Source organism: Pseudomonas sp. AP42 (assembly GCF_001728935.1).
Lineage (GTDB): Bacteria > Pseudomonadota > Gammaproteobacteria > Pseudomonadales > Pseudomonadaceae > Aquipseudomonas > Aquipseudomonas lactis.
Window position 1 is genome coordinate 1 of sequence record NZ_LYSO01000032.1, and the last position, 55760, is coordinate 55760.

Annotated in this window: 47 protein-coding genes and 3 pseudogenes; 17 read left to right on the forward strand and 33 right to left on the reverse strand. The window is 61.1% G+C overall.

Annotated features, from left to right (window positions below; all coding sequences use genetic code 11):
• Positions 1-265 precede the first annotated feature (265 nt).
• Positions 266-1228 (reverse strand): thioredoxin-disulfide reductase, encoded by a 963-nt coding sequence (gene trxB, locus A7K61_RS13930; protein WP_003194076.1) that lies wholly within the window; start codon positions 1226-1228, stop codon positions 266-268.
• 294 nt (positions 1229-1522) lie between these two features.
• Here trxB and cysZ point away from each other — a divergent pair, with 294 nt between their 5' ends.
• Positions 1523-2287, forward strand: coding sequence for a sulfate transporter CysZ (gene cysZ / locus A7K61_RS13935; RefSeq protein WP_044274345.1), 765 nt, complete (start codon positions 1523-1525; stop codon positions 2285-2287).
• 54 nt (positions 2288-2341) lie between these two features.
• On the forward strand, positions 2342-3544 hold the full coding sequence (locus A7K61_RS13940) for a glycosyltransferase family 1 protein (RefSeq protein ID WP_069557789.1): 1203 nt from the start codon (positions 2342-2344) through the stop codon (positions 3542-3544).
• Here A7K61_RS13940 and A7K61_RS13945 read toward each other — a convergent pair.
• The 7 genes from A7K61_RS13945 to rplU all read right to left on the reverse strand — a co-directional run bounded on the left by A7K61_RS13945 (position 3513) and on the right by rplU (position 9151).
• A complete protein-coding gene (locus tag A7K61_RS13945) occupies positions 3513-4616 on the reverse strand; it encodes an NADH:flavin oxidoreductase (protein ID WP_069557790.1) in 1104 nt (367 codons plus the stop codon). The genes A7K61_RS13940 and A7K61_RS13945 overlap by 32 nt on opposite strands.
• Positions 4617-4834: 218 nt before the next feature.
• A complete protein-coding gene (locus tag A7K61_RS13950) occupies positions 4835-5317 on the reverse strand; it encodes a glutathione peroxidase (protein ID WP_044274351.1) in 483 nt (160 codons plus the stop codon).
• A gap of 102 nt (positions 5318-5419) precedes the next feature.
• A complete protein-coding gene (locus A7K61_RS13955; RefSeq protein ID WP_003194082.1) occupies positions 5420-5884 on the reverse strand; it encodes a CreA family protein in 465 nt (154 codons plus the stop codon).
• A 16-nt stretch (positions 5885-5900) separates the two neighbouring features.
• The gene (gene proB, locus A7K61_RS13960) at positions 5901-7019 is read right to left on the reverse strand and encodes a glutamate 5-kinase (protein WP_003194083.1); all 1119 of its coding nucleotides are present in this window, start codon (positions 7017-7019) and stop codon (positions 5901-5903) included.
• Between the two features lie 109 nt (positions 7020-7128).
• Complete coding sequence (gene cgtA, locus A7K61_RS13965; protein WP_003194084.1) at positions 7129-8352, reverse strand: Obg family GTPase CgtA; 1224 nt, start codon at positions 8350-8352, stop codon at positions 7129-7131.
• A 192-nt stretch (positions 8353-8544) separates the two neighbouring features.
• Positions 8545-8802, reverse strand: coding sequence for a 50S ribosomal protein L27 (gene rpmA / locus A7K61_RS13970; RefSeq protein ID WP_003176049.1), 258 nt, complete (start codon positions 8800-8802; stop codon positions 8545-8547).
• 34 nt (positions 8803-8836) lie between these two features.
• The gene (gene rplU, locus A7K61_RS13975) at positions 8837-9151 is read right to left on the reverse strand and encodes a 50S ribosomal protein L21 (RefSeq protein ID WP_007950961.1); all 315 of its coding nucleotides are present in this window, start codon (positions 9149-9151) and stop codon (positions 8837-8839) included.
• A 239-nt stretch (positions 9152-9390) separates the two neighbouring features.
• Here rplU and A7K61_RS13980 point away from each other — a divergent pair, with 239 nt between their 5' ends.
• The 3 genes from A7K61_RS13980 to A7K61_RS13990 all read left to right on the forward strand — a co-directional run bounded on the left by A7K61_RS13980 (position 9391) and on the right by A7K61_RS13990 (position 11328).
• Positions 9391-10359, forward strand: a complete 969-nt coding sequence (locus A7K61_RS13980; RefSeq protein WP_003194086.1) for a polyprenyl synthetase family protein — start codon at positions 9391-9393, stop codon at positions 10357-10359.
• Between the two features lie 209 nt (positions 10360-10568).
• Entirely contained in the window at positions 10569-10910 is a 342-nt protein-coding gene (locus tag A7K61_RS13985) for a zinc ribbon domain-containing protein YjdM (protein ID WP_003194087.1), read from the forward strand.
• A gap of 160 nt (positions 10911-11070) precedes the next feature.
• Positions 11071-11328, forward strand: a complete 258-nt coding sequence (locus A7K61_RS13990) for a hypothetical protein (RefSeq protein ID WP_005791321.1) — start codon at positions 11071-11073, stop codon at positions 11326-11328.
• A gap of 60 nt (positions 11329-11388) precedes the next feature.
• Here the strand turns inward: A7K61_RS13990 and A7K61_RS13995 are convergent, their stop codons facing one another.
• The gene (locus A7K61_RS13995; RefSeq protein ID WP_003194089.1) at positions 11389-12006 is read right to left on the reverse strand and encodes an FKBP-type peptidyl-prolyl cis-trans isomerase; all 618 of its coding nucleotides are present in this window, start codon (positions 12004-12006) and stop codon (positions 11389-11391) included.
• Between the two features lie 255 nt (positions 12007-12261).
• Here A7K61_RS13995 and A7K61_RS34225 point away from each other — a divergent pair.
• Both A7K61_RS34225 and A7K61_RS34230 read left to right on the forward strand, forming a co-directional pair.
• A pseudogene (locus A7K61_RS34225) lies at positions 12262-13278 on the forward strand (methyl-accepting chemotaxis protein); the annotation flags it as partial.
• A 306-nt stretch (positions 13279-13584) separates the two neighbouring features.
• Positions 13585-14181 (forward strand): annotated as a pseudogene (locus A7K61_RS34230) (methyl-accepting chemotaxis protein); the annotation flags it as partial.
• Between the two features lie 628 nt (positions 14182-14809).
• Here the strand turns inward: A7K61_RS34230 and A7K61_RS14010 are convergent.
• From A7K61_RS14010 to A7K61_RS14025, 4 genes are read right to left on the reverse strand one after another with little or no spacing between them, the layout of a single operon-like run.
• Positions 14810-15178: a glyoxalase superfamily protein gene (locus A7K61_RS14010; protein ID WP_044274363.1), complete on the reverse strand. Its 369-nt coding sequence runs from the start codon at positions 15176-15178 to the stop codon at positions 14810-14812.
• Positions 15179-15207: 29 nt separating this feature from the next.
• A complete protein-coding gene (locus tag A7K61_RS14015; RefSeq protein ID WP_069557791.1) occupies positions 15208-16671 on the reverse strand; it encodes an amidohydrolase family protein in 1464 nt (487 codons plus the stop codon).
• 1 nt (position 16672) lies between these two features.
• Positions 16673-17533 (reverse strand): MurR/RpiR family transcriptional regulator, encoded by an 861-nt coding sequence (locus A7K61_RS14020; protein WP_044274366.1) that lies wholly within the window; start codon positions 17531-17533, stop codon positions 16673-16675.
• Positions 17534-17553: 20 nt separating this feature from the next.
• Entirely contained in the window at positions 17554-18957 is a 1404-nt protein-coding gene (locus tag A7K61_RS14025; protein ID WP_032895331.1) for a gluconate:H+ symporter, read from the reverse strand.
• 189 nt (positions 18958-19146) lie between these two features.
• On the opposite strand from A7K61_RS14025, the gene A7K61_RS14030 reads away from it, so the two are divergent.
• Positions 19147-19521, forward strand: coding sequence for a lysozyme inhibitor LprI family protein (locus A7K61_RS14030; protein WP_069557792.1), 375 nt, complete (start codon positions 19147-19149; stop codon positions 19519-19521).
• A 163-nt stretch (positions 19522-19684) separates the two neighbouring features.
• On the opposite strand, the gene A7K61_RS14035 is transcribed toward A7K61_RS14030, so the two are convergent.
• From A7K61_RS14035 to A7K61_RS14050, 4 genes are all read right to left on the reverse strand, one after another.
• Positions 19685-21130 (reverse strand): SulP family inorganic anion transporter, encoded by a 1446-nt coding sequence (locus tag A7K61_RS14035; protein WP_069557793.1) that lies wholly within the window; start codon positions 21128-21130, stop codon positions 19685-19687.
• A gap of 198 nt (positions 21131-21328) precedes the next feature.
• Positions 21329-22222, reverse strand: coding sequence for an NAD-dependent epimerase/dehydratase family protein (locus A7K61_RS14040; RefSeq protein WP_069557794.1), 894 nt, complete (start codon positions 22220-22222; stop codon positions 21329-21331).
• A gap of 104 nt (positions 22223-22326) precedes the next feature.
• A complete protein-coding gene (locus tag A7K61_RS14045) occupies positions 22327-23223 on the reverse strand; it encodes a LysR family transcriptional regulator (RefSeq protein WP_044274372.1) in 897 nt (298 codons plus the stop codon).
• Positions 23224-23265: 42 nt separating this feature from the next.
• Positions 23266-24030: a sulfite exporter TauE/SafE family protein gene (locus A7K61_RS14050; RefSeq protein ID WP_069557795.1), complete on the reverse strand. Its 765-nt coding sequence runs from the start codon at positions 24028-24030 to the stop codon at positions 23266-23268.
• 185 nt (positions 24031-24215) lie between these two features.
• Here A7K61_RS14050 and A7K61_RS14055 point away from each other — a divergent pair.
• Positions 24216-25126: pseudogene (locus A7K61_RS14055) on the forward strand (LysR substrate-binding domain-containing protein).
• Between the two features lie 15 nt (positions 25127-25141).
• Here A7K61_RS14055 and A7K61_RS14060 read toward each other — a convergent pair.
• Both A7K61_RS14060 and kynU read right to left on the reverse strand, forming a co-directional pair.
• Positions 25142-26569 carry an amino acid permease gene (locus tag A7K61_RS14060; RefSeq protein WP_069557796.1) on the reverse strand — a complete coding sequence of 476 codons (1428 nt, stop codon included), beginning with the start codon at positions 26567-26569 and terminating at the stop codon, positions 25142-25144.
• Positions 26570-26701: 132 nt separating this feature from the next.
• Positions 26702-27952, reverse strand: coding sequence for a kynureninase (gene kynU, locus A7K61_RS14065; RefSeq protein WP_044274378.1), 1251 nt, complete (start codon positions 27950-27952; stop codon positions 26702-26704).
• A gap of 143 nt (positions 27953-28095) precedes the next feature.
• Between kynU and A7K61_RS14070 the strand changes: the two genes are divergently transcribed.
• The gene (locus tag A7K61_RS14070) at positions 28096-28569 is read left to right on the forward strand and encodes an Lrp/AsnC family transcriptional regulator (protein ID WP_003176072.1); all 474 of its coding nucleotides are present in this window, start codon (positions 28096-28098) and stop codon (positions 28567-28569) included.
• Positions 28570-28631: 62 nt separating this feature from the next.
• Here A7K61_RS14070 and catA read toward each other — a convergent pair whose 3' ends face one another.
• The 3 genes from catA to A7K61_RS14085 are packed head-to-tail and all read right to left on the reverse strand — an operon-like array spanning position 28632 to position 31031.
• The gene (catA, locus tag A7K61_RS14075; protein WP_044274379.1) at positions 28632-29561 is read right to left on the reverse strand and encodes a catechol 1,2-dioxygenase; all 930 of its coding nucleotides are present in this window, start codon (positions 29559-29561) and stop codon (positions 28632-28634) included.
• A gap of 39 nt (positions 29562-29600) precedes the next feature.
• The gene (catC, locus tag A7K61_RS14080; RefSeq protein WP_014719906.1) at positions 29601-29891 is read right to left on the reverse strand and encodes a muconolactone Delta-isomerase; all 291 of its coding nucleotides are present in this window, start codon (positions 29889-29891) and stop codon (positions 29601-29603) included.
• Between the two features lie 12 nt (positions 29892-29903).
• Positions 29904-31031 (reverse strand): muconate cycloisomerase family protein, encoded by a 1128-nt coding sequence (locus tag A7K61_RS14085; RefSeq protein WP_069557797.1) that lies wholly within the window; start codon positions 31029-31031, stop codon positions 29904-29906.
• A 114-nt stretch (positions 31032-31145) separates the two neighbouring features.
• On the opposite strand from A7K61_RS14085, the gene A7K61_RS14090 reads away from it, so the two are divergent.
• Entirely contained in the window at positions 31146-32021 is an 876-nt protein-coding gene (locus tag A7K61_RS14090; RefSeq protein ID WP_044274383.1) for a LysR family transcriptional regulator, read from the forward strand.
• A gap of 133 nt (positions 32022-32154) precedes the next feature.
• On the opposite strand, the gene A7K61_RS14095 is transcribed toward A7K61_RS14090, so the two are convergent.
• Positions 32155-33147 (reverse strand): helix-turn-helix domain-containing protein, encoded by a 993-nt coding sequence (locus A7K61_RS14095; RefSeq protein WP_047711774.1) that lies wholly within the window; start codon positions 33145-33147, stop codon positions 32155-32157.
• 311 nt (positions 33148-33458) lie between these two features.
• Here A7K61_RS14095 and antA point away from each other — a divergent pair, with 311 nt between their 5' ends.
• The 4 genes from antA (at position 33459) to A7K61_RS14115 (ending at position 37970) form a co-directional block, all read left to right on the forward strand.
• The gene (antA, locus tag A7K61_RS14100) at positions 33459-34850 is read left to right on the forward strand and encodes an anthranilate 1,2-dioxygenase large subunit (RefSeq protein WP_069557798.1); all 1392 of its coding nucleotides are present in this window, start codon (positions 33459-33461) and stop codon (positions 34848-34850) included.
• Complete coding sequence (antB, locus tag A7K61_RS14105; RefSeq protein ID WP_069557799.1) at positions 34850-35341, forward strand: anthranilate 1,2-dioxygenase small subunit; 492 nt, start codon at positions 34850-34852, stop codon at positions 35339-35341. The genes antA and antB overlap by 1 nt, the downstream gene beginning before the upstream one ends.
• Before the next feature lie 149 nt (positions 35342-35490).
• Complete coding sequence (gene antC, locus A7K61_RS14110; RefSeq protein ID WP_047711776.1) at positions 35491-36498, forward strand: anthranilate 1,2-dioxygenase electron transfer component AntC; 1008 nt, start codon at positions 35491-35493, stop codon at positions 36496-36498.
• Between the two features lie 71 nt (positions 36499-36569).
• Positions 36570-37970 (forward strand): amino acid permease, encoded by a 1401-nt coding sequence (locus tag A7K61_RS14115; protein ID WP_044274391.1) that lies wholly within the window; start codon positions 36570-36572, stop codon positions 37968-37970.
• 141 nt (positions 37971-38111) lie between these two features.
• On the opposite strand, the gene kynA is transcribed toward A7K61_RS14115, so the two are convergent.
• Together kynA and kynB are read right to left on the reverse strand one after the other, a co-directional pair.
• Positions 38112-38984: a tryptophan 2,3-dioxygenase gene (gene kynA / locus A7K61_RS14120; RefSeq protein ID WP_044274392.1), complete on the reverse strand. Its 873-nt coding sequence runs from the start codon at positions 38982-38984 to the stop codon at positions 38112-38114.
• Complete coding sequence (gene kynB / locus A7K61_RS14125) at positions 38981-39631, reverse strand: arylformamidase (protein WP_069557800.1); 651 nt, start codon at positions 39629-39631, stop codon at positions 38981-38983. The genes kynA and kynB overlap by 4 nt, the downstream gene beginning before the upstream one ends.
• Positions 39632-39997: 366 nt before the next feature.
• Between kynB and A7K61_RS14130 the strand changes: the two genes are divergently transcribed.
• The gene (locus A7K61_RS14130) at positions 39998-40342 is read left to right on the forward strand and encodes a cupin domain-containing protein (RefSeq protein ID WP_003230905.1); all 345 of its coding nucleotides are present in this window, start codon (positions 39998-40000) and stop codon (positions 40340-40342) included.
• Between the two features lie 47 nt (positions 40343-40389).
• Here A7K61_RS14130 and mmsB read toward each other — a convergent pair whose 3' ends face one another.
• Positions 40390-41277 (reverse strand): 3-hydroxyisobutyrate dehydrogenase, encoded by an 888-nt coding sequence (gene mmsB / locus A7K61_RS14135; protein ID WP_056845950.1) that lies wholly within the window; start codon positions 41275-41277, stop codon positions 40390-40392.
• 15 nt (positions 41278-41292) lie between these two features.
• A complete protein-coding gene (locus A7K61_RS14140; RefSeq protein ID WP_047711780.1) occupies positions 41293-42810 on the reverse strand; it encodes a CoA-acylating methylmalonate-semialdehyde dehydrogenase in 1518 nt (505 codons plus the stop codon).
• A gap of 131 nt (positions 42811-42941) precedes the next feature.
• Here A7K61_RS14140 and A7K61_RS14145 point away from each other — a divergent pair, with 131 nt between their 5' ends.
• Positions 42942-43889 carry a LysR family transcriptional regulator gene (locus A7K61_RS14145; protein ID WP_044268516.1) on the forward strand — a complete coding sequence of 316 codons (948 nt, stop codon included), beginning with the start codon at positions 42942-42944 and terminating at the stop codon, positions 43887-43889.
• 144 nt (positions 43890-44033) lie between these two features.
• Here the strand turns inward: A7K61_RS14145 and A7K61_RS14150 are convergent, their stop codons facing one another.
• From A7K61_RS14150 to recC, 6 genes are all read right to left on the reverse strand, one after another.
• Positions 44034-44522, reverse strand: a complete 489-nt coding sequence (locus A7K61_RS14150) for an OmpA family protein (RefSeq protein WP_069557801.1) — start codon at positions 44520-44522, stop codon at positions 44034-44036.
• A gap of 5 nt (positions 44523-44527) precedes the next feature.
• The gene (locus A7K61_RS14155; protein WP_044268522.1) at positions 44528-45790 is read right to left on the reverse strand and encodes a diguanylate cyclase domain-containing protein; all 1263 of its coding nucleotides are present in this window, start codon (positions 45788-45790) and stop codon (positions 44528-44530) included.
• Positions 45787-46353, reverse strand: a complete 567-nt coding sequence (locus tag A7K61_RS14160; RefSeq protein WP_044268525.1) for a YfiR family protein — start codon at positions 46351-46353, stop codon at positions 45787-45789. The genes A7K61_RS14155 and A7K61_RS14160 overlap by 4 nt, the downstream gene beginning before the upstream one ends.
• Before the next feature lie 141 nt (positions 46354-46494).
• Positions 46495-48564: an exodeoxyribonuclease V subunit alpha gene (gene recD / locus A7K61_RS14165; RefSeq protein ID WP_069557802.1), complete on the reverse strand. Its 2070-nt coding sequence runs from the start codon at positions 48562-48564 to the stop codon at positions 46495-46497.
• Positions 48561-52232 (reverse strand): exodeoxyribonuclease V subunit beta, encoded by a 3672-nt coding sequence (recB, locus tag A7K61_RS14170; protein WP_069557803.1) that lies wholly within the window; start codon positions 52230-52232, stop codon positions 48561-48563. The genes recD and recB overlap by 4 nt, the downstream gene beginning before the upstream one ends.
• Positions 52229-55681 carry an exodeoxyribonuclease V subunit gamma gene (gene recC, locus A7K61_RS14175; protein ID WP_069557804.1) on the reverse strand — a complete coding sequence of 1151 codons (3453 nt, stop codon included), beginning with the start codon at positions 55679-55681 and terminating at the stop codon, positions 52229-52231. Before recC ends, recB begins: the two co-directional genes overlap by 4 nt.
• Between the last annotated feature and the right edge of the window lie 79 nt (positions 55682-55760).

Consider the following 55760-nt stretch of genomic DNA (forward strand, 5'->3'; position numbering starts at 1 on the left):
AAAAGTGAGCCGCCGTCAGGGCGGAACCCTAAGTGGCCGTTACCGCAGGAATGGATATGTACACGGTCCAACTGTGTTGACTGTTTAGGCCGCCTTCGCGAGCAAGCCCGCTCCCACAGTTTGATTGCGAGGTGTCAGGTAGATTGGCGTCGGCTGTTAGGCCGCCTTCGCAGGCAAGCCAGCTCCCACATTTGTTTTACTGTGTGGGCTGGATCGCAGACATAAAAAAGCCGGCTTCGCAGCCGGCTTTTTTGAGTCAACGGGTTTAGAACGAAGCGTCCTTCAAACCGTCGAGGTAACGCTCGGCATCCAGGGCCGCCATGCAACCAGCGCCGGCCGAGGTGATGGCCTGGCGGTAGACGTGGTCTGCCACGTCGCCGGCAGCGAAGATACCTTCGATGTTGGTCGCAGTCGCATTGCCTTCACGGCCACCCTGCACCACCAGGTACCCGTCCTTGGCTTCCAGCACGCCTTCGAACAGCGAGGTGTTCGGGGTGTGGCCGATGGCGATGAACACACCGTCGACTTTCAGCTCGTCGAAGCTGCCGTCGTTGTTTTTCAGGCGCGCACCGGTCACGCCCATGTTGTCGCCCAGGACTTCATCCAGGGTGGCGTTGAGCTTGAGGATGATCTTGCCTTCAGCGACACGGGCGTGCAGCTTGTCGATCAGGATTTTCTCGGCGCGGAAGGTCTCGCGGCGGTGAACCAGGGTCACGGTGCTGGCGATGTTGGCCAGGTACAGCGCCTCTTCCACGGCAGTGTTGCCACCGCCGACCACGGCAACCGGCTTGTTGCGGTAGAAGAAACCATCGCAGGTGGCGCAGGCCGAAACGCCCTTGCCCATGAACGCTTCTTCCGACGGCAGGCCCAGGTATCGAGCACTGGCGCCGGTGGCGATGATCAGCGCGTCGCAGGTGTACACACCGCTGTCACCGGTCAGGCTGTAAGGCTTTTTCGAGAAGTCGACCTTGTTGATATGGTCGAAGACGATCTCGGTTTCAAAGCGCTCGGCGTGCTCTTTCATACGCTCCATCAGCACCGGGCCGGTCAAGCCGTGCACATCGCCCGGCCAGTTGTCGACTTCAGTAGTGGTGGTCAACTGACCGCCCGCCTGCATGCCGGTGATCAGCAGCGGCTTTAGATTGGCCCGGGCAGCGTAGACAGCGGCGCTGTAACCGGCAGGGCCGGAACCGAGAATAATCACTCGGGAATGACGGGTATCTGACATGACTCACTCCTACCGACCGCCCAGACCACAGGGCAGCGGGAATAAAAAAGGACGGCGAAGCACTTGGGGAAGGCTTTAACTCGCCAGGTCCTGAAAAATAATGGGTGCAGCGTATCGAGGGGGGCAAGATTAAGGAAATACGCATTAACAATCCAGCTCATAGGTGTTCTCTATGCGCGCATTCAAGTTAATCGACCCCTTTGTAACCCTGGATGTCGCCTACCTGCCCACGCTTTCACATCAGGAGCAAAGCCGGTAAGGTCGGCGCGTTCGCCATTTTGCTCGGAGTACTCCATGCCCGCCCCTGCTCTTTCCGGCCCGCAATACCTGCGTGAAGGCCTCAAACTGGTGTTGAGCCCTGGCCTGCGCCTGTTCGTGTTGCTGCCGTTGGCGATCAACCTGGTGTTGTTCGTCGGGTTGATCTATTTCGCCGGCCATCAGTTCAGCCTGTGGGTCGATAGCTTGATGCCAACGCTGCCCCACTGGCTAGGCTTTTTGAATTACCTGTTGTGGCCGCTGTTTGTGGTGCTGGTGGTGCTGATGGTGTTTTTCACCTTCACCATGCTCGCCAATATCATCGCCGCGCCGTTCAACGGGTTTCTCGCCGAGAAGGTTGAGGTCGTGGTACGTGGCACCGATGACTTCCCGCCGTTCAGTTGGGCTGAACTGGCCGCCATGGTCCCACGCACCCTGGCGCGGGAGATGCGCAAGCTGGGTTACTTCCTGCCACGTGCCATCGGCCTGTTTATCCTGTCGTTCATCCCGGTGGTCAACCTGATCGCGGCGCCGCTGTGGCTGCTGTTTGGCGTGTGGATGATGGCGATCCAGTACATCGACTACCCGGCCGATAACCACAAGCTGGGCTGGAACGAGATGCTCGCGTGGCTGCGCCAGAAGCGCTGGCAGAGCATGAGCTTTGGCGGCATTGTTTACCTGGTGCTGCTGGTGCCGGTGGTCAACCTGTTAATGATGCCAGCGGCGGTGGCCGGCGCGACGTTGTTCTGGGTGCGTGAACAAGGCGCCGAAACGATGGCGCAGCAAGCGGTGGCCAAGTCATAAATCCATCATCGCACTGACACAATGGCGACATGGCCCACGCCGACACTGTGGGTCATGACGACAGCCTCGCTTCACATCACCCTCATTACCGAAACCTTCCCGCCGGAGATCAACGGGGTGGCCAATACCCTTGGCCGCCTGTGCGAAGGTTTGCGCTCACGCGGCCATCAGGTCGAGCTGGTACGCCCACGCCAGAGTGCCGACCAAAGCCGCCCCAGCGACGATGAACTGCTGCTGTGCCGCGGCTGGCCACTGCCCGGCTATCCAGGCCTGCAATGGGGCCAATCGTCAATGCGCAAGTTACTGCGCCGCTGGACGCGCCAGCGCCCCGATGTGCTGTATATCGCCACCGAAGGGCCGCTGGGGCTTTCGGCGTTGCGCGCCGCGCGGCGCCTGGGCATCAGCGTGGTCAGCGGCTTTCATACCAATTTCCAGCAGTATTCGAACCAGTATGGCTTGAGCCTGTTGAGCCGCGTGGTCACCCATTACCTGCGCTGGTTTCATAACCGCTCGAGCCTGACCCTGGTGCCAAGCGCCAGTCAGCGCCTGGAGTTGGAGCGTCGACATTTCGAGCGTCTGGGCATGTTGTCGCGGGGGGTGGACAGCCATCTGTTCCATCCAGCCAAACGCAATAATGCCTTGCGTGATGATTGGGGCTTGGCGAACGACGATATTGCCGTCCTGCATGTGGGACGCCTGGCCCAGGAGAAGAACCTGGGGCTGCTCAAGCGCTGCTTTGAGGCATTGCAAGCTACCTACCCAAGGCGGCGCATGAAGCTGATTATCGTCGGTGATGGCCCCCAACGTTCGTCATTGGAACGTGACTTGCCCGATGCGGTGTTCTGCGGAGCTCAACGCGGCGAGGAGTTGGCAAAGCATTACGCCTCAGGGGATTTGTTCCTGTTCCCAAGCCTGACCGAAACGTTCGGCAATGTGGTACTTGAAGCGATGGCTTCAGGCCTGGGCGTGGTGGCTTATGATCAAGCAGCCGCAAGCCAGCATCTGCGTCATGGCTATAGCGGCGCACTGGCAATGCCTGGGGATGAAAACGCGTTTTGCGATGCGGCCATCTGGCTGCTGGAGGAGCGCGAAACGCTACGCAGAGCGCGCTTGAATGCCCGACAACATGCCAGCCGTCAGGGCTGGCCGGCGATTATCGAGCAATTCGAGCGCCAGTTGCGTGGGGTATGCGAGGACAGTCAGCGAGTGCCTGCCCTCTCACCGCTCACACCAGGGTCATCAACGCCTCACGACTGAAGGGCAAGATGTCGCCCTCACGCCCTTCGCGCACCTTCACGGCCCAATCCGGGTCCACCAGCAACGCACGGCCCACGGCTACGAGGTCGAACTCATCGTTGTTCAGGCGCTCCAGCAGTTTCTCCAGGCTGGCAGGCTGGGCGACCTTGTCGGTGTTGACCATGAACTGCAGGAACTCGCCATCCAGGCCCACGCTGCCCACGGTGATGGTTGGCTTACCGGTAAGCTGACGCGTCCAGCCGGCCAGGTTGAGGTCGGAGCCTTCAAATTCCGGCTCCCAGAAACGGCGAGTGGAGCAGTGAAAAATATCCACGCCAGCGTCAGCCAGTGGCTTGAGGAACTCACCCAACGCTTCAGGGGTTTGTACCAGGCGCGCGGTGTAGTCCTGCTGCTTCCACTGGGAGAAACGCAAGATGATCGGAAAGTCCGGGCCGACAGCGGCGCGGGTCGCCTGGATCAGTTCAATGGCAAAGCGCGAACGGTTGGCCATGCTGCCACCGTATTCGTCGGTGCGCTGGTTGCTGCCTTCCCAGAAAAACTGGTCGACGAGGTAGCCGTGGGCACCGTGGATTTCCACGCCGTCCATGCCGATCGCCTGGGCATCCTTGGCGGCCTGGGCGAAGGCGTTGATCACGTCCTTGATGTCTTGCTTGGTCATGCCGTGCACAACGACATTGCCGTCCTTGAGCTTTTCCATCGGGCCATAAGCCGGCACGCTGGCGTCAGGCTCGGTGCCGATACGGCGCACACTGCCCACATGCCACAGCTGCGGGACAATCTTTGCGCCTTCGGCGTGGACCGCATCGACCACTTTCTTCCAGCCGGCCAACGCGGCTTCGCCGTAGAAATGCGGCACGTTGGGGTAGCCGTTGGAGGCTGGGTGATCGACCACGGTGCCTTCAGTGATGATCAAGCCCACACCGGCAGCGGCACGGCGGCGGTAGTACTTGATGACGTTGGAGTTGGGTACGCCACCTGGGGAGAACGAACGGGTCATGGGCGCCATGACCACGCGGGTCGACAGTTGCAATGCACCGAGCTGGAAGGGTTTGAACAAGGCTTGGACGGGCATGGAACGCTCCACGGCAAAGAAATTTATGACGTGGATAATATGCAGACCACAGCGCCACTCATAGCACTATTGATCTAAATGATTAAGGTACAGAAGCACCCGAATACCTGTAGGAGCGAGCTTGCTCGCGAAGCACCCGAGGACGCCACGTACTTAAGGAAGGACGCGTTATCGTTGGCGTTTTTCGCGAGCAAGCTCGCTCCTACAGTAGATTGGAGTCAGCTCAGGGCTTTTTCGATCGCCTGGATGATGGAGGGATCGTCAGGGGACGTACGGGGTGAGAAGCGCGCAAGTACGCGGCCATCTTTACCTAACAGGAATTTCTCGAAGTTCCAGGTGATATCCCCGGGGAATTCAGCGCCCTCGCCCGCCAGCAAGCGGTACAACTGGTGCCGATCAGGGCCGTTGACCTCGATCTTGCTGCCCAGTGGAAAAGTCACGCCGTAGTTCAGGCTACAGAACTCGCTGATTTCTTCCTCGCTGCCCGGTTCCTGACCGGCAAACTGGTTGCAGGGCAGGCCAAGCACGGTAAACCCTTGGTCCTTGTACTGCTCGTAGAGGTTCTCCAACGCCGCGTATTGCGGGGTCAAACCACATTTGGACGCCACATTGACCACCAGCACGACTTGGCCCTTGAAAGGCGCCAGCGGTAGCGCTCGTCCGTCCAAGGCTTTGAGTTTCAGATCGTGGAAAGCACTCATGACGAACTCCAGATATCCCATGTTCTTTGCATTGCAGCCCTTCGGAGCTTACAACCGGCAAAGCTGCAATCATAGACGCCAGTGACGAAACTCGCCTGCAGGTTACTGAGCGGTCGGCCAGGGCAGAATAGGAATCGCCGTCACCGCATTCTGCGGGCTGCCTTCGATCAGGCGGTCGCTGTAGACCAGATACACCAGGGTGTTGCGCTTCTTGTCGAGGAAACGCACGACCTGCATGGTCTTGAACACCAGGGAGGTGCGCTCCTTGAACACTTCGTCGCCGTCCTTGAGCTCACCCTTGAAGTGGATCGGGCCCACCTGGCGGCAGGCGATCGAGGCTTCGGCACGGTCTTCGGCCAGGCCCAGGCCGCCCTTTACGCCGCCGGTCTTGGCGCGGGACAGGTAGCACGTCACGCCATCGACCTTGGGGTCGTCAAACGCTTCGACCACAATCCGATCGTTGGGGCCGACGAACTTGAACACCGTCGACACCTGGCCGACCTCTTCGGCCGAGGCCAGCAGCGGCATGGCCAACAGCAGGCCGAGCAATCCCTTCATCACGCGCATCGTGTATTTCCTATGGTTAGACCAGGATCAGGTTGTCGCGGTGAACCAGTTCCGGTTCTGCCATATAACCCAAGAGTCCGACAATGGCGTCGGAGGGTTGTCCAATAATCTTTTGTGCTTCCAGGGCGCTGTAGTTGGCCAGGCCGCGCGCAATCTCGCGACCGTCTGGTGCGACGCACACCACCATTTCGCCACGACGGAAGCTGCCCTGCACCAACTTCACACCCACCGGCAGCAGGCTCTTGTTGCCCTGGGACAACGCCGCCACTGCGCCCGCGTCCAGCACCAGGGTGCCACGGGTTTGCAGATGACCGGCCAGCCATTGCTTGCGCGCCGCCAGCATGCCGCGCTCCGGCGACAGCAACGTACCGATGCGCTCACCGGCCTTGAGGCGATCGAGCACGCGCTCCAGGCGCCCGCCGACGATGATGGTGTGGGCCCCCGAACGCGCGGCCAGGCGCGCAGCGCGCAGCTTGGTCTGCATGCCACCGCGACCCAGGGCACCGCCGACACTGCCGGCGACCGCATCCAGCGCCGGGTCATCGGCGCGGGCTTCGTAGATAAGCTGGGCATCGGGGTTGTTGCGCGGGTCGGCGTCGAACATGCCATCGCGGTCGGTGAGGATCACCAGCAGGTCGGCCTCTACCAGATTGGCCACCAGGGCGGCCAGGGTGTCGTTGTCACCGAAGCGGATTTCGTCGGTGACCACGGTGTCGTTCTCGTTGATGACCGGGATGACCTTGAGCTCCACCAGCGCGCGCAAGGTGCTGCGGGCGTTGAGGTAGCGCTTGCGGTCGGACAGGTCGTCGTGGGTCAGCAGCACCTGCGCCGTGTGGCGGCCGTGCTCGGCAAAGCTGGATTCCCAGGCTTGCACCAGGCCCATCTGGCCGATGGCGGCGGCGGCTTGCAGTTCGTGCATCGCGCTGGGTCGCGCGGTCCAGCCGAGGCGGCTCATCCCGGCGGCAACCGCTCCGGACGACACCAGCACCAACTCAACGCCTGCTTCATGCAAGGCCACCATCTGCTCGACCCAGACGCTCATGGCTGCGCGATCCAGACCTTTGCCATCCGCCGTCAACAGCGCACTGCCGATTTTCACGACCCAGCGCTGCGCACCTGTCACTTTGCTCCGCATCATCTTCAACCTTAGAGTGAGGGCCGCGCGACCCAGCGCTGCCCATAACGTTATACCCGGATACCAAAACGCCGCTCCAGGGAGCGGCGTTCAAGTTTATCGCAACGGATCAGTCACGCACGTAAATGATTTCCGGACCGTCTTCATCATCCACGTCTTCTTCGTCCCAATCATCGTCACCGATGTCGTGGACCGACTTCACGCCGCTGCGGCGCAGGGCACGCTGGTCGTCCAGAGCCTGCAACTGGGCACGGGCTTCGTCTTCGATCTGCTGGTCGAGCTCGGCGAGTTCGGCCTTGTACACCGGGTCGGCCGCCAGGCGGTCGGCACGGTCTTCCAGGTAACGCATGATGTCGCGGGTCAGGCGCTCGGTGCCTTCTTTGGCGATGGCCGAGATGACGTAGACCGGACCTTCCCACTCCAGGCGATCAACGATCTCCTTGACGCGCTCTTCGTGCTCTTCTTCCAGGATCTGGTCGCACTTGTTCAGTACCAACCAGCGATCGCGCTCGGCCAGGGCCGGGCTGAACTTGGTCAGCTCGCTGACGATGACTTCGGCGGCATCGGCGGCACTGGTGTCATCCAGCGGTGCCATGTCGACGAGGTGCAGCAGCAAACGGGTGCGGGACAAGTGCTTGAGGAAGCGGATACCCAGGCCTGCGCCGTCGGAAGCGCCTTCGATCAAGCCAGGAATGTCGGCAACCACGAAGCTTTTCCAGCGGTCTACGCTGACCACGCCCAGGTTTGGCACCAGGGTCGTGAACGGGTAGTCGGCGACTTTCGGTTTGGCGGCCGATACCGAGCGGATGAAGGTACTTTTGCCCGCGTTCGGCAGGCCCAGCAGGCCCACGTCCGCCAGTACTTTCATTTCCAGCTTGAGGTCACGCTGCTCGCCTGGCTTGCCCGGCGTGGTCTGGCGCGGTGCGCGGTTGGTACTGGACTTGAATCGGGTGTTACCCAGACCGTGCCAGCCGCCCTGCACAACCATCAGTTTCTGGCCGGCCTTGGTCAGGTCGCCAATCACTTCCTGGGTCGCGGAGTCGATGATCGTGGTGCCGACCGGTACGCGCAGTACCAGGTCTTCACCTTTTTTACCGGTGCAGTCGGTGCTGCCGCCGTTGGAGCCACGCTCGGCATCGAAGTGCCGGGTGTAACGGTAGTCGACCAGGGTGTTGAGGTTCTCGTCGGCCATCATGTAGATGGAACCGCCGTCACCGCCGTCACCGCCGTTCGGGCCACCGTTTTCGATGAATTTTTCGCGACGGAAACTCATGCAACCGTTACCGCCGTCGCCTGCTTTTACTCGGATGGAAACTTCATCAACGAACTTCATAACAAAACGCCTCTCGCCGCATGGACGAGCTTAAGAAACCAAGACATAAGACTCTTGCAAAAATGAGCGCAGCGACCTCAATCAGCGACCGCAAACCAGCGCCTGAGCTCATCACAGACAGCTTTGCAAGAGACTCACTCCACAAACGAAAAAGCCCCGTCGCAAGACAGGGCTTTTCCAGCGATCTCGCAATTAAGCTGCGACAACGCTCACGTAACGGCGGTTGAACGCGCCCTTTACTTCGAACTTGATCACGCCTTCGATTTTAGCGAAGAGGGTGTGATCTTTACCCATGCCAACACCGTAACCGGCGTGGAATTGGGTGCCGCGCTGACGCACGATGATGTTGCCCGGAATGATTTTCTGGCCGCCATACATCTTCACGCCAAGGCGTTTGGCTTCTGAGTCGCGACCGTTACGGGTACTACCACCAGCTTTTTTGTGTGCCATGAGTCAATTCTCCTAGTGAGGAATTAGGCTGAAATTAAGCCTGAATACCGGTGATTTTGATCTCGGTGTACCACTGGCGGTGGCCCATACGCTTCATGTGGTGCTTACGACGACGGAACTTGATGATGCGGACTTTATCGTGACGACCTTGGGAGATCACTTCAGCCACAACGGTAGCGCCAGCAACAACTGGAGCGCCGATGTTCACGTCATCGCCATTGGCGACCAACAGAACGCGATCAAAAGTAACGGATTCGCCAGTAGCGACTTCCAGTTTCTCGATCTTCAGGTATTCACCTGGGGCGACTTTGTATTGCTTGCCACCAGTAACAATTACTGCGTACGACATGGTATTTCTCCGATAATCCTGCTCACCCAGCGCTTTATAAGAAGAGGTATTGGCTGGCATGGCTGCATGGGATGGACGTCCCGAATGCAATTGCGTAAGGCAGGTGCTGCCCAGGAAGTTCAGGGTGCGCGATTGTACGCAAGCTATGGGAGGCTTGCAAGGGGCCGTCTATCGCGCCTTGACACCCGGGGGTGAGGGTCCTAGCATGCCGCGCAACCCTTCTGGAGCGACTGTCGCTGATGCAACCCCAAGCTTTCTACCGCGCGGTCGCGGACGATTTTAGCGCCGTCGACGGCATCATCAAGCAGCAGCTGACGTCTAAAGTGCCGCTGGTCTCCAAAATTGGCGACTACATTACGTCGGCGGGCGGCAAACGCCTGCGTCCTTTATTAGTGTTGCTGTGTGGCAAGGCCCTGGGCCGTCAAGGCGACGACCTGCGCCTGCTGGCCGCCACCATCGAATTTCTGCACACCGCCACCCTGCTGCATGACGACGTGGTCGACATGTCCGGCATGCGCCGTGGTCGCGAGACCGCAAACGCCATGTGGGGCAATGCGCCCAGCGTGTTGGTGGGCGACTTCCTGTATTCGCGTTCGTTCGAAATGATGGTCGAGCTGGGCTCGATGCCCGTGATGAAGATTCTTTCACAGGCCACACGCATCATCGCCGAAGGCGAAGTGTTGCAGTTGTCCAAAGTCCGCGACGCCAGCACCACCGAAGAAACCTATATGGAAGTGATTCGCGGCAAAACCGCGATGCTCTTCGAAGCCTCTACCCACAGTGCCGCCGCGCTGTGTGGCGCCACCGCCGAACAGGCCGAGGCGCTGCGCACGTTCGGTGATCACCTGGGCGTGGCGTTCCAACTGGTGGATGACCTGCTCGATTACAAGGGCGACGCCGAAACCCTGGGCAAGAACGTCGGTGACGACCTGGCCGAGGGCAAGCCGACCTTGCCGCTGATCTATACCATGCGCGAAGGCACGCCGGAACAGGCTGCCCTGGTGCGCAAGGCGATCCAGAAAGGCGGCATCGAAGACCTGGAAGCCATCCGTGCCGCTGTGGAAGCCTCGGGTTCCCTGGAGTACACCGCGCAACTGGCGCGTGACTACGTGGCGCGGGCGATCACATGCCTGGAAGCGCTGCCGGCCAGTGAATACCGGGATGCCCTGGTTGAGCTGAGTGAGTTTGCGGTCGCTCGTACTCACTGATTTCGCGCAGTGGTGAGTGGGCTTGTGTGGGAGCGGGCTTGCTCGCGAAGGCGCAGGGTCAGTAAATACAATTATTGACTGACCCTGCGCCTTCGCGAGCAAGCCCGCTCCCACATTTTGAATTCATTGCCAATTCAAGATCCCGTCCCGGCTACAAAACCCTATATAATGTGCGACTTTTAGCCATCCCTGACTTTCTAGGAGCTTTAGTGAGCACGTTGCCTCCCTGCCCCAAATGCAATTCCGAATACACCTACGAAGACGGCGCCCAGCTGATCTGCCCGGAATGCGCCCATGAATGGTCCGCCACTGGCGAGGCCGAAGTGGTTGGCGATGAAACCGTGAAGAAAGACTCTGTGGGCAACGTCCTGCAGGACGGCGACACCATCACCGTGATCAAGGACCTCAAGGTCAAGGGCACTTCCCTGGTGGTCAAAGTCGGCACCAAGGTCAAGAACATCCGCCTGTGCGACGGCGACCACGACATCGATTGCAAGATCGACGGTATCGGCCCGATGAAGCTCAAGTCCGAGTTCGTGCGCAAAGTCTGATCCTGCTGCATTCCATCCCGCGCCCGCCGCGGGGTGGCGTTTTGCCCTCTGCGTTGATCGAAAGCAATACCCACACAGAAAAAACCAGAAACTGCCAATAGACACTTGCTATTCTACGAATAAGAATTATTCTCATTGAAACCCATCAAGGAGAACGACCATGACTTATTTGATAGATGCCTGGCTGGATCGCCCTCACCCTTACCTGCGAATCCTGCATCGGGAAACCGGTGAAGTCTGTGCGGTGCTTGAAGAAGAAGCGCTGAACGAGCTGCAGGACCAGGGCGATCTGGACGTCAATGGCCTGAGTTCCAGTGAGCCTGGGGTGCTGAAAGAAGTGGTGAGGAATCTGTTTCTGTTCTGCTATGCGCGAGCGTTGCGCCCGGCGACCGACTTGAATGGCAAGTTCCATCCATGAAGAAACTGGCAAATGCCTGTTGGGGCGAACGCGTTCGTCCCAACAGGTAACCAGCGGGTCTTACAGAACGTCGAGCAGCTCGACGTCGAATACCAGAACGCTGTGCGGCGGGATGCTGCCAACGCCTTGAGCGCCGTAAGCCAGTTCGCTCGGCACGTACAGGCGCCATTTGCTGCCGGCATTCATCAGTTGCAGGGCTTCGGTCCAGCCGGCGATCACGCCGCCAACCGGGAATTCTGCAGGCTGGCCGCGCTCGTAGGAGCTGTCGAACACAGTGCCGTCGATCAGGGTGCCGTGGTAGTGAGTACGCACTTGGTCTTCACGGGTCGGCTTGGCGCCGGTACCGGCCGTCAGCACTTCAAATTGCAGGCCGGAAGCCAGGGTGGTGATGCCATCACGCTTGGCGTTTTCCGCCAGGAAGGCCAGGCCAGCGCCTGCGGCTGCTTCAGCCTTGGCAGCGGCTTCGGCTTGCATGATTTCGCGGATCACTTTGAAGCTGGCCGCCATTTGCTCTTGGTCAACACGGCTTGGCTTGCCTGCGAACGCGTCGGTCAGGCCGGCCAGGATCGCGTCCAGGCTGACGCCCGGTGGCGGGTTGTCGCGCAGTTGGTCGCCCAACTGACGGCCGATACCGTAGCTGACGCGGGTTTCGTCGGTGGACAGATTAACTTCGGACATGAAGAGGCTCCGCTGTAGGACGCCACGGTTTCCCGCGCCGCCCAGAACTAAAAGGGCCCGCAGACTAGCACACATGAGCGGGCCGTGATCAGCCCCACCCCGGCTTTGCCGTAGCGCGCCAGCGACCCTTCGTCGACGACCAATAAAAGTATTTCAGAATCATCCTTTCCCGCCGATACAGCCCTACACATCTTGGCTGGCTCAAACAAAAACACACCGTCCAGCAGACAGACATCACTCTTCAAGGGGCTTTCGATGAACAGCTGGTTCGGTAACATCAGTGTCAATCTCAAACTCGGCCTGGGCTTCGGCCTGGTGTTGGTCCTCACTTCAGTCCTGGCGCTCACGGGCTGGACCAGCCTGGGCGGCTTGATCGACCGTAGCAATTGGATGAGCGACATCACTCAGCTCAACGCCTCGTTGACCAAGCTGCGTATCGTGCGCTTGCAATACATGCTGGCCAATGGCGACGAGGCCGTGGCGCAGAACGTGCAGACCAGCCTCGATGCCTTCGCCGCCCAACAACAGAAGCTGCTGGACAGCTTCAAGAGCCCGGAAAACCTCAAGCTGCTCAATGAGCAGAAAGACGTGATTACCGCTTACCGCCAGTCCCTGAACAAAATGCGCGAGGCCTATCGCAATGGCAACGCTGCGCGCGATGTCATGGGCGCCAAGGCCGACATCGCCAACGCACAAATCAATGCGCTGGAAACCAGCGTGCAGCAGTCACCCGACAGCCCGGAACGCTTCACGCAGTTTGTGGCCGTGACCCAGGCCAAGAACGAATTCCTGCAGGCTCGCTACGAAGTGCGCGGCTATACCAATAGCCCCAACGCAGAAACCGAAGCGCGCGCTGCTACACAGCTGGAGAAAGCTGTGGCGGGTTTGAAAGGCCTCAGCGTTGCCTTCGGTACTGGGCAGCAAAGCGCATTGTCCTCGCTGGAAACCGCCCTCGTTGCTTATCGCAGTGCGGTGCAGAGCTACAAAGCGGCCAACGCCAATATCGTCACCGCCCGTGCCGAAATGACCACCCAGGGCGCCGATATCGTGACGATCAGCGACAAGCTGTACGACATCCAACTGGAACGTCGCGACGCTGAAAGCACCCAGGCCCGCAGCCTGCAGTTGATCAGCACCTTACTGGCCCTGTTGGTCGGCGTGATTGCCGCGTGGGTGATCACGCGCCAGATCACCCGTCCGATCCAGGAGACGCTGGCCGTGGTGGAACGCATCGCTTCGGGCGACCTGAGCCACAATATCCAAGTGACCCGTCGTGATGAACTGGGCGTGTTGCAGCAAGGCATCCAGCGCATGGGCACCACCTTGCGCGAGCTGATCAGCGGCATCCGCGACGGTGTCACTCAGATCGCCAGCGCCGCCGAAGAGTTGTCAGCCGTGACCGAGCAAACCAGCGCCGGCGTGAACAGCCAGAAGATCGAGACCGATCAGGTCGCCACCGCGATGCATGAAATGACTGCCACTGTGCAGGAAGTTGCGCGTAATGCCGAGCAAGCTTCCCAAGCCGCTTCCGACGCTGACGGCCAGGCCCGCGAAGGCGATAAAGTGGTGGCCGAAGCCATCGCCCAGATCGAACGCCTGGCGGCCGAAGTGGCGCGCTCCACCGACGCCATGACGCACCTGCAACAAGAGAGCAACAAGATCGGCAGCGTGATGGACGTGATCAAGGCCGTGGCCGAACAGACCAACCTGCTGGCCCTCAACGCCGCCATTGAAGCTGCGCGTGCAGGGGAAGCCGGCCGTGGCTTTGCCGTGGTCGCCGACGAAGTGCGCGGCCTGGCGCAGCGTACACAGAAATCCACCGAGGAAATCGAAGGCCTGGTGGCAGGCTTGCAGAACGGCACCCAACAAGTCGCCAGCGTGATGAACAACAGCCGCAGCCTGACGGACAGCAGCGTCGAACTGACGCGCAAGGCCGGGGTATCCTTGGAAAACATCACCCGCACCGTGTCGAATATCCAGTCGATGAACCAGCAGATTGCCGCGGCCGCCGAACAGCAAAGCGCCGTTGCGGAAGAGATCAGCCGCAGTATCGTGAACGTGCGTGATGTGTCCGAGCAGACCGCGACTGCCAGTGATGAGACGGCCAAGTCGAGTGTGGAACTGGCACGGTTGGGCAGCCAGTTGCAGCAGATGGTCAGTCATTTCCGGGTGTAAAACACCAAAAAGCCGCCTCGGCCTGAACCGAGGCGGCTCCAACTTTTCAGACCTTAACGGTCATCGAAGCTGTCCCGCAGAAACTTCCATACGTGATAAGCACGTAGGCAGTTCACTGCGAGGCTCCATGTACGTCGTGCAAACTTAGACATACTCGGCCCTCCGTGAGTTGGGCCTTACCTCCAGCGCACTTACCGGAACATGTGAGCCTTTGGATGCACGTCAGTGCTCCTGTGAGGCGGCTGGGTTTATGGTCCTCCCGCATGAATCCGGCACGGATTACTAGCCCGTGGCGGTCGGTCCAAAATTTGCGCGCTAACCCAGTCAACCTACTTCACGATGTACCCAGAACGAGAGCGATACTAGCTCAGCACTCTGCACCAAGGTGTGACAAACACCACTCAGTTCGCCTTAAAAGTTGTTGCTGTTTTTTGCAGATTTAACTAATAAAAAAGATGTGTACTGCGGTGGAAAACCGCTTGTCGTCGAGTGTTGCATAAGGCCCTAAAGCAACAGTAGTATCGGTACCACGTCAGTGCTCCTGTGAAGCCGCAACCCCAGCCACTAACTGGGTTTGCAAAAAAAACCGCCCTACTAAGGCGGTTTTTTATTGCCCGCAATTTGCCACTCAGCCCTCGCTGTCCTCAACAAACACCAACCGATTCCCAAACGGATCGCGGATGCTCATTTCCCGCGTCCCCCAGGGCGCATCTTCAACCCCAGGCTTGGCATAACGGTACGCTTTGCCCAGCAACTGCTGCTGATACGCATCGACTCCTTGGGCCAGGATCCGCACGGCCGCCCCTGGCGAAGCATCGCCATGATGCTCGGACAAATGCAGCACACACTCCCCCAGCGACACTTGCAGGTACAACGGGAAATTCGCCTCGAAACGATGCTGCCAATCGACCTTGAACCCAAGAAAGTCGACGTAGAATTCCAACGCCTTGGCCTCGTCGAACATCCGCAGGATGGGGGTGACTTTTCCTAAGTGCATGGCAACAGCTCCATCTAAAAGAACCCCAACTATAGAGACGAAAATCCGCCACGCAAATCCCCGTTGCGCGCCAGGAACCGGCCTGCTCTCTCACCGTTGGCCTGCCCCTCGCGATAGCTCAATACGCCATTGACCCACACCCCCTCAATCCCTTCAGCGGCGCGCTGGGGTGCCTTGAAATCGGCCACATCCCGCACCCGCAGTGGGTCAAATAACACCAGGTCGGCCCAGTGCCCTTCACGGATCTCACCACGCTCGGCCAGCCCAAAGCGCGCCGCCGACAAGCCGGTCATCTTGTGCACCGCCGTGTGCAGCGGGAACAAACCGACATCCCGACTGAAATGCCCCAGTACGCGAGGGAAGGCGCCCCATAAACGTGGGTGAGGAAACGGGTCTTCAGGCAACCCATCCGACCCCACCATCGACAACGGGTGCGCAAGAATGCGCCGTACATCTGCCTCATCCATGCCGTAGTACACCGCGCCCGCAGGTTGCAAACGGCGGGCGGCATCCATCAGTGAAACGCCCCACTCGGCGGCGATGTCCTGCAAATCGCGCCCGCCCATGTCCGGGTGCGGTGTGGACCAGGTGATAGTGATGCGAAACGCGTCGGTCACTTGCTTGAGGTCCAGGGTCGAGGAGCTGGCTGCATAAGGATAGCAATCACAGCCCACCGGATGATCTTTGGCCGCCGCTTCCAAGGCCGCCAACAGCTGTGGACTGCGCCCCCAATTACCGGCGCCGGCGCATTTAAGGTGGGAAATGATCACCGGCACCCTCGCCTCGCGGCCGATCAAGAACGCCTCATCCATCGCCTCCAGCACCGGTTCGAACTCGCTGCGCAGATGGGTGGTGTACACCGCGCCGTAGGCCGTCAGCTCTTGGGTCAGTTGCAGCACCTCATCGGTCTCGGCGCTGAACGCACTGGCGTAGGCCAGGCCTGTGGATAAGCCCAGGGCACCGGCCTCCAGGCTTTCCTGCAACTGCACGCGCATGGCCGCGATTTCATAGGGTGTGGCAGTGCGGTGCAGGTCGTCCATATGGTTGCTGCGCAGCGCCGTGTGGCCGATCAACGCGGCGACGTTCACCGCCGGGCCGGCCCGTTGCACCGCGGCGCAGTAGTCGGCAAACCGTGGATAAGAGAACGCCTCGCGGGTGCCCAGCAAGTTCATCGGGTCTGGCGGGTCGCTGCGCAAACTGACCGGCGAGGCGCTGATGCCACAGTTGCCGACAATCACCGTGGTCACGCCCTGGCTGAGCTTGGGCAGCATCTGAGGCTGGCGGATCACCACCGTGTCATCGTGGGTGTGCACGTCGATAAAGCCCGGCGCCAACACTCGGCCATGGGCGTCGATGACCTGCTCGGCCAGGGCTGTGGACAAGTCACCAATCGTGCGGATGCGCCCTGCGTGCACACCCACATCGGCGATATACCCGGGGGTGTTACTGCCATCGATGATCAGCGCCTGGCGAATCAGCGTGTCGTACTTCATATCAGTCTCCAAGCGGCAGGCTGCCAGGGCCGCCGCGGTAATCGTCCAGGGCGAGTTTGATCCGGCGCAGGCGTTCCTGGTTGTCGTCCGGCAGGGCCAGCGCCAGTTCAGTGGCGAGCAGGTCGATAGCCAGCAGCATGCCGTAGCGCGCCGCAGTGGGCTTGTAGATAAAACTGGTTTCCGCCGATTGCAGCGGCAGCACGACATCCGCCAATTGCGCCAGGGGCGAATCGGCAAGGGTGATGGCAATGATGCGCGCGTCGTAGTTGCGCGCCAGCGTCACCACTTCCAATAACTCGGGGGTCAGGCCCGTGAGCGAGCAGACAATGACGGCATGTTCGGGCCCCAGGGTCGCCGCCGTGACACGCATCATCACCGGGTCATGACTGGCGGCAATCGGATAGCCCAGACGCACCAGGCGCACCTGCAACTCATCGCTGCACAGGCTCGACGGCCCGCCCATGCCGAACGCATGGATCATCCGCGCCTTGCCCAACAGCTTGACCGCATCGCCGAAACTGCGCTGGTTGAAACCCGACAGATGTAGACGCAACGTCGCCTCGATATCCCCCAGGATCTGGCGATGAAACGCTGACTGTTCTGGCTTGCCCGCCGGGTCGAGGAAGCGGCTGCCCACACCACTGGCCTGGGCCAATTGCAGGCGCAAATCGCGCAAGTCACGGCAGCCCACGCTGCGGGCAAAGCGTGACAAGGTGGCGGTACTCACCTCGGCCCGTTGCGACAGTTCCTCCAGGCTGGCGGAGGCGGCGAAGCCCACATCCTCGAGCATCAGCTTGGCGATACGCCCTTCGCCGGCACTGAAAGCGTCCTGGCGGGCGCGGATCTGATAGAGGATGTCCATGGGGGCTCCGGGTTACAGGCTCATAAAACAAGGGACAGGCCGTAGGTCAGGCCGAAGGCGACCAGCGAAATCAGGGTCTCCAGTACGGTCCAGGTCTTGAAGGTCTGGATAACCGTCATATTGAAGTATTCCTTGATCAGCCAGAAGCCACCGTCGTTCACGTGGGAAAAGATCACCGAGCCCGCACCGGTCGCCAGCACCAACAATTCAGGGTGTGGATAACCCAGGCCCAAGGCGACCGGCGCGACCACCCCGGACGCGGTGGTCATGGCCACCGTGGCCGAGCCGGTGGCGACGCGCATCAACGCGGCGAACAGCCAGCCCATCACCAGCGGCGACAACTGGAACGCATGGGCCAGGCCGAGGATTTCATGGGTGACCCCGGCATCCACCAGGATGCGGTTCAACCCGCCGCCCGCGCCCACCAGCAAGGTGATGCTGGCGGTCGGCGCCAGGCATTCGTTGGTGAACTTGAGAATCGACTCGCGGTTAAAGCCCTGGGCCAGGCCCAAGGTCCAGAAGCTCACCAGGGTCGCCACCAACAGGGCGATCACCGAGTTGCCGATAAACAACAGGAACTGGTTGAAACCGCTGCCCGGCGTGGAAATCACGTTGGCCCAGCCGCCGATCATCATCAACACCACCGGCAACAGGATAGTGCCCATGGTCAGTGCAAAACTGGGCAGGCGCGTACGCGGTTCACGCTCAATAAACTGGCGCTCCAGCGGGTTTTCCGCTGGCAAATGAATGTGCGGCACGATGAACTTGGCGTAGACGGGCCCGGCAATGATCGCCGTGGGGATGCCAATCAGGATCGCATACAGCACCGTCTGCCCGACCGAGGCGTTATAAGCCAGCACCGCCATCATTGCCGCCGGGTGCGGCGGCACCAACGCATGCACCACCGACAGGCCGGCAACCATCGGCAGCCCGACCATCAGGATCGACACGCCCACGCGCCTCGCCACGGTAAAGGCAATCGGTACCAGCAACACAAAGCCGACTTCGAAAAACAGCGGCAGCCCCACCAAAAACGCAATACACACCATCGCCCAGTGAGCATTGCGTTCACCGAAGCGGTTGATCAGCGTGCGCGCGACCTGCTCGGCGCCACCGGATTCGGCCATCATCTTGCCGAGCATGGTGCCCAGCGCCACCACCAGGGCGATATGCCCCAGGGTCTTGCCGACACCCGCTTCGTACGAACCCATGATGGTGTCCGCCGGCATCCCGGCCATCAGCGCCAGGCCGATGGACACCAGGGTAATCACGATAAAGGGGTTGAGTCGGTAGCGTGCAATCAGCACGATCAATGCAATGATGGCGATGGCAGCGTATGCCAACAGCCCGAAGCCCGGTAATGCGGCCATGCGGTACTCCTCGGAAAGGGTCACGTCGAATTGGTTGTGAAACTCATAAATCATTCCCGAGGAGCATTTTCAATTTTTATGAAAGTAATTTTCGCCCACGGATAAGCGCTGTCGCTGGGGGACATGCCCGACGGTGGCGGATGAAAATTCGGGGGGTGTTCTTACATGAAGATCAGAGAAGGCGGAAACTCAAACGCCGCCCTTGAGTCATAGACTGCGCATCCACTGCCCAGGAAACCGCTCATGATTCGCACCACAATTGCCGCCAGCGTCCTGCTCTTGTGCGGCAGCGCTTATGCCGCCGACAACCCTGCCTTGAAAACATGCATGGACAGCGCCAATACCACCGCAGACATGGTCAATTGCAATGCCAAGCAAACCAAGGTGCAGGACGACCGCCTGAACCACGCCTACAAGACCGCTCTCGCCGCCCAGGAAGGCGCGCGCAAACAACAACTGCAAGACGTGCAGCGCCTGTGGATCAAATACCGCGACGCCAATTGCGCCTTCGCCGGCAGTGCCACTGGCGGCACGATTGATCAGGTCAATGGCACAGGCTGCGTGCTGGACATGACCCAGACCCGCGCCCAAGAGCTGGAAGACCTGGTCGGCCCGTAATAACGACCTCGCCCCCTCGGAATAACGACCTCGCCCCCTGTAGGAGCGAGCTTGCTCGCGAAAAACCCGAGCACGCCGCAGTGCATCAGAATGCCCGCGTTATCGTTGACGATTTTCGCGAGCAAGAACTAGGCGTCCCCCTCGCTCCTACAGAGGTAAAGGTTCAGTCGTGGTGGACCTTGGCGCGCTTGAGCAGTTTTTTGCAGCGCTCGGATAAATGCAGCACCCGCAGGTGCTTGCCGGCCTTGGTGTAGCGCTCGCGCAGGGTCATCAACGCGGCAATCGCCGAATAGTCGACAAAGCTCAGGTGACGGCAATCCAGCGTGACCTGGGCCGGGTCGTTGGCCGGGTCGAACTGGTTCAAAAACGGCGTGGTCGAGGCAAAGAACAACGTGCCGTGCAGCCGATAGAGCTTGCTGCCATCGGCCTCCAGGTGTTCATCGGCGTACAGTTCCCTCGCCTGCTGCCAGGCGAAGTTCAGCGCGGCGATGACGATACCGCACAGCACGGCGGTGGCAAGGTCGGTGAACACGGTGATGATCGTCACCGCCATGATCACCAGCACATCATTGAGCGGCACCTTGTTGATCACTCGCAGCGACGCCCAGGCGAAGGTCTGTTGCGACACCACGAACATCACACCCACCAACGCCGCCAGCGGGATCCGCTCGATCAGTGGCGACAGAAACAGAATGAACAACAGAATCATCACCCCGGCAAACACCCCGGAGAAACGCCCACGCCCGCCGGAGCTGAGGTTGATCACGGTTTGCCCGATCATCGCGCAACCGCCCATGCCGCCGAACAGGCCCGAGACCATATTCGCCGCGCCCAGGGCCACGCTTTCGCGGTCGGGATAACCACGGGTCTCGGTGATTTCGTCGGTGAGGTTGAGGGTCAGCAGGGTTTCCAACAGGCCGACCATCGCCATCAAAAACGCGTACGGCGCGATGATGCCGAGGGTTTCCAGGGTCCAGGGGATCTGCGGCAGCGCGAAGGTCGGCAAGCCACCGGCGATGTGCGCCATATCCCCCAATGTACGGGTCGGCAAACCGAGCAGGTACACCGCCACGCCAACACTCAGAATCGCCACCAGCGCGGGCGGTACGGCACGGGTCAGGCGCGGCAACAGGTACACAATGGCCATGGTTGCCGCCACCAGCCCAGCCATTACGTACAACGGCGTGCCGCTGAGCCAGGTTTCACCGCTCTTGAAATGTTCCAGTTGCGCCAGCGCAATGATGATCGCCAGGCCGTTGACGAAGCCGAGCATCACCGAATGCGGCACCATGCGCACCAGCTTGCCCAGGCGCAGCAGGCCGAAGGCGACCATGATCAAGCCGCCGAGCAACACCGTCGCCAGCAAATACTCCACGCCGTGTTGCACCACCAACGCGACGATCACCACTGCCATGGAACCTGCCGCACCGGACACCATGCCGGGACGGCCGCCGAACAATGCGGTGAGGGTGCAAATGATGAACGCGCCGTAGAGGCCCATCAGCGGGTTGAGATGGGCCACCAGCGCAAAGGCGATGCATTCGGGCAGCAAGGCGAAAGACGTGGTGAGGCCGGCCAGGGCGTCGGCGCGCAGACGGGTGAGGTTCATCGAGTACCAGGGAGTTGCGGGGGATAAGGCGGGGAATGGTACGGAATTGCGGCGGGTGGGGCTAGTGAAGTGTCAGGTCCGATGCACCGAGTCGCCCCTATCGCAGGCAAGCCAGCTCCCACATTTGACAGGGTTCACACCTGAACAATGTGGGAGCTGGCTTGCCTGCGATGGCAGCACCGCGGTGCTAAGCGAACATCACACCATCTCGTCGCGAATCCACTCCACCACCGACGTGCGCTGAGGCGCCCACCCCAACAATTCACGGGCGTGCTTGCCACGCACTCGGCTATTGGAGCCCAACCCGTAGTTGGCCATTTCATAGCCCCACTCGGCCTCAGCTTCGGCCAATGGCCAATCCTGTGGTTTGCCCAGGTTTAGGGCTTGGGCAATCGCCGTGGTCATGTCGATGAACGCCGCTTCGCTGCTTTCCACAAAGTAGAAAGTGCCCGGTACGTTCTTGGTCAACGCCAGCAGATACAAGGCCACCACGTCTTCAATATGCACGTTGGACCAAATGTTCTGGCCGGGGCCCACATGGCGCACCACCCCGCTTTTGCGTGCCTGCTTGAGCAAGCGCGGCAATTGCACGCTGTCACGCTTCACGCCCAGGCTGTGGCCGTAGATCAGGGTGTTGCAGATCACCGCCGAATTCACGCCGTCGTTGGCAGCCGCCAGGATCAGGTTGTCGATGGCCACCCGGGCGGCCTTGTCGACGGTCGGCTCAGGCAGGTTGTCTTCGAAGTAGATGACATCGCTGGCTTTGCCGCCCGACGCATCCCCTACGATGCTCGAACCGCTGGTATGCAGGAACGGCTTGTTCGAACCTTTCAAAGCGGCCAGCAAGGTTTGCACGGCGCCGCGATGGTCGCTGCTGGCGGCGTTGATCACCGCATCAGCCTTCTGCGCCTGCTCGGTCAATACCGTTGCGTCGTCGAGGGTGCCAATCACGGGCGTGATGCCCAGGGCGGTCATTTCGGCGGCTTGTTCAGCGCTGCGCACCAGGCCAGTGACGTGATGGCCGGCGTTGACCAGGCCGGTAGCGATGGAACCGCCGATAAACCCTGCGGCGCCGGTAACGAATACATTCATGGAGGTTGCTCCTGACTGGGTAAGTAATGCGCCCAGTATCCAACCCACACCGCTGCCTGAATAAGCCTGTGCGGCCCAATTCACTCTTGCGCTCAGATCACGAATCAGCGCGCATACCGCGCCAGCTTGGCCTGAATAAAGTCCAGGAAGCACTGGATGCGCAACGCCAATTGCGAGTTGCGGTAGAACACCGCGTGGATCGGCTGGCGATAGCCACTGTTGAACGACTCCAGCAACGGCACCAGGCGCCCGGCTTCAAGGTCGTGCACCGTCATGAAGTTCGACAGGCAAGCAATGCCCTGCCCTTCCAGCGCCAACTGCCGCAAGGTTTCACCACTGGACGCGCTGACGCCGGGCTGGATCAGCCAGCGGTCACCGTCGCCATGGCGCAGCGGCCAGTGGTTGAGGGTTTCGGTGTGGGTGAAGCCTAGCAAGGTGTGATCAGCCAACTCGGCAACGGTCGTCGGCGTGCCGTGCTGCTTGAGGTAGCCGGGGCTGGCCAGGACATGCAGCGGCGTGCTGCCCAGGAAGCGCGCATGCAGGGTCGAGTCGGCCAGGGCGCCAATGCGAATGGCGATGTCCGTGCTTTGCTCCAGCAGGTCGATGATCAAGTCATCGCTGTTGAGCTCCAGCTGGATATCCGGATAGAGACTGCGAAACTCGGCGATGTACGGCACGATCCCATGCAGCATGAACGGCACGGCGGCGTTGATACGCAGGCGCCCGGCCGGTTTTTTCTGGCGCGAGGACAGGCGCTCTTCCAGCTCGTCCATCTGCGCCAGGATCACTTTGGCCTGTTCGAAGAAGTACTTGCCCTCTTCGGTCAGGTCCATGCGCCGCGTGGTGCGGTTGATCAAGGTGGTGTCGAGCTTGGCTTCCAGGCGCGACAAGGTGCGGCTGACCGCCGATGGCGTTTGCCCGACTTTTTCGGCGGCGGCGGAAATCGAGCCGCACTCGATCACGCTGACAAAAATCTGTAGCTCATCAGATCGGGCTTTCACGGGCAGTCCTTCATTAAACAGCTGACAAATGCCCGGTCATTATTAACCAGCCAGCAACAAATGGCCTCCCAACAACGCCATGCCGGTGAAAAATCCACGTTTAAACCACAAGGCACTGATGCGCCGACGCACCACCTGGCCCAGCCACATCCCCAGCAAGGCCGGCAACAGCGCCAACACCGACGCACCGACTTCAGCACCGCCCAACGCACCACGCCAAGCCAGCCCGGCGGCCAGCGCCAGTGTCGACACGGTGAATGACAGCCCCAGCGCCTGCACCAACTGATCACGGCTCAAGCCCAGCGCCTGCAGATACGGCACCGCAGGGATCACGAAGACACCGGTGGCCGAGGTGATGATGCCGGTGAGCAGCCCGCACAAGGGCCCCAGCCAACGCTCGGTGCGGGGTCCGACCCTGAAGGTCGGCAGGAATAACCCGCTCAAGGCATACACCAGTAACGCCGCGCCCAAGGCACGCACCACCCAAGGCCCACTGCCCATGCCCAGCCACAAGGTGCCCAGCCCGGTGCCGAGGAAAATCAGCAACAGCATCGGCCACAGGCGTTTGAGCAAGACACCCAAGTGGCCGCCACAGGTGAGTTGCCAGAGGTTGGTCACCGTCGAAGGAATGATCAGCAATGCCGCAGCCTGCGCGGGCAACATAGCCAGGCCAAGCATGCCCATGGCCACGGTGGGCAGGCCCAGGCCGATGACGCCCTTGACCGTACCGGCCAGTAGGAAAGTGGTGATGACCAACGCTGTCAGGGCGGGGCCGAGGTTTTGGTAGAACGCGAGGAAGGTATTCATGCACCAATTGTGCAGGGCTGGAGAGTGGCTGAAAATTCGCCATATACTGAGCCAGCCTCTTGTTTTGTGTGAGGCTGATGACGCTATCGCAGGCAAGCCAGCTCCCACATTTGGAATTGTGAATACATTCAAGTGTGGGAGCTGGCTTGCCTGCGATGAGGCCCTTCCAGTCACTGGGAAACTTCATGCACTTTGACCTCATCGACCTGCGCCTCTACCTGCACATCCTGGACACCGGCAATATCACCGCCGGCGCGGCCCGCAGCCACCTGTCCCTGGCTGCCGCCAGTGCACGCATCCGAGCCATGGAGTCTTCACTGGGCATCGCGTTTCTCGAGCGCGGCCGCCGTGGCGTCACCCCGACACCCGCGGGCAAAGCCCTGGCCCGACACGCTCGCCTGCTGTTGCAACAGGCCGACCATCTGCAGCAAGACTTGGCCGAATACGCCAATGGCGTCAAAGGCCAGGTACGCTTGCTATGCAACACCACCGCCCTCAGCGAATACCTGCCGGAACTGCTCGCACAGTTTCTGCGCAAACACCCCAACCTCGATATCGACCTGCAAGAGTTGCCCAGCCTGCGCATTACCCACGCCTTGCGCCAGGGCACCGCCGACCTGGGGATTATTTCCGATGCGGTAGACACCCACGGCTTGCAGACCCTGGCGTTTCGCGACGACCCGCTGGTGCTGATCATGCCCCTGGACCACCCGTTGACCAGCGCGAGTTTTATCGACAGCTTGCAATACGACTACGTCAGCCTGGCAGCCAACAGCGCGCTGGCGGTGTACCTGGAGGAACAGGCGTTGCACGCAGGCTTTCGCCTGCATACACGTATCCGCGCCGATAGCTTTGACGGGGTGATTCGCATGGTCGCCGGCGGTGCCGGCCTGGGCATCGTGCCTCAGGCCGCCTTGGACCGTTGGCCACCTGCGCGCCGCTTCAAGGCCCCCCCCTGCAAGAGGAATGGGCCTGCCGCAAACTGCTGTTATGCGCCCGCTCGTTCGAGCAATTGCCCGGTTACGCCAGCACCTTACTCGCTGCGCTCAAGGCACCCTGTAGGAGCGAGCTTGCTCGCGAAGATCGTCAACGATAACGCGAGCTATCTGGTTTAACGTGGGGCTCTCGGGTTTTTCGCGAGCAAGCTCGCTCCTACAGATGATGTACGTTTGTGGAAGAAGGTGTAGTAGACCGCCGACAGAATCAGCAGGAACGGCACGCCAAACACCAGCGTCATCTTGAACGCTTCGGTGAAATAGGTGGTGATCATCACCGCCCCCATCAGCACCAGCCCCAGCAGCGTGCTGTAGGGAAAAAACCGCAACTGGAACGACAACTTCGCCCCGCCATGACGCTTGCGATAGCGGCGGAAAAACAGGTGCGTGAGGAAGATCATGAACCACGTGAAGATCGCGCCAAACATCGAGATCGCCATCATCAGGGTGAACGAGCTTTCCGGGTACACCACGTTGAGCAAGGTCGCCAGGGCAATGCCTGAACTGGACAGCAGCAGCGCATTCAGCGGGATGCCGTTCTTGCTCAACGCGCCCATGGACTTGGGCGCAAAACCGGCGCGCGACAGGCTGAACATCATGCGCGTGGTGATGTAGAGCTGGCTGTTCATGGCCGACAGCGCCGCGATCAGGATCACGAAATTCATCACCCCGGTGGCGCCGGGAATGCCGATGGTCTGCATCACCGTAACAAACGGGCTCTGGGCCTGGCCGGCCTGGTTCCAGGGCACGATGGCGAGCATCAGCGCCAGGGTCAGCAGGTAGAACACCACCAACCGCACGATGGTAGCGCGAAAGGCTTTCTTCACCGCCTGCTCCGGGTCGGCAGCTTCACCGGCGGCCACGGCGATCATCTCGACGCTGAGGTAGCTGAAGATCGACACGATCACCGCGATCCACATGCCACTCAAGCCATGGGGAAAAAACCCGTCGTGGGCCGTGTAGTTCTGTACCCCGTAGTCAGGGTTGCCGGAGCCGAACACCACATACACCGCCAGGATGATGAAACCGACAATGGCGCTGATCTTGATCGTCGAGAACCAGTATTCGAAGTTGCCGAAGGTCTTCACGCTGATCGCATTGAGCACAATCAGCACACTGGAGAACGACACGATCCACACCCACTCCGGCACGTTGGCGAACCAGTACTTCATGTACATCGCCACCGCCGTGACCTCGGCGCCCACCGCCAGCACAATCGCCGCCCAGTAGGCATACCGCACCAGGAACCCGGCCAACGGGCTGATGTAGAACTCGGCATAGGCGCCGAAGGAGCCGGAGGTGGAATGGGCCACCGTCATCTCCGCCAGGCAGCCCATCAGCAGCAAGGTAATCAACGCGCCGATGGCGTAGCTCACCAGCACGCTCGGCCCGGCATAACCGATGGCGTAGGCGCTGCCCATGAACAGCCCGGTGCCGATGGCGCCACCGATGGCGATCATGCTCATCTGGCCGGAAGTGAGCTGGCGCCTCAGGCCCAGTTCACGGTGGGTAATCTCTGCAAAGCCGTTGTCTGGCGTGGTCACTGGTGTGCCCCTTTATTATTGTGATGGTGGCTGACGCTGAACCTGTGGGAGCTGGCTTGCCTGCGATAACGGTAGTGAATGCACCGACGCTATCGCAGGCAAGCCAGCTCCCACATTTGTTCTGTGTTGCCCTTAAGTAACGCTGTTGCGGACTTTGAATTGCGGCTGGTCCCAGGTGGCGTTGTCGAGAATTTCACCGAGGATTTCCACGGCGTCCCATACCTCGGTGAAGCTTGTGTACAAAGGCGTGAAGCCAAAACGCATGATCCGCGGTTCACGGTAATCGCCGATCACGCCTCGGGCGATCAAGGCCTGGATCACCGCGTAACCTTCGGGGTGTTCAAAGCTGACGTGGCTGCCGCGCCGGGCGTGCTCACGCGGGGTGATCAGTTCCAGGCCGTGGGCGGCGCAGCGGCTTTCGACCAATGCGATAAACAGGTCGGTCAGTGCCAGGGATTTGCTGCGCAGGCTGGCCATGTCGGTCTGGGCAAAAATCTCCAGGCCACATTCCACCATGGCCAGCGAGGTAATCGGCTGCGTACCGCACAGGTAGCGAGCGATGCCGGCGCTGGGGGCGTAGGTAGACTCCATGGCGAACTGCCGGGTATGCCCGAACCATCCGGACAACGGCTGGCGCACCACATCGACCAACGCCGGGTTGACCCACACAAACGCCTGGGAGCCCGGGCCGCCGTTGAGGTATTTGTAGGTGCAGCCAATCGCATAATCCGCATTGGCCTGGTGCAGGTCGACAGGCACCGCGCCCGCCGAATGCGCCAGGTCCCAGATGCTCAGCGCGCCGCACTCGTGGCTCAGTGCAGTCAGCGCCGCCATGTCGTACATGTAGCCGGTCTTGTAGTTGACGTGGGTGAGCATCACCACCGCCACGTCTGCATCGATGGCCTGGGGCAGTTCGGCCGGGCTGTTCACCAGGCGCAGGGAATAGCCTTGTTGCAGCAGTTCGGCCAAGCCTTCGGCGATATACAAATCGGTGGGAAAGTTGCTCGCTTCGCTGACGATGACCTTACGCGCCGGCGTACGCTGGCGCTGCACACTCAAGGCGGCGCTGAGCACTTTGAACAGGTTGATCGAGGTGGTATCGGTGATCACCACCTCGCCGTCACGCGCACCGATCAACGGCGCCAGGCGATTGCCCAGGCGCTGGGACAAATCCGCCCAGCCGGCGCTGTTCCAGCTACGAATCAAGCCATTGCCCCACTCCTCGGCGATCACCTGTTGTGCCCGCTCCAGCGCCGCCACGGGACGCGCGCCGAGGGAGTTGCCGTCGAGGTAGATCACCCCCTCGGGCAAGGCGAATTGGGCGCGCAGGGAGGCCAACGGGTCCTGGGCGTCGAGGGCTTGGCAATGGCTTCGAGTGGTCATGGGTCGTCCTGGTTTTATAAGTGAGGATGGACCAAATAATGAACGAACTTTTAGAGAATTTTCGTGCAAAGTGGTGGGTAAACGGCTATTTAAGCTGTAGGAAATTCGAATTTAACCTCCAAATACGCGGATATCTTCCAAGCATGATTCTTGACGCCACCGACCTGCGCCTCCTGCATTTCCTGCAACAGGATGGCCGCATCAGCAACCAGGAACTGGCGGAAAAAGTCGCGCTGTCGCCGTCGGCGTGCCTGCGCCGTTTGCGCCTGTTGGAGAGCGAAGGAATCATCAGCGGTTACCGCGCGGTATTGAATGCCGAGCAGTTGGGGATCGAGTTGGAAGCCATCGTGCACCTGTCGTTGCGCCAGGATGTGGAGGACTGGCATGAGACGTTCATCAAGAAGGTGCAAGGCTGGCCGGAGGTGGCGAGCGCCTATGTGATCACTGGCGCCAGCAACTATGTGCTGCGGGTGCAGGCGCGCAACCTCAAGCACTTCTCGGACTTCATCGTGAACCACCTGAACCGCACGGCGGGGGTGATGGATATCCGTTCGGAGATCGTGCTGCAGAAGATCAAGGACCGGGATGAGGTGTTGGACCTGGTCGTGCGCAAATAACACAAACACCCTAAAACCAATGTGGGAGCTGGCTTGCCAGCTCCCACAGTTGACCGAGTTGATCAGTCTTCCAGAGCACGCACTCGTTGCATGCGCTGCTGCTCTATTGGCGCATCCGCCACCTGCAACTCAAAGTCAAAATCAATCTGCGCAAACCGCCCCTGCACGCCAAACTCCCGCGCCAGTTGCGGGTCGTCGCTGAAGCGAATCTCGGCAATCAGCTCATCCCGGGTGGCATAGGCAAAGTCATCATGCAGGTACGGGTCATCCGACAGGTTGATCTGCGTGGTCAGGTGCCGGTGCCCCGGCGCCGAGATGAAGAAGTGGATATGCGCCGGCCGCTGCCCGTGGCGCCCCAACTGGTCGAGCAACTGTTGCGTCGGCCCGGTCGGTGGGCAGCCGTAGCCCGAAGGCACGATGCTGCGAAAACGGTAGTTGCCCTGGGCGTCGGTCTCGATGCGCCGGCGCAGGTTGAACTCAGACTGATTCGGGTCGAACCACGAATAGGTCCCGCCCGTGTTGGCCTGCCACACATCCACAATTGCCCCTGCCAACGGCTTGCCCTCGGTATCGCGTACTTGCCCGCGCATGAACAACGGCACCGCGTCGTCCTTGCCATCATCCAGCCGTGCCTCGTACTTGGACAGCGGCGCACCGGCCACGTACAACGGGCCTTCAATGGTGCGCGGCGTGCCACCCGACTTGCCGGCCTGCTCGTCGGCGGCGTCCATCAACAGGTCCAGGTAATGCTCCAGGCCCAAGCCGGCCGCGAGCAGGCCGGCCTCTTGGTTTTTGCCCAGTTCATTGAGGTAGTTGACCGCCTTCCAGAACTCTTCCGGGGTCACTTCCAGGTCTTCGATGATGTTCACGGTGTCGCGCAGGAGCCGGTAGATCAGCGCCTTGGTGCGTGGGTTGCCCGCGTCATTGAGGTTACCGCTGGCTTCTTCGAGAAACTGTTGGGCGTGGGCAGTCTGGGACAGGCGGATGGACATGGTGCATTCCTCATCTTGTAGTTATAGGTGCAAGCCGTCTCAGCGGTCGTCCGCATGGATCGACGACGGATGGCGGCACAGCGCATTCACTTCGATGGCCATGTAGGGGAACAACGGCAGTTGCATCAGCAGGTCGTGCAGGTCCTGCACGCTGTCGACATCGAACACGCTGTAGTTGGCGTAGTGCCCGGCGATGCGCCACAGGTGGCGCCATTTGCCCTCTTGTTGCAGGCGTTGCGCCAAGGCTTTCTCCTCGGCCTTGAGGCTGGCGGCGCGCTCGGGGTGCATGTCGAGGGGCAGGTTCACGGTCATTTTTACGTGGAACAACATGGCAAGGGCCTCTTAGTGTTTGTCACGGCGAAAGAACGCCAGGCGCTCTTCATCAAGCGTCAGACCCAGGCCCGGCGCAGTGGACACATGCAGCTGGAAATCGCGGTACACCGGTGGCTCGGCAAGAATGTCTTCGGTGAGCAACAGCGGGCCGAACAGTTCGGTGCCCCACGCCAGTGTGTCCAGCGTGAGAAAGGCATGGGCCGAGGCCAGGGTGCCAATGCCACCTTCAAGCATGGTGCCGCCGTACAGGCCGATGCCGGCCGCTTCGGCAATCGCCGCCGTGCGCAATACAGCGCGAGGGCCGCCGTTCTTGGCAATCTTGAGGGCGAACACCGTGGCCGCGCCTTCACGCGCCAGGTTGAAGGCGTCTTCGACACATTCGATGGACTCATCGGCCATGATCGGCGCCGGGCTCGACAGGTTGAGTCGGGCCATGCCGCCACGGTTATTGCGTGAGATCGGTTGTTCGATGAGGTCGATACCGTGGTCACCGAGCACCTTGCACGCCCGCAGGGCCACGGCTTCATCCCAGGCCTGGTTGACGTCGACGCGTACGCTGGCGCGCTCGCCCAGGGCTTTTTTGATCGCGATCACATGGGCCAGGTCGCGGTCGACCTCGCCCGCGCCGATCTTCAATTTGAAGAGACGGTGACGGCGCAGGTCGAGCATCTTCTCGGCCTCGTTGATGTCTTGTTCGGTATTACCACTGGCCAGGGTCCAGGCCACTGGCAACGCATCACGCACACGCCCGCCAAGCAGCTCGCTGACCGGCAGCCCGAGGCGTTTGCCGAGGGCGTCGAGCAAGGCGCTTTCGATACCAGACTTGGCAAAAGTGTTGCCGCGAATACTGCGCTCCAGGCGCAACATGGCGGCATTGACGTTACTCGCGTCCTGGCCGATCAGCAGCGGTGCGAAGTGGCGGTCGATGTTGACCTTGATGCTGTCGGGGCTCTCGTTGCCGTAGCTCAGGCCGCCGATGGTGGTGGCTTCACCGATGCCTTCGATGCCGTCGGTGCAACGCAGACGGATGATAACGAGGGTCTGGTTTTGCATCGTGTGCATCGCCAGCTTGTGCGGGCGTATGGTGGGGAGGTCGACGATGACAGTTTCGATCGACTCGATGGCGCAAATCGGCATGGCAATACCCGTTGGGTTCTTTATAGATTTGCGTCGATTCTGTTCCGCATTTTTTCGGGCTTCCAATATAGAATTGGTCTCAAGCAATACCCTCAAGGTATAAAAGGAGTCGATATGGAACTGCGTCACCTGCGCTACTTCCAGGTGTTGGGCGAGACCCTCAACTTCACCCGTGCCGCCGAACGTTTGCACATCGCCCAGCCGCCGTTGAGCCGGCAGATCCAGCAACTGGAGGATGAACTCGGGGTGGTGTTGCTGGAACGCAGTCGGCCCTTGCGCCTGACCGAGGCCGGACGGTTTTTCTATGAGCATGCCAATGTGTTGCTCGAACAACTGGGCAAGGTCTGCGATAACACTCGGCGCATCGGCCAAGGCGAGAAAACCTGGCTGGGCATCGGCTTTGCGCCCTCGACCTTGTACGGCGTGCTGCCGGAACTGATTCGGCGCCTGCGCACTCACGAGGCCCTGGAACTGGAGTTGGGCTTGTCGGAGATGACGACGTTGCAGCAGGTCGAAGCGCTCAAGGCGGGCCGCATTGACGTGGGCTTCGGGCGTATTCGCATTGACGACCCGGCCATCGTCCAGCGTGTATTGGTGGAAGACCGCCTGGTGGCCGTGCTGCCCAGCGGTCACCCGTTGCTGGGCGCCCCGGCCACCCTCGCCCAGTTGGCCGCCGAACCCTTTGTGCTCTACCCCGGCAACCCGCGCCCCAGTTATGCCGACCATGTGATCGCACTGTTCGACGCCCATGGCTTGAGCGTGAAGGTGGCGCAGTGGACCAACGAATTGCAGACCGCTATCGGCCTGGTCGGCGCAGGCATGGGGGTGACGCTGGTGCCGGCGTCGGTGCAGGTGCTGCATCGGGCGGATATTGGCTATACGCCGGTGGTGGAGGCGACGGCGAGCTCGCCGATCATCCTCAGCCGGCGGGTGAATGATCAGTCGCCGGGGCTGACTCATTGCCTGCAACTGGTTGAAGAGTTGATCTGAGATTCCCCAAACACTGTGATTTCCTTGTGGGAGGGGGCTTGCCCCCGATTGCAGGGTGTCAGACAGCACATCCATTGACTGATACACCGCTATCGGGGGCAAGCCCCCTCCCACATTTGGGTCTTCATTGTTTTCAAAGGCTGCGCAGGCGCTTGCGCTGCAATGTCTGGCTGGGCGACTCATCGAACAGCTTGCGGTACTCCGCCGAAAACCGCCCCAAATGCGTAAACCCCCAACCCAGGGCGATTTCAGAAATAGTGCGAATCGAGCCCTGCTCCAGAATTTCCTGGCGCACCGCCCCCAACCGATGCTTCTTCAGATACGCCATGGGCGACAGCGCGAAGTACTTGCGAAACGCATCGAACAGTTTGAACCGCGACACGCCCGCCGCCGCTTCCAGGTCTTCCAGGTGCAGCGCTTCACGGGCGTTGTCGTGGATAAATTGCCGGGCGCGAATCAGGTAGTGCGGCAGTTTCACCCCCAGCACGTCACGCAGTTCTTCAGAGTAGTTATTTGGTTGGGCCAGGATCAGGCCCTTGATCAGCGAGCTTTCCAGGTCGCGAGTAAACGCCGCCTGTTCGTACAGTTCGCTGCTGCATTCCAGTTCGGCGATGAAGTAACGCGCCATGCGCCACCACGAAGCCGGGGCGCCGTCCACGGCATCCATCACCGACTCAAAGCGCAGCGGCGCATCAATGGGCCGTTGCAGCAAACCTTCCAGCGACTCGCTCATCGCTGCGCGGGTGATCACCACTTGCAACTTGCGGCAGTCACCGGAAATCGCCAGCACCTGATGCTCATTGGGTGAAATGATCACGCCCTGGTCGCGGTTGGAGCTGAGGCGCTCACCGTTCTTGCTCAGCTCCTGCTCGCCCACCAGTGGCAGGCTCAAGCTGTAGCTGCTGAAGTGCTCGGCGTCTTCGATGTCGATGGTCACATCGGTGCCGTACTCGATCACGCCCAGGGTGGTGGCGCGGGATTTGAACACGTTGGCGCTGTGGTGAAAGCGCAGGCGCTCGGGGGTTGCCGTCGCCAGGCGATGGGGCCCGCAGATGCCGGACATCCAGCTGCACGCGCCCTCCAGGTCGAAGCGTTGAATATGAATATCGCGTGTCTGACTAGTCATCAGGGTGCACCCACGGCGGTTAGGCGTTTGCGCGCTCTGACGGCGCGTCGTTGAACCTCGACAGCAAGTTCCAGGCCACGCCAGCGCAGTTCTCACTGGGTGGATAGCAACAGTCGACTATGTGGATAAACCCCAGCGTTTTGCGACCATCGCCCGCCATCACAGTAGCGCATGCCGTCACCGGCGCGCACCGTCATGGGTATTTGCTGCCCAACTTTGCGGCCTACGTTCCCCCATTAAGCGGATAGCCCGCCACCGCATTGCAGCCGCTTAATGGCTCACCGTTTAGCCATGATCAAAAGGTGCCTCCCATGAGTGGTGCAAGAACCGTCGAGCAATGGAAATCCTTTATCGAAAGCTGCCTGGACTTTCGCCCGGCGGATGAAGTGTTCCGCATCGCCCGCGACATGTTCACCGAGCCCGAGTTGTTTGACCTGGAGATGGAGCTGATCTTCGAGAAGAACTGGATCTATGCCTGCCACGAAAGCGAACTGGCCAATAACCACGACTTCGTGACGATGCGCGCCGGGCGCCAGCCGATGATCATCACCCGTGACGGCGAAGGCCGACTCAACGCGTTGATCAACGCCTGCCAGCATCGCGGTACCACCCTCACCCGCGTGGGCAAGGGTAACCAGTCCACCTTCACCTGCCCGTTCCACGCCTGGTGCTACAAGAGCGATGGCCGACTGGTAAAGGTCAAGGCGCCGGGGGAATACCCGGAAGGTTTCGACAAGGCCACCCGCGGCCTGAAAAAAGCGCGCATCGAAAGCTACAGGGGCTTTGTGTTTATCAGCCTGGACGTGAACGGCACCAACAGCCTGGAGGACTTCCTGGGCGATGCCAAAGTGTTCTTCGACATGATGGTGGCGCAATCGGCCACCGGTGAGCTGGAAGTGCTGCCGGGCAAGTCCGCCTACACCTACGACGGCAACTGGAAGCTGCAAAACGAAAACGGCCTGGACGGTTATCACGTCAGCACCGTGCACTACAACTACGTGGCCACCGTGCAGCATCGCCAGCAGGTCAACACCGAAAACGGCGCAGGTTCCAGCACCACGCTGGACTACAGCAAGCTCGGCGCGGGCGACGCAAATACCGACGACGGCTGGTTCGCCTTCAACAACGGCCACAGCGTGTTGTTTAGCGACATGCCCAACCCCAGCGTGCGCTCCGGCTACGCCACCATCATGCCGCGCCTGGTAGAAGAACACGGCCAGCAGAAGGCCGAGTGGATGATGCACCGCCTGCGCAACCTGAACATCTACCCCAGCCTGTTCTTCCTCGACCAGATCAGTTCGCAGTTGCGCATCATCCGCCCGGTGGCCTGGAACAAGACCGAGATCATCAGCCAGTGCCTGGGGGTTAAGGGTGAGTCCGACGCCGATCGCGAAAACCGGATTCGTCAGTTCGAAGACTTCTTCAACGTTTCCGGCATGGGCACGCCCGATGACCTGGTGGAGTTTCGCGAGGCCCAGCGCGGCTTCCAGGGCCGCCTGGAACGCTGGAGCGACATCTCACGGGGTAGCCATCGCTGGGAGACCGGGCCGACGCCCAACAGCGAGGCCATCGGCATCCAACCGGCGATGACCGGTACCGAATTCACCCATGAAGGCCTGTACGTCAACCAGCATCGCAACTGGCAGCAGTTCCTGCTCAAGGGTTTGGACCAGCGAGCTTTGACATTGCGGGAGGTGAAGTGATGAATGCGCAATTGCAGTATCAGATCGAGCAATTCTTCTACCGCAAATCCGAGCTGTGCGACGCCCAGGACTGGGACGCCTACGTGGAGTTATTTGACCCACAGAGTGAATTCCACCTGCCGCAATGGGATTCCGAACACGTCTACACCCAAGACCCCAAGCGCGAGATGTCGTTGATCTACTACGCCAACCGTTCGGGCCTGGAAGACCGCGTGTTCCGCCTGCGCACCGGCAAAGCCGCCTCCGCCGCGCCGATGCCGCGCACCTTGCACCTGATCAATAACGTACGTATAGCCGAGCAGGCCGACGGCACGTTGGAGGTGCGTTTGAACTGGCACACGTTGTTTTATCGCCTGGCCACCTCCGAGCAGTTCTATGGGCATGCCACTTACCGCCTCAAGCCTGCGGGCGACAGCTGGTTGATCATGCGCAAGCACGCCTTGTTGCTCAACGACACCATCAACTCGGTGCTGGATTTCTATCACCTGTAACGGTGGTGCACTGCCCTGTAGGAGCGAGCTTGCTCGCGAAAAACGTAAGTACGCCGCGTTCATTCAGGATGTCCCGCGTCATCGTTGACGTTCTTCGCGAGCAAGCTCGCTCCTACAAGGGGTTCATACCTATTCACGGAGTTATGTGAATGAATCACAAAGTGGCCTTCAGCTTCGCCGATGGCAAGACCCTGTTCTTCCCGGTGGGCGCCCATGAAATCCTGTTGGACGCGGCCCTGCGCAACGGCATCAAGATCCCACTCGATTGCCGCGAAGGCGTGTGCGGCACCTGCCAAGGGCGTTGCGAGTCCGGCGAGTACACCCAGGACTACGTCGACGAGGAAGCCCTCTCCAGCCTCGACCTGCAACAACGCAAGATGCTCAGTTGCCAGACCCGAGTGAAGTCCGACGCCACCTTCTATTTCGACTTCGATTCAAGCCTGTGCAACGCCCCAGGCCCCGTGCAGGTGCGCGGCACGGTGAGCGCGGTGCAGCAGGTCTCGACCAGCACCGCCATTTTGCAGGTGCAACTGGACCAGCCTCTGGATTTTTTGCCGGGCCAATACGCGCGTCTGTCAGTGCCCGGCACCGATAGCTGGCGCTCCTACTCCTTCGCCAACCGGCCGGGCAGTCAATTGCAGTTCCTGGTACGCCTGCTGCCCGATGGAGTAATGAGCAACTACCTGCGTGAACGCTGCCAGGTGGGTGATGAAATGCTGATGGAGGCGCCCTTGGGTGCGTTCTATCTGCGGCATGTCACCCAACCGTTGGTACTGGTGGCGGGCGGCACCGGGTTATCGGCGTTGTTGGGCATGCTCGATGAGCTGGCCGTCACGGGCTGCACACAACCTGTGCACCTGTACTACGGCGTGCGCGGCGCTGAGGATTTATGTGAAGCGGCGCGTATCCACGCCTACGCGGCGAAAATCCCGAACTTTCGCTACACCGAAGTGCTGAGCGACGCCTCAACCGAGTGGACGGGCAAACGCGGCTACCTCACCGAGCATTTCGACCTGGCCGAATTGCGGGACAGATCGGCGGATATGTACGTGTGCGGCCCTCCTCCAATGGTCGAATCCATCCAACAATGGCTGGCGGATCAGGCACTTGATGGCGTCCAGCTGTATTACGAAAAGTTTACCCAGAGTAATATCTGACCCTCAGCAGTTCTGAGGGGCCGATGCGGCGTGCAATCACCCTTGAGAAAAACAAGTAGAAGGGAATGTTAATGGCGGATGACATGGTTAACCCGGTGGGCCTCAAGCGAGGCCTGAAGAACCGGCACATTCAGCTGATCGCCTTGGGAGGGGCGATTGGTACAGGCTTGTTCCTCGGCTCGGCCGGGGTACTCAAGTCGGCGGGGCCGTCGATGATCCTGGGGTATGCGGTGGCCGGGTTTATCGCGTTCCTGATCATGCGCCAGCTCGGCGAGATGATCGTCGAAGAGCCGGTGGCCGGGTCCTTCAGCCACTTCGCACACAAATACTGGGGTGGTTACGCAGGCTTCCTGGCGGGCTGGAACTATTGGGTGCTCTACGTGCTGGTGGGCATGGCCGAGTTGACGGCGGTGGGCAAGTACATCCAGTTCTGGTGGCCGGAAATTCCAACCTGGGTCAGCGCACTGGTGTTCTTTGTCGCGGTGAATCTGATCAACACCCTGAACGTGAAGTTCTTCGGGGAAGCCGAATTCTGGTTTGCGATCATCAAGGTGGTGGCGATTGTCGGCATGATCGTGCTCGGCTGCTACCTGCTGTTCAGCGGCACCGGCGGCCCGCAAGCCTCGGTCAGCAACCTGTGGAGCCACGGTGGGTTCTTCCCCAATGGCGGCATGGGGCTGTTGATGTCGATGGCCTTCATCATGTTCTCGTTCGGTGGCCTGGAGCTGGTCGGCATCACTGCCGCCGAGGCCAGCGAGCCACGCAAGGTGATCCCCAAAGCGATCAACCAGGTGGTGTACCGCATCCTGATCTTCTACGTCGGCGCACTCACCGTACTGTTGTCGCTGTACCCGTGGGATCAACTGCTGCAAACCCTCGGCGCGTCAGGCGATGCCTACAGCGGCAGCCCGTTTGTGCAGATCTTCTCGCTGATCGGCAACGACACCGCCGCCCACATCCTCAACTTCGTGGTGCTGACCGCGGCGTTGTCGGTGTACAACAGCGGCGTGTATTGCAACAGCCGCATGCTGTTCGGCCTGGCCGAACAAGGTGATGCGCCCAAGGCGCTGATGAAGCTCAACAAACAAGGCGTGCCGCTGCGGGCGCTGGCGATTTCGGCGCTGGTGACCATGCTGTGCGTGGTGGTCAACTACGTGGCGCCGCACAGTGCGCTGGAGTTGCTGTTCGCGCTGGTGGTTGCGTCGCTGATGATCAACTGGGCGCTGATCAGCCTGACCCACATCAAGTTCCGCAAGGCCATGGGCGAGCAAGGCGTGACGCCGTCGTTCAAGACCTTCTGGTTCCCGTTCAGCAATTACCTGTGCCTGGCGTTCATGGTGATGATCATCGGCGTGATGCTGGCGATTCCGGGGATTCGCGAGTCGGTGTATGCGATGCCGGTGTGGGTGGGGATTATCTATATCGCCTACCGGTTTAGGATCAGAAACGGGAAAGTAGCTGTGGCGCAGTAACCCTGTGGGAGCGGGCTTGCTCGCGAATGCGGTAGCTCAGTCAACGTATGTGTAGCTGACACTCCGCATTCGCGAGCAAGCCCGCTCCCACATTTTGGATTGCGTTCCAAATGAAAGCCCCGGTAATCCGGGGCTTTTTGTTTAAAGCGTGGAGCGTACGCGCCAGAGTTCGGGGAACAACACCGTGTCGAGCATCTTGCGCAAATAGCCCACGCCCTCGGTGCCGCCGGTACCCGGCTGGAAGCCTATGATGCGCTCCACCGTGGTGACATGCCGGAAGCGCCATTGGCGGAACGAATCTTCCAGGTCGATAAACTTCTCGGCCAACTGATACAAATCCCAGTAACGGCTCGGGTCGCGATACACCTCGCGCCAGGCTGCTTCCACAGAGTCATCATGCACAGTGGCCGCCGTCGGGTCGCGCTCGGCGCGCTTGGGATCAATCGCCAGCCCCGCCTTGACCATCAGGTTCACCGCTTCGTCATACAGCGACGGCGTGGCAATCGCCACCTGCAATTGCTGCAGCAATTCCGGGCGATGGGCATGGGGCCGCAGCAGCGCCGGGCTTTTGTTGCCGAGGATGAATTCGATCTCGCGGTACTGGAACGACTGGAACCCCGACGACTGCCCCAGGAACGGGCGAATTGCCTTGTATTCCGAGGGTGTCATGGTGGCCAGTACCGCCCAGGCGTGCACCAGTTGATCAAAGATGCGCGACACCCGCGCCAGCATCTTGAAAGCCGGCGGCAGCTCACCCAGGCGCACATGTTCGCGGGCGGCCTTGAGTTCGTGGAGCATCAGCTTCATCCACAGCTCCGAGGTCTGGTGCTGGATGATGAAGAGCATTTCGTTGTGGTCCGGCGACAGCGGGTGCTGGGCACTGAGGACTTTGCCCAGGTCCAGATAGTCGCCATAGCTCATGGACTCGGAGAAATTCAATTCGGCGTTATGCCATTCTTCCGGGGGTTGGTTATCGGCAGGCTTATAGTCTGGTGAGAAAGGACATTGGCTCATCGCGTGGGCTCCTTGAGCGGGCGGAGAATGGCGCGCACAGGGCTCGCGTCCAGGTTGGCGAAGCGCAGCGGCAGCGCGATCAATTCATAGTCGCCCTCCGGTACGTCATCGAGCACGATGCCTTCGAGGATCGCCATACCATGGCGCGCCACGGCGTTGTGGGAATCCATGGTCTTGGACTGTTGCGGGTCCAGAGACGGCGTATCGATACCGATCAGGCGCACCCCCAGGCTGGCCAGCAGCTCAATGGTTTGGGGCGCGATGGCGGTGAAATTCGAATCCCATTCGGTGAGCGGCACTTGTGGATAAGTGCGCAGCAGCACGCGCTCGGGCACGTTATCCACACGCCCTTGCAACTGATGGGGCTCGACCAACGCGCCGCTGCCCAGGCAATGCAACACGCGGCAAGGGCCCATGTACACGTCCAGCGACACCTCGCCAATCGGCGCACCGTCTGCGCTGTAATGCAGCGGCGCATCCACATGGGCGCCGGTGTGCGGCGACAGCGTCACGCGCCCCACATTCACCGGGCACTCCGGGCCGAACTGCCACACGCGCTCTTCCTGAAACGGCGTATCACCCGGCCAGGTCGGGGTGGCCGTGCTCAAGGGCGGGCTGATATCCCACCACGTTTTTATTGGGTTCATTGCAAGGCTCTCACGGGGTACTGAGGTGAATGATACGAGGGCCAGCTCTGAATTTTCTTGCGAATTCTGGCGCGACACGGGAAATCTTTCGCAGTTACTGCGAGGAATTGATTTATTCACGCTTAAAAAATTCATTTGATGCCCACCTGTGGGAGCGGGCTTGCTCGCGAAGGCGGTGTGTCAGTCAATAATTTGTTTGACTGTCACACCGCTTTCGCGAGCAAGTCCGCTCCCACAGGGATTTGCACTCTGCCCCGGAGATCGCATTCTGCTGCGCTTCTGGGCATACCGATGTCGAGTCCAGACCACCCGCCTTGGCTGCGACGCTATAGGGTTCGAATCTTCTTACCTTGCCTCGGAGTCATCATGTCCAAGCCCATCACCGTACTGCGCGACACCCACCCACTGCCGGTCCTGGATGCCTGCAAATGGGAAAAGCTCGAAGGCGACCCGCACACTGTCAACCTCAACGCCTACACCAGCGAAGACGGCAGCAAAATCATGGGCACCTGGATCTGCACACCGGGCAAGTGGTACGTGGAATACGTGAAGTGGGAATACTGCCATTTCCAGGAAGGCTACTGCGTGATCACGCCTGAAGGCATGGAGCCGATCCACCTGCGGGCTGGGGATATCTTTGTGGTCGAACCGGGGATGAAAGGAACGTGGGAAGTGGTCGAGACGGTGCGTAAGTATTTTGTGTTTGCCTGACCCAGCAAAACCTGTGGCGAGGGAGCTTGCTCCCTCGCCACAGGTATTTATTTGGGCTTGCGATAGCTGTTGATGATCGCCGAGAAGTCCTTGCCCCCTTCCCCACGCTGGCTCATGGATTGGTACAACTGCTGGGCCACCGCACCGAGGATCACCGGCTGGTGTGCCTGGCGTGCGGCTTCCGTCGCCAGGCCCAGGTCCTTGAGCATCAGGTCGGCACCAAAACCACCGGTATAGCCACGCGATGATGGCGCGGTCTCAATCACGCCTGGCCAAGGATTGTAGGTGTCGGAGCTCCAGCAACGCCCGGTGGAGCTGTTGATAATGCCCGCCAACACTTGAGTGTCGATGCCCAAGGCATCGCCCAGGGCCATGGCCTCACTGACGCCGACCATGCTGATACCCAGCAGCAGGTTGTTGCAGATCTTGGCGATTTGCCCAGTGCCGACATCACCGCAGTGCACGATGTTGCGGCCCATCTGCGCCAGCACCGGTTGCAGGGTGGCGAACAATTCAGGGTTGGCGCCGACCATGAAGGTCAGCGTCCCGGCCTGGGCACCGCCGGTGCCACCGGACACCGGCGCATCGGCCACTGCCACGCCTTGTTTGGCTGCCGCAGCCGCTACATCACGGATGGTTTGCGGGTCGATGGTGCTGCAGTCCACCGCCGGCACGCCTTTGCCGATGCCGGCGAGCACGCCGTCTTCATTGAGCCACACGCTGCGTACATGGGCGGCGGCCGGCAGCATGGTAATCACCAATTCGGCGCCTTGGGCGGCGTCACGCGGTGAGCTGCTGATAGTGCCGCCCAGTTCGGCGAGCTCCTTGAGTACGGCCTGGTTCAGGTCGAACAGGTTCAGCGCGTGGCCAGCCTTGATCAGGTTGCGGGCCATGGGCGCGCCCATGTTGCCCAGGCCGATAAATGCAATCTTCATGGTCGTCTCCCAGGTTCAGCGCAGGTTGATGGTGGTGTTGACGCCATCGTTGACCGTGTTGTCGTCGAACCAGCGGCTGGTGACGGTTTTGGTCTGGGTGTAGAACTGCACCACTTGCTTGCCGTACGGGCCGAGGTCGCCGAGCTTGGAACCGCGCGAACCAGTGAAGCTGAAGAACGGCACTGGCACCGGAATCGGGATGTTGATGCCGACCTGGCCCACATCGATCTCGCTCTGGAATTTACGCGCCGCCGCACCGCTCTGGGTGAACAGGCCCGTGCCGTTACCGAACGGGTTGGCGTTGACCAGGGCGATGGCTTCATCGAGGGTATCGACTTCCAGCACCACCAGTACCGGGCCGAAGATCTCTTCGGTGTAGATGCGCATGTCGGTGGTCACGCCTGAGAACAGGGTGGGGCCGACAAAGTTGCCTTGCTCAAAGCCCGGCACCTTGATGTCGCGGCCGTCCAGCTCCAGCTTGGCGCCTTGTTTCACGCCGCTTTCGATCAGTTCCAGGATACGTGCCTTGGCGCGCTTGGAGATCACCGGGCCGACATCCGTGCCCGCTTCGCTGCCGGCGTTGACCTTGAGCTTTTGTGCCAGGGCCTTGAGGTCTGGCAGCCACTGCTTGGCCGCGCCCACCAGCACCACCACCGAGGTGGCCATGCAACGCTGGCCAGCCGCGCCGAAACCGGCACCGACCAGGGCGTTGAGGGTGTGTTCTCGGTTAGCATCCGGCAGCACCACCGCGTGGTTCTTGGCGCCCATCATCGACTGCACACGCTTGCCGTGTTTGCCAGCCAGGTCGTAGACATGGGTGCCCACAGCCGTCGAACCGACGAAGGACACCGCCTTGATGTCTTTGTGAGTGCACAGCGCATCCACCACGTCCTTGCCGCCATGCACCACGTTGAGCACGCCGGCCGGTACACCGGCTTCCAACGCCAGCTCCACCAGCAGCAGGGTCGACAGCGGGTCTTGCTCGGAAGGTTTGAGGACGAAGGTGTTACCGCAGGCAATCGCCATCGGGAACATCCACAGCGGAATCATCGCCGGGAAGTTGAACGGGGTAATGCCGGCGCACACGCCGATAGGCTGGCGCAGGGTGTAGGTATCCACGCCGCCGGCCACGTTCTCGGCGAACTCACCCATTTGCAGGGTGCCGATGGAACAGGCGTGCTCCACCACTTCCAGGCCACGGAAAATATCGCCCTCGGCATCGGCAATGGTCTTACCCTGCTCGGCGCTAAGGACCACGGCGATACGCTTGGAATGTTCGCGGATCAAGGCTTGCAGCTTGAGCATGATGCGCATGCGCGCGCCGATCGGCGTGAGTTTCCAGGTCTGGAACGCTTGATGGGCAGCGTCGATGGCGGCGTTGACTTCATCGGCGGTGGCAAACGGGACTTTGGCCAGCACTTGCTGGGTGGCGGGGTTGACGATGTCTTGCCACTCGGTGGTCTTGGACTCGACCCACTCGCCGTTGATCAGCAACTTGACCGGTTGCACGGAAATATCGGCAGATGCGTTCATGTGGTCTCCAACTCTTATATTTATACAGAGACAAGGCGCGTGAATCGCCTTGAAGAATGAGGCGTTCGGACTGTTTTTGGAGTATAGATGTGCAAATCTCTAATAAGAACGCACATAAAAGCCGGTCCAATATGCAAAAAAACATCACCTCCCTCGGCGCCCTGAACTGGGATGACCTGAAGTTTTTCCTCGAAGTGGCCCGCACCCGCAAGGCCAGCGTCGCCGCCAAGCGCCTGGCGGTGGACTACACCACCGTGTCGCGGCGCATCAGCTCTCTGGAAGTGTCCCTCGGCACGCTGCTGTTCGAAAAATCCCGGACCAACGGCTTCGTGCTCACCAGCGAAGGCCAGCGGTTGCTGGGTTACGCCGAATCCATTGAAAGCACGCTGCACATGGCCTGCGAACAGGTGTCCGGCTCCGGCGTGGCGCTGTCGGGCCACGTGCGAATGGGTTGCACCGAAGGTTTCGGCAGCTTTTTCGTCACCCCGCAACTGAGCCATTTCGTCGACACTTATCCCGCGATCTCGGTGGACATCCTGCCCCTGCCCCACTTCATCAGCCTGTCCAAGCGCGAAGCCGACATCGTCATCGCCCTGGAACGCCCGGAACACGGGCCGTATGTGTGCTGCAAACTGTGCGACTACAAGCTGCAGCTCTACGCCACCCAGGACTACCTCGACCAACACCCGCCGATCGGCAAACCTGCGGATTTGGCCGAGCATCCGTTTATCAGCTATGTGGATGATTTGGCCTTCAGCTCGGAGTTGCTGTACTTGGCCAATGTGGTGCCCGGCGCCAGCGCGAGTTTGCGCAGTACCAGCGTGATCGCGCAGTACGTGGCGGCCCAGCAAGGCCGGTCGATGGCGATATTGCCGTGCTTCCTGGCCGCGCAGGACCCGCGCTTATTACCGGTGTTGGGGGAGCAGATTGCGATTACGCGGCAGTTCTGGATGTACTGCCGGGAGGATTTGAGGAAGTTGAAGCGGATTACTCTGTTGTGGGATTACATCAGGGGGGTGACGGAGCAGAACCAGGGGTTGTTGATGGGGAAGACGCGGGAGATGCGGTTTGCGGACTAAGGTCACCGCAAAACAAATGTGGGAGCGGGCTTGCTCGCGAATGCGGTGGGTCAGTCAGCCTTGCCGTTACTGTTACACCGCTTTCGCGAGCAAGCCCGCTCCCACATTTTGAATGGGTTTCAACTTGGGGAAAGGTGAACCCGCTTAGTCTGCGATCACAACGATGGAGACCCGGCGGTTCTCGGTGCGGCCTGCTGGGGTCGTGTTCGGCGCCACCGGCTCGCTGCTGCCCAGGCCGCGCAGTTGGATGTTTTCTTCTTTCATGCCCACGCGGGTCAGCACCTTGCCCACGCTTTTAGCGCGGCGCAGGGACAGGGCCACGTTGTAGGGTTCTTTGCCCGAGGCGTCGGTATGGCCGTCAACACGCACGCGCTCGATGCCGGCGCCAACCAGGGCGCTACCGATGCGTTCGACGATGTCGGTGCTGGGTTTGTTGAGGGTTTCGACGTCGCTGCCAAACAGCACTTTGCCGGACAGGCCGAAGGCCCAGCCTTCATCGGTCAGCTCGAAACCTTGTTGCTTGAGCACGGCGACTTGCGCCGGGGTCAGGCCTTTGGGTGGCGTCTGGCAGCCGCTGAGGGCCAGGAAGACCACGAGCAAAGAAATAAATAAAACGCGTGTGTTAGCGAACAAGGGAATCAACTCCTGTGTTGAACGTTGGCGACGGAGTGCTCCGACTCCGCCGTTTGCTGGCCGCCCGAGGACAGTCGTTTGGCCTGGTACATCGCCGCGTCGGCGGCGTTGAGCAAGGTGCCGGGTGTGGCGCCATGCTCGGGATAAATCGCAATGCCGATACTGAGGGAGGTCAACACCTGGGTGTCTCCAGGCAGTGGAATCGGCATGTCCATGCTGGCAATGATTTTGTCGGCGATGCGCTGGGCGTCTTCGGCCTTGTGCAGGGGCGCCAGCAATACCGCAAATTCATCGCCGCCCAGGCGCGCCACCAGGTCGTCCTCGCGCAGTTGCGCCCGCACGCGCTCGGCAACGGCCACCAGCACGGCGTCGCCGGCGGCATGGCCAAAGCGGTCGTTGATGTCTTTGAAACGGTCGCTGTCGAGGAACAGCACCGCCACCCGCTCGTTGACCTTGGCCGCGCTGCGCAAGGCACGGATCAGCCGGCCTTCGAAGAACGCGCGGTTGGGCAGGCCGGTGAGGCTGTCGTGGCTGGCCTGGTGGGCCAGGGTTTCGTTTTCGCTTTGCAAGTGGCTCTGCCAGGCCTCCATCTCGCCGAGCAGGGCGTTGAAGTCGCTGCCTAGGCTGTCGAGTTCGGCGATCTGCGCCGAGGGTACGCGGCGGTCGAAGTCTCGCTCGCTGCGGGCGGCGTGGGCGACGGCAGCCAAGCGTTGTAATGGCACGGTGATACCATTTAACAGACGCCGTGACAGATGCAACGCCACCCAGGCGCTGAGGGCGGTGCAGATCAGAATCCCGATCAAGCCACTGAGCAAGAAGCGCAACAGGCTGCCACCGTGGCCGACCAGATGGATGCTGCCGACGGTTTGCCCTTGGCGCAGGATCGGCTGGCTGATGGGCTGTTCGAGCAGGGCGTGCGCTATTTGCAGCTCGACCCGTGACAACATGCCGGTTTCCGGGCGAACCCAGCGCGCCAGCAGCTTGCCGTTGATATCGAATACTTCTGCCTGGGCCACTTCTTCGGTCGAGGCAATCAGGCTCAGGGCTTCGGTGGCCGCCGCACTGTCGTTGAACACCACGGCTGCTTCCACGGTGTAGTTGATCGAGCGGGCGATCAGGTGCAGGTTGTGCTCGGCGTAAACCCGCAGGGCAAGTACGCCCAGCAGGGTCAGGGACACACTGGCCAGGGTCACTGCTACCAGCGCCAGGATCATATGCCCGCGGGCAATTACCGAGCGCAGGGTCGGCCGCACTTTATCGCGACTCATGAGCCAGGCGCTCGACGACGGGACAACTGCAACACACTGGGATGGATGCGCACGCCGCTACGAGCGACGGAATCCAGGTTGACCTCGAACGACACCTGCTCATCGCTGACGCGCAGGCAGAACAGGCTGCCCACCGTGCACTGGTCGCCCCCTTCGCTGATGCTGAGTACGGGATGGCCGATCAATGAGGTAAACAGGCGGTTGCGTTCATCGGAGGTGATTTTGCCAATGTAGACGGCATCACAGGCATTGACGATATCCGGATGATCGACCAGCAAGCGCCGCACCAGCACCGGACGTCCGGTGGCCTGGGTGGTGCCTTTGACCAGGTCATCGGTGTACTGAGTCGGCCCGACAATGCACAGCCGCAATTGCGCAGGCTCAACCGGCCAACGGGCGTAACTGAGGATACCGAGCACCACTTGGGTCACCGCCTGGGCACGGTGCTCGGCCAGGCTGGGCGTCTGCGCAAATACGCGCGGCGCAAGCAGGCACAGCACCGTCACCAGTAACAGGCGTCTCCAACTCAAACTGCGCGCTTTGGGCGAGACAGCCACGTTCATGCAGCGATACTCTCAAGGGTTTTCAGGGTGATGCCGCAACGATAGCACAGCGGCGGACATCCCCACGAAGCACAGCATTCGAGGGGTTCGCTATTTTTTCAGAAAAATCAGACGTCTGAATGAGAAATATCGCCTGACCTATCAGTCATTTTTTTCAGACGGAAGGTCCAACTCCAACATCAACCCGCTCAGACGCTTGACCTTGCGCCGCACCGCTTCCTCAAACACGCCGCCGCGCGGCTCGATCAGGCTGAACCAGCGCTTGGCGCGGGTGATACCGGTATAGATCAGCTCTTTGGTCAGCACCGGATTGAGGGCATCCGGCAGGATCAGCGCGGTGTGAGTGAACTCCGAGCCCTGGGATTTGTGCACGGTCATGGCGTACACGGTTTCCACATCATTCAAGCGGCTGGGCAATACAAAGCGCACGCCGCCCTGGCCATCGTTACGTGGAAAAGCCACCCGCAGCACGTGGGGGCCGCCATCGCTTTCGGGCAATTTCAGCGCGATGCCGATGTCGCCGTTCATCAGGCCCAGGCCGTAGTCGTTGCGGGTCATCAGCACGGGGCGGCCTTCGTACCACTGCTCGTCACCTTCGATCAGGCGTACTTTGCGCAATGCGGCAGTGATGCGCAGGTTGAGCCCTTCAACGCCCCAGGGGCCTTTTCGCACGGCGCACAGCAGCTGAAACGCGTCGAAGGCGTGCAGCAATTGTTGCGCCCAAGCGGTCCAGGCTGGATCGTCACGCGGTGTGTCGGCAGAGGGACGCGCCGATTGCAGCAGGTTCAGGTAGTAGCGGTAACCCTGGGCGCCATCGCCCTGCCCGTCCAGGACCAGGCGCTCAAGGGCGTGGTCATGTTCGCCCTTGAGGCTGACACAGAACAGGTCGTCGTGACGGCCTGCGGCTAGCAGCTGGCGGGCCTCTTCGGCATTTTGCTGGTTGACCCAACGCGCCAGTTGGCCGATACCGCTGCCCTCACCGAAGCGGCGCGAATAGCGCAGCATCACTACTTGCTGGGCCAGGGGATGGCTGCCATCGAGGTCTTCTTGCAGGCCGCTGGTGCTGAGGTCTTCACCGCTGACGGCTTGCAGCCAGTGGCGAGTCTGCGGGCTGTACCAGCCGGCTTCGGCATCGCGGCACAAATCGCCAAGTACGGCCCCCGCTTCTACCGAGGCCAGTTGGTCCTTGTCGCCCAGCAATACCAGGCGTGCGTGAGGCGGCAGAGCGTCGAGCAGGTTGGCCATCATTTCCAGGTCGATCATTGAGGCTTCGTCCACCACCAGCACATCCAAGGGCAACGGGTTGCCCAAGTGATGACGAAAATGCCGAGTGCCGGGACGACTGCCCAACAAGCGGTGGACCGTGGTGACTTGGGTCGGGATTTTTTCCCGCACGTTGTCGGGCACTGTCAGTGACAGCACTTGCTGGCTGATGGATTCGGTCAGGCGGGCAGCGGCTTTACCGGTGGGCGCGGCCAGGCGGATGCGCAACGGGCTGCCGGACTCCACGGCGGGCGCCTGCAACAGCGCGAGCAGGCGCACCACGGTCGTGGTCTTGCCGGTACCGGGGCCGCCAGTGACGATGCTGAAGGCGCCGCGGGTCGCCAGGGCGCAGGCGAGCTTTTGCCAGTCAATCACCCCATCGGGCGCAGGCTGGTCGAACAGGCGATTGAGCCGTTGCGGCAGATCGGCCGCGGCGTCTTCCACGCTGGCCAGGCGCAGGCGCAGGGCGTGGTCGATACGCCGCTCGTAGGTCCAGTAACGGCGCAGGTACAGGCGCTTGCCGGACAACACCAACGGGCGGCTGCGGGCTTCCTCGCTGCCATCGACGGCCAGCGCGACCAACGGGCTTGAAGCCAGAGCATGGCACCAATGGCCGCCATCCAGGCCGTGCAGCAACTGCGAGGGCAGCAGCATGGCGCCGGTGTGCAGGTCGCCTTCGGGCGGCAATGACAGGGCGAAATCCGGCGCCTTGAGGGTTTCGAACACATCCAGGCAGACGTGGCCATGCCCCAGTTGATGGCTGGTCAAAGCCGCCGCCAGCAGCACCAGCGGATCGGCGTTTGGGTCCAACTCGTACAGGAAGCCGACGAAGGCTTTGTCCAAGGCCCGCAGCCATCCCCGCTCGACCCAACGCGCAAGCAACTGCAGCAGGTCGGCGGCGCGATCAAGCGGCAAAAGCGCCTCCAGCGGTAACGGCGACAGGCTCATAACAGCACTCCTTGTTCCCAGGCAGGCTCAACCTTGGGCGGGATGGGCTTGCCCTGGAACAACAGGTCCAGGCTTTCGATCAACTCACGGGGCGGTCGAGTGAAATACGCGCCCTGGCTCACCGACTGGCTACCGCGCAAGAACAGGTACAGGGCACCGCCGACGTGCTGGTCATAATCGTAATGGGGCAGGCGCGCCTTGAGCTGGCGGTGCAAGGCCAGCAGGTAAAGTACGTATTGCAGGTCGTACCGATGCTCGAGAATCGAGTGTTCCATGGCGTCCTGGGTGTAGGCCGAGTCGTCAGGGCCAAGCCAATTGGATTTGTAGTCGGCCACGTAGTAACGGCCATCGTGCTCGAACGTCAGGTCGATAAAGCCTTTGAACATACCGTTGAGCAGGACGGGCTCGGCGGCCACGCGGGACACGCCGCCATGGGTGTGCTGGCACACCAGTTTGTCGAGGGCGAGCACGTCGACGGTGTGACTGGCGAACCAGAATTCCATCTCGATCTGGTACTGCTGCAGGCCGTTGAGGGTGAAGCGCTCGTTGTGCAGCGGCAGCGGCGTTTGCAGCAGGTGCTCCAGCCAGCCGCTGAGGGTGACGATCCAGCCTTCCCAGTTGCGGCGGTTACAGCGTGCGCCCACGGCTTTTTCGATCGCCTCTGGAGTCACGTTGAAACCTTCTTCACCGGCCCACTCCAACAAGCCGTGAAGGAAGGTGCCTGGGTTGGGACCGCGTGGGAAACGGTGAATATCCCCGCCGGACGCGACCGTTTCCCGAGGGGCATCGGGGTCGAGGCGTTCGTCATCGAACAGCTTCTGGGCCTGTGGGCTTTCGGGCGCTTCGAGGTTGGCGGCGCTCATGCTGTCGCCGATGCGCAAGGCGCTGTAGGAGGCAATCCACCAGTTTTCTGCGGCCTTGCGTACAGGCAGCAACGGCGCAAGCAAGGTCGCTTGGTTGCGCGGCGGATGGAACAAGACGTCTTGGGCGTCCGGCACAAGGTCATAACGGATGGCCGCGCAGCCTTGCTGCAAGTCCAACAACCAGCGCGCCAGACCCGCTGATTCGCCCAACGACGCGCCGGCTCCCAGCAGATAGCCCAGCGCTGAGAGGTGCAAGACCGAGCTGCTGTTATTGCCGCGCTTGAGGTCGGCGATGCCCAGCCAGCAGGCATGTTTGGCGCGGGTCAAGGCCACGTAGAACAAACGCAGGTCTTCAGCCAGGCGCTCGTCATCGGCTTGGGCGATCAGCTCGGCCGTGGGTCGTAGGCTTACCTGGGACTTGCCCTGTTCATCGTGATAATGCAGCGGCAAGCGACTGCCATCCACGGGCTTGGCCGAACAGATGAACGGCAAGAACACCAAGTCGTATTCCAGGCCCTTGGATTTGTGGATGGTCACCACTTTGACCAGTTGCTCGTCGCTTTCCAGACGCAGGATCTGCTCTTCACCGGCCTGCCCTGACAGCGCCAGATGCTCGGCCAAATGACGGATCAACGCCTGCTCGCCATCCAGTTCCGAGGCGGCCTGTTGCAACAACTCACTGAGGTGCAACAGGTTGGTCAGCACCCGCTCGCCATCACTGCGGGCGATGAGGGTTTGCGGTAGCTTGAAGTCGTGGAGCAGGCGACGCAGCATCGGCAACACGCCTTGGGTACGCCAGATGGCACGGTAGCCACGAAACTGCATCACCCGCGATTCCCACGCCAGCTCGTCCTGGTTCAGACGCTCCAGCTCCGCCAGGGACAGGTTCAGGGTGACGCAGGCCAGGGCCGCCCTTAATGGCCGTTCGACGTCCGGTTCCGCGCAAGCCTTGAGCCAGGCCAACAGGTCATGGGCTTCCTGGGCGGCAAACACCGAGTCTTTATCCGACAGGTACACACTGCGCACGCCACGGCTGGCCAGTTCGGCACGTACGGCTTGGGCTTCGTTGCCGTCGCGCACAAGGATGGCGATGTCTGACGGCAACACGCCCTTCAAGCGCCCCCCTTTCACAAAGCCTGCGCTGCCTTGCTGGCCGCCATTGAGCAACGCAACGATCTGCGTGGCGCAGGCGGCGGCCAGTTGCTGACGGTAAACCGCGTTGGAAATCGGCTGGTCGCTGGGCAGGTGCCAAAGGTTCATGGCCGGCAGCGTCTGGCCGTCGACCTGCAACTGCTCGCTACGGCCTTGGGACAGTACCGAATGGAACGGCACCGGGTTGTCGCCATCGGGTTGGCGAAACAGAAACGCACCACGGCCGGTTTCAGCACGCTGGAACACATGGTTCACCGCCTCGACCATCGCATGGCTGGAGCGGAAGTTGGTGCCCAGGGTGTGATGGCGGCCGGTGGTGGCCTGCCGGGCGCGCAGGTAGGTATAGATGTCGGCGCCGCGAAAGGCGTAGATCGCCTGCTTGGGGTCGCCGATCAGGAACAGGCCGCTGTCGAGGTGGTTTTCCTCGATGCGGTAGATGCTGTCGAAGATGCTGTATTGCACCGGGTCGGTGTCCTGGAATTCATCGATCAGGGCCACCGGGAATTGCTCGCGGATCACACTGGCCAGGCGCTCGCCACCGTCTGCCTGGAGGGCGGCGTTGAGGCGGATCAGCATGTCGTCAAACCCCATCTCGGCGCGGCGACGTTTCTCTTCCTCGAAGCGTTTTCCGACCCAGCCGGCAGCGTGTTGCAGCACCGCCGCGTCGGGCGTTGGCAAGGCGTCGAGGCTGGCTTTGAGGCCGGCCATGGCTTGGATGCCGGGGTGCTGCGGCGGCTCGCCTTTCCAGGCTTCGGCCATGCCATCGGGCGTCAGGCGGGTAAAGCCGGTGCCGATATCCAGTTGTTCCAGGGTTTCGTCAGCGGCCCAGGCGCTGATCTTTTCGAACCAGGGTTCGAAGTAACGCGCTTGCATCTTGCGCCCGTCGACCGCTTTGGCGGCGACGGCTTGCAGGCAGATATCCCGCAGCTCGGCGGCCCATTGTTGCCAAGGGGCCTTGAGGGTAACCAGCGCGGCGCGGCGTTCTTGCAAACAGGCGCTGATCAGTTCGGCTGGCTCGCGGGTTTCGTCGGTGGGCCGCTCACTGCCGAACAGTGCACGCACCCGTGGCATCAGCGCCGCGGGGCCGCCCCAATTATTGCGCACCCAGTTGAGCGCATCGTCATGCATTGGGTAGCAGAACAAGCGCCAGTAGTCGCGCAGCACTTCGCCCAGCAGGTCGCTATGGTCAGTTTCCAGGGTTTGTGTAAACAGGCTGCCGCTGTCGAACGCGTGTTCGCGCAGCATGCGCTGGCACCAACTGTGGATCGTCGAAACCGCCGCTTCATCCATCCATTGCGCGGCGATGTCCAGGCGATTGGCACAGGCCGGCCATTGCTGCGGATCATAGTGCTCGCGCAGGTCGGCAATCAGCGCATCGGGCTGTTCGATTTCGTCACGGAAGAAGCGCGCGGCTTCGGCCAGGCGGATGCGAATGCGTTCTCGCAGCTCCTTGGTGGCGGCGTCGGTGAACGTCACCACGAGGATTTGCGGTGGCAGCAGCTCGCGGCCGAAACCGGATTCATCGCCGCCATGGCCGAGCACCAGGCGCAGGTACAAGGCGGAGATGGTGAAGGTCTTGCCGGTGCCGGCACTGGCTTCAATCAACTGGCTGCCTTTGAGCGGGAACGCCAGGGCCAAGGGTTTGCCGCTCATGCGTTGGCCTCCGTGCTGGAAAGCGATCGCCAGGGGGCGTTGATCAGCGGGCGATACAGGGTTTCGCACCAGCCTTCGAACTCTTCGCTGGCGACCAGGGCCGCGTAGTCGGGAAATTGCCGCGTGAGGGCTGGCGTTTCGCGGCGTTCGCCGTCAGTGGTGATGCCATCGCCTTCATAGGCTTTGCTCGCAGCCGCTTGGGCCTTGGCGGGGTCAGTCTGGCCGAGCCAGGCGAACGCGGTTTTCACCGCGACAGGTAGCGGTGTACTCATTCCCGTGCGCCAGGCCAAAAGCAGGTTGCCGAGGATTTCCTCGGCGCTGGCCTTGTCCAGCGGGGCCAACAGTAAGGTGTCGTCACTGGCTACCAGACCGGTGCTCAAGGGCAGGCCACAGGCGCAGGCCACCACGTGATTGACCCAGGGGCGGATGAGGCGGTGCCACTTGCGTGTCTTGATCGAGCCAATGCTGTTGGGGATGGTGGTGACGCTTAACAGCCCGCCATCACTGCGTCGGTGCAGGCCGCTGATCCAACCTTCCAGCTGGATGCCCTGGTACGCAAAGCTGATCGGTTCAGCGCCGGTATGCGGGGTGGGCCACAGCGCCAGAAGGTCTTGATAGCGTTGCACCAGGTCCGGCAGCGGCTCGATCAGCTCGTTACGCAGGCATTCACCGAAACCGACCATCGGCAGCAGGCCGCTGCCTTGCAGGCGCAGGGCCTGGGCGTTGAGCGCCTGATCGAGTTGATCGGGTTGGGTGAGGGCCGCGTTCAACAGGCTGTCGCTGAGGTTGTAACGTTGCAACGCGTCCAGCACGAAGGGTTCTTCGTCAGCCAGCGGCACTTCGGCGGCTTCGAAGAATACTTTCAGGCGCTGGCTGAAGAAGTGCTTGACCGGGTTGCGCAGGAAATCCTGTAACTGGCCGAGGCTCAGGGGCTCTTCCTGTTGGTGAGGGGCCAAGCCTTGCTCTTGGGTGATGACCGCCGGTGCCTGATGCAGCCATTGCCATTCGCGGGCATAGCTGAACAGCGGATCGCCTTCGTGGAAGTAGCGGGCGCTGAAGGGTTGCAGGGGGTGTTCCTGGGTCATTGCGTCGATCAGCGGCTGATCGTCGTTGGTGTGCTGCCAGCCGCTGGCCAAGTGGTCGCGCAGTTGGCCGATCAGCACCGAGGCCGGGCGATCACTGTTGTCACGGATGCTGCGGCCTACCCAGCTGATATACAGCTGGTCGCGGGCCGACAGCAGCGCTTCGAGCAGTAAGTAGCGGTCGTCTTCGCGGCGAGAACGGTCGCCGGGGCGGTAGTCGCTGCCCATCAGGTCAAAATCCAGCGGTGGCTGGGCCCGCGGGTAATCGCCGTCGTTCATGCCCAGCAGGCAAACCAGCTTGAACGGGATCGCACGCATGGGCATCAGCGTACAAAAATTGACCGCTCCCGCCAGGAAGCGCTGGGACAGGCGCCCCTGATCCAATCCGGCCAGCCATGCCTCACGTACTACCGTAAGGGGTAGCTCGTCTTGCAGCCCAACGGATTCGCAGGTTTCCAGCCAGGTCTCTCTCAGTTGTTCGAGCTGGCCCAGCAAGTAGTCATCGTGCTCGCTGCTGGGCAGGAAAAACAGCTGCATCAAGCGTTGTAGACGCTCGCCCCAGGCCTGTGGGGAGGCGGGTTCTGATAACGCCTGATGGGCATCGTTCAAGGCATCGAGCAAGGCGACCAGCGGGCCGATCAAGGCCGCATCGAGGCCACCGATTTCGTCATACGGCTCGATACCGTCGCAGGCCAAGCCAGTGCCGACGGCATAGCCCAGCAGCATACGGCGCAGGCCGAATCGCCAACTGTTTTGCTCCAGCTCCGTGGGCAGGCCTAAACCGGCGCGTTGCTCGGCGTTCAGGCCCCAGCGGATGCCGGCGCCTTCGATCCAGCGATGCAAGGTGGGCAGGTCACGCTCTTTGATGGCGAAGCGTTCGCGCAGGGCCGGGACGTCGAGCAGGTCGAGGATTTCGCTGACGGGGAAGCGGCTGTCGGGAAGTTTGAGCAAGTGCTCGACGGCGATCAACAGCGGGTCGCGACCGCGTTGGCCTTGGTCTGTGAGGGTGAAGGGGATGAAGCGTGGGTCATGGCGTTCGAGCTGGCCGAAGACCGCGCGAATATGCGGCGCGTAGCTGTCGACGTCGGGGACCATGACGATGATGTCCCGAGGACGCAGTGTGGGGTCGGCGCTGAAGCGATGGAGCAATTGATCGTGGAGGATTTCCACTTCGCGCTGGGCACTGTGGGCGATGTGGAAACGGATCGAAGTATCGCGTTGCAAGTCGACAGCGGGCCACCGTTCACGGGTTTCATTCAACGGCCGCAGTTCGAGGATATCGTCCTGGAGTTGGTTGAGCAGCGTGGTGGGTTCGCTGTCGCTGAACAGGTCGATACGACCGTCGCGGAATGCCGCGCGGTAGCTGTTGGGGTCGTCGTAGCTGTCCAACAGACTGATGTAATCACGGCCCTGCTTGCCCCAGGCAGCAAGCAGCGGATGGGCGTGCTGGTGCAAAGTTTGTGGGTCGATCGTGACGGGCATGCCCGCTTTGCGCGCCTGGCGTTTGTATTCGTTACGCAGCAAGTCCTTGTCGGCGACGATGTCCGACCAATGATGGCGGCAGGGGTTATGCACGCAGAGCAGGACTTGGCTGAAACGGGCCAAGCCCGCCAAGGCTTCCAGCGCCTGGGCCGGCAGCGATGAGATGCCGAAGACAATCACCCGGGGAGGCAAGCCGGGAGGTGCTTGTTCAAGGCTGTTGATGCGCTCGATGAAGCGCTGATGAACGCCGGCCCGGCTTTCGGCCATGCCTGCTGCACCTACATCCAACAGCAGCGCGCGCCATAGCTCGGCTTGCCAGCAGTTGGCTGGGTTGAGCGGTTTGGAATCGCCTCGACCATTGCGCAGTTGGTGCCGGCCTGCGGCCCAATCTTCCAGCCAGTCGGCACGGTAGACCTGGTATTGGTCGAACAAGTCAGCCAGGCGCTCGGCGAGTTGGTAGCGTTTGCGCAGGTCGGTGTCTTGCGTCAGGAAGCGTTGCAGCGGCTCGAAGTGCGGTTGGTCGATCAGCTCGGGTAACAGGCGCATGAGGCGCCAGGTCAGCGGGGCTTTATCAAGCAGGGACTTGGGCGGGATCTCATCACGGCCCAAGACCATGCGATAAAGCTGCCACATAAAGCTGCCAGGCAGTTGCACGTCGATGGCTGCGGCAATGCCACAGCCGCCCATATCATCGGCTTGCGGGTCTTCGGCCAAGGCCAGCTTGAGCCACTGGGCAATGCCGTTGCTTTGTACCAGGGCGATTTCGTTTTCCAAAGGCGCCAGTGGGTAACGGCGCATCCAACTGACCACCAGGCTTCGCAGCTCGTCCAGGCGGTTGCCATGAACCACCATGAATCCAGGGCTGAGGGACGTCGCGTCCGGCATAACGGCTTCCTTGGGAAAAGCAAAATCGAGGGATGGACTTTAGCACTGTGGTGCACGGGGCGAACACAGGACGAACAAG

What these genes read in the sequence shown, in the direction of transcription:
- A7K61_RS13990 (WP_005791321.1), top strand. Translation starts at nt 11,071, where the DNA reads ATGACTTATTTGATAGATGCCTGGCTGGATCGCCCTCACCCTTACCTG.
- kynA (WP_044274392.1), bottom strand. Translation starts at nt 38,984, where the DNA reads ATGAGCCAATGTCCTTTCTCACCAGACTATAAGCCTGCCGATAACCAA.
- A7K61_RS14030 (WP_069557792.1), top strand. Translation starts at nt 19,147, where the DNA reads ATGATTCGCACCACAATTGCCGCCAGCGTCCTGCTCTTGTGCGGCAGC.
- catC (WP_014719906.1), bottom strand. Translation starts at nt 29,891, where the DNA reads ATGTTGTTCCACGTAAAAATGACCGTGAACCTGCCCCTCGACATGCAC.
- trxB (WP_003194076.1), bottom strand. Translation starts at nt 1,228, where the DNA reads ATGTCAGATACCCGTCATTCCCGAGTGATTATTCTCGGTTCCGGCCCT.
- kynB (WP_069557800.1), bottom strand. Translation starts at nt 39,631, where the DNA reads ATGAACCCAATAAAAACGTGGTGGGATATCAGCCCGCCCTTGAGCACG.
- A7K61_RS14035 (WP_069557793.1), bottom strand. Translation starts at nt 21,130, where the DNA reads ATGAACCTCACCCGTCTGCGCGCCGACGCCCTGGCCGGCCTCACCACG.
- kynU (WP_044274378.1), bottom strand. Translation starts at nt 27,952, where the DNA reads ATGACCACTCGAAGCCATTGCCAAGCCCTCGACGCCCAGGACCCGTTG.
- A7K61_RS13980 (WP_003194086.1), top strand. Translation starts at nt 9,391, where the DNA reads ATGCAACCCCAAGCTTTCTACCGCGCGGTCGCGGACGATTTTAGCGCC.
- cysZ (WP_044274345.1), top strand. Translation starts at nt 1,523, where the DNA reads ATGCCCGCCCCTGCTCTTTCCGGCCCGCAATACCTGCGTGAAGGCCTC.
- mmsB (WP_056845950.1), bottom strand. Translation starts at nt 41,277, where the DNA reads ATGAAGATTGCATTTATCGGCCTGGGCAACATGGGCGCGCCCATGGCC.
- A7K61_RS14130 (WP_003230905.1), top strand. Translation starts at nt 39,998, where the DNA reads ATGTCCAAGCCCATCACCGTACTGCGCGACACCCACCCACTGCCGGTC.
- recD (WP_069557802.1), bottom strand. Translation starts at nt 48,564, where the DNA reads ATGAGCCTGTCGCCGTTACCGCTGGAGGCGCTTTTGCCGCTTGATCGC.
- A7K61_RS13955 (WP_003194082.1), bottom strand. Translation starts at nt 5,884, where the DNA reads ATGCGCGTGATGAAGGGATTGCTCGGCCTGCTGTTGGCCATGCCGCTG.
- A7K61_RS13945 (WP_069557790.1), bottom strand. Translation starts at nt 4,616, where the DNA reads ATGCCCGTCCAAGCCTTGTTCAAACCCTTCCAGCTCGGTGCATTGCAA.
- A7K61_RS14115 (WP_044274391.1), top strand. Translation starts at nt 36,570, where the DNA reads ATGGCGGATGACATGGTTAACCCGGTGGGCCTCAAGCGAGGCCTGAAG.
- A7K61_RS14085 (WP_069557797.1), bottom strand. Translation starts at nt 31,031, where the DNA reads ATGCCGATTTGCGCCATCGAGTCGATCGAAACTGTCATCGTCGACCTC.
- recB (WP_069557803.1), bottom strand. Translation starts at nt 52,232, where the DNA reads ATGAGCGGCAAACCCTTGGCCCTGGCGTTCCCGCTCAAAGGCAGCCAG.
- A7K61_RS13950 (WP_044274351.1), bottom strand. Translation starts at nt 5,317, where the DNA reads ATGAGTGCTTTCCACGATCTGAAACTCAAAGCCTTGGACGGACGAGCG.
- A7K61_RS14015 (WP_069557791.1), bottom strand. Translation starts at nt 16,671, where the DNA reads ATGAAGTACGACACGCTGATTCGCCAGGCGCTGATCATCGATGGCAGT.
- A7K61_RS14160 (WP_044268525.1), bottom strand. Translation starts at nt 46,353, where the DNA reads ATGAACGTGGCTGTCTCGCCCAAAGCGCGCAGTTTGAGTTGGAGACGC.
- antA (WP_069557798.1), top strand. Translation starts at nt 33,459, where the DNA reads ATGAGTGGTGCAAGAACCGTCGAGCAATGGAAATCCTTTATCGAAAGC.
- A7K61_RS13940 (WP_069557789.1), top strand. Translation starts at nt 2,342, where the DNA reads ATGACGACAGCCTCGCTTCACATCACCCTCATTACCGAAACCTTCCCG.
- A7K61_RS14040 (WP_069557794.1), bottom strand. Translation starts at nt 22,222, where the DNA reads ATGAATGTATTCGTTACCGGCGCCGCAGGGTTTATCGGCGGTTCCATC.
- A7K61_RS14050 (WP_069557795.1), bottom strand. Translation starts at nt 24,030, where the DNA reads ATGAATACCTTCCTCGCGTTCTACCAAAACCTCGGCCCCGCCCTGACA.
- rplU (WP_007950961.1), bottom strand. Translation starts at nt 9,151, where the DNA reads ATGTCGTACGCAGTAATTGTTACTGGTGGCAAGCAATACAAAGTCGCC.
- A7K61_RS14025 (WP_032895331.1), bottom strand. Translation starts at nt 18,957, where the DNA reads ATGATTTATGAGTTTCACAACCAATTCGACGTGACCCTTTCCGAGGAG.
- catA (WP_044274379.1), bottom strand. Translation starts at nt 29,561, where the DNA reads ATGTCCATCCGCCTGTCCCAGACTGCCCACGCCCAACAGTTTCTCGAA.
- A7K61_RS14140 (WP_047711780.1), bottom strand. Translation starts at nt 42,810, where the DNA reads ATGAACGCATCTGCCGATATTTCCGTGCAACCGGTCAAGTTGCTGATC.
- A7K61_RS14155 (WP_044268522.1), bottom strand. Translation starts at nt 45,790, where the DNA reads ATGAGTCGCGATAAAGTGCGGCCGACCCTGCGCTCGGTAATTGCCCGC.
- antB (WP_069557799.1), top strand. Translation starts at nt 34,850, where the DNA reads ATGAATGCGCAATTGCAGTATCAGATCGAGCAATTCTTCTACCGCAAA.
- A7K61_RS14145 (WP_044268516.1), top strand. Translation starts at nt 42,942, where the DNA reads ATGCAAAAAAACATCACCTCCCTCGGCGCCCTGAACTGGGATGACCTG.
- cgtA (WP_003194084.1), bottom strand. Translation starts at nt 8,352, where the DNA reads ATGAAGTTCGTTGATGAAGTTTCCATCCGAGTAAAAGCAGGCGACGGC.
- antC (WP_047711776.1), top strand. Translation starts at nt 35,491, where the DNA reads ATGAATCACAAAGTGGCCTTCAGCTTCGCCGATGGCAAGACCCTGTTC.
- A7K61_RS14010 (WP_044274363.1), bottom strand. Translation starts at nt 15,178, where the DNA reads ATGCACTTAGGAAAAGTCACCCCCATCCTGCGGATGTTCGACGAGGCC.
- proB (WP_003194083.1), bottom strand. Translation starts at nt 7,019, where the DNA reads ATGCGGAGCAAAGTGACAGGTGCGCAGCGCTGGGTCGTGAAAATCGGC.
- A7K61_RS13995 (WP_003194089.1), bottom strand. Translation starts at nt 12,006, where the DNA reads ATGTCCGAAGTTAATCTGTCCACCGACGAAACCCGCGTCAGCTACGGT.
- A7K61_RS14020 (WP_044274366.1), bottom strand. Translation starts at nt 17,533, where the DNA reads ATGGACATCCTCTATCAGATCCGCGCCCGCCAGGACGCTTTCAGTGCC.
- rpmA (WP_003176049.1), bottom strand. Translation starts at nt 8,802, where the DNA reads ATGGCACACAAAAAAGCTGGTGGTAGTACCCGTAACGGTCGCGACTCA.
- A7K61_RS14070 (WP_003176072.1), top strand. Translation starts at nt 28,096, where the DNA reads ATGATTCTTGACGCCACCGACCTGCGCCTCCTGCATTTCCTGCAACAG.
- A7K61_RS14095 (WP_047711774.1), bottom strand. Translation starts at nt 33,147, where the DNA reads ATGACTAGTCAGACACGCGATATTCATATTCAACGCTTCGACCTGGAG.
- A7K61_RS14090 (WP_044274383.1), top strand. Translation starts at nt 31,146, where the DNA reads ATGGAACTGCGTCACCTGCGCTACTTCCAGGTGTTGGGCGAGACCCTC.
- recC (WP_069557804.1), bottom strand. Translation starts at nt 55,681, where the DNA reads ATGCCGGACGCGACGTCCCTCAGCCCTGGATTCATGGTGGTTCATGGC.